We start from the raw sequence: 54,202 nt of genomic DNA, 5'->3' as shown, positions 1-54,202 counted from the left end.
CCGGGGTGGGTCCGGGGGTGGCGCTGGGCCGGGCGTCATTGGGGTGGGGTGTGGAGGTCGCGGCGCCGGGGCGGGCCTCGTTGGGGTGGGATCTGGAGGTGGCGGGGCGGGGCGGGGCGTCGCTGGGATGGGGTGTCGAGGTGCTGGTGCCGGGGTGGACGTCGTGGGGTTGAGGTGTGGAGGTACCGGGGCGGGGTGCGGAGGTGGCGGTGTCGGCGTTGGGTGTGGACGTGGCGGGGCCGGGGTGGGCGCCGTTGGGGTGGGGTTTGGGGATGGTGCTTGGTCGGGGCTCGCCGTGGCGGAGGGTGCCGGCCGCGGACGGCTGGGACGCGGAGGTGAGGGCTGGGGCGAGTGGTTTGGCGCGGGTGGAAGTCGGCGGGGCGGTGTTGGTGATGTCGATGGTCAGGGTGCCGGGGTGGCGGGACAGCTGGAGGTGGGCGGTGGCGCCGGGGGCGTGTTTGAGGACGTTCGTCAGGGACTCCTGGACGATCCGGTACGCCGTCAGTTCGATGACGTCCGGGAGATCGCCCAGGGAGTCGGGGAGGTGCCAGTCGACCTCGACTCCGGCGGCGGTGAAGGAGGCGATCAGGGCGCCTAGCTCGTGGAGGGATGGCGTGGGGGTGGTGGGGAGCGATGAGCCGGAGCGACGCAGTACGCCGAGGAGGACCGTGAGCTCTTGCAAGACCGTGCGTCCGCCGGAGCGGACCAGGGCCAGGGCGCGCTCGGCTTCCTCCGGCTGGGTCCGCAGCACGTGGGCGGCCACGCCGGACTGGACGTTCATCAGGGCGATGTGGTGCGCGATGACGTCGTGGAGCTCATGGGCGATGCGGAGCCGCTCCTCGATCACCCGGCGCTGGGCCTCCTCCTCGCGTGACTGCTCCGCGCGCAGCGCCCGCTCTTCCAGCTCTTGCTGCAGAGCACGCCGGTACCGCACGGCCTCGGCGACCGCGCCGGCGAAGAGCACCAGGAACATCAGGCCCAGGTTGTCGAGCACGTTGCCGTCGGAGACCGGGGCGTCCGCGACCAGCGTCAGCAACGCGACCACGGCGACGGCGATCGAGCGGGTACGGCGGTCCTTCTCCATCACGACCGTGTAGACCGCGCAGGCCATGAACAGGACGATCGGGCTCTTGCCCTGCTCGACGATCAGGTAGGTGATCGTGACGGCCGTGGTCACCGCGAGCACGACGAGCGGCGCGAGCCGGCGGAGGGCGAGCGCGATCGCCGCGACGACCGTCAGCACCACGACCGTCGGCGTCAGCTGGATCCGCTCGCCGACGTGCCGGCTGCCCGGCACGATCAGGTTGAGGGCCAGCAGCGTCAGTGCGAGGCCGTGATCCAGCGCCAACGGGTGCCACTTGAAGTCGCGGCAGAACCGCAGCAGCGCGCCCATTCCCTCACAGTACGTGGTCACCCACCGAAACCACGTCGGCCAGCGGCTGTATCTGAGCAGTACCGCAGGCGTAGTACGGCTCAGAGGGCGGAGGCTCGGACGGCCAGTTCGCGGAGGGCTGCGTAGCGTGGGCGCAGGTCGGCCACTCGGGCGACCTCAGCAGCGACTGGCGTCAGGTGCTCGCCACCGGGCGAGGGGGACAGGCCGAGCGCGACCGCGGCCGCGCCCCGGGCGCCGACTTCGGCTTCGGAGCAGACTGTTGCCGGGCGGGCGAAGGTCGCCGTCAGGCAGCGGCGCCACCAGGCCGACGCGTCGATCCCGCCACCGCCCAGGACGACCGAGAGCTCACGGCCGAAAAGTGAGTCCAGCATCCGCAGCCCGAGGTCGATCTCCAGCGACGCACCCTGCAACGACGCCGCCAGCAGGTCCTCACCGCTGTCGTCGAAGGACAGCCCGAAGTACACCCCCGATCCGCTCGGCACGGTCGCCGGCGGCCGAGTCCCCGCCTGGAATGGGATCGCGATCACCCGCGACGACCCGATCTCCACACCGCGAGGCTCCTCGCCCTCCAACTTCAGTACGCCGGTCAGCCAAGCGTGCAGGTTGCCCGCGGCCGAGAACGCCATCCCGGTTACCGCGCGCTCGTCGTCGACCCGATACCGCCACAGCTCCCACGGCAACTCCGGCGCGTCCGCGATCGGATGCACCACGCGTACGGCGGCCGACGTCCCCACCGTCACCGCGGCAGTCGTCTCGTCGTACCCACCCGTCCCGACGTTCGACGCGGCGCCGTCACCCGTCGGGGGATGCACCGGTACGCCGACCAGCCCCGGCCACCGGCGTCCGAACTCCGACGACAACGACCCGGTCCACCCGGACGCGACGATCGGCGGCAACTGGTCGGCCTTGGCGCCGGCGATCTCCAGCGCCTCCTCGTCGTACACGCCTCGAGCGAGGTCGAGCGTCCCGGTCCCGGACGCGATCGACACCGAGGTCACCCGCTCACCGGTGAGCCGCTCCAGGACCAGATCAGGCAGGCCCGCGAACCCAGCCGGCGAGCCTTCGGACAACAGCCAGGGGATCCGGCGCGTCCAGTACAGCCGGTGCAGCCAGGACCCTGTCCGCGCGTGGAAGGCGTGCTCGTCGAACGACGAGCCGAGGTCGAGCTCCACCGACCGCGTGTCCGCCCAGGTGATCACCGGCGTGAGCGGTACACCCTTGTTGTCCAGGGCAACGATGGAGTGCCACTGCGAGGAGAGCACGATCGCGCCGATGTCGTCCAGGTGCCCGTTCTGCTGCAGCTCGTCCAGGCAGCCGAGCAGGCCCTCGACGTACGCGTGCAGGTCCAGCGTGGCCGACCCGCCGGTCGCGTACGTCGGCGAGATCTTGTAGCGCGCCAGCGCACCCGGGACCGGAGCGGCGTCGGCGGCTGACAGCACCAGCGCGCGGGCAGACGACGTACCGAGGTCAAGCGCGAGCACCCGGCCGTCAGTCTTCGTCATGCAGGGCCTTCAGGAAGCTCGCGGCCCAGACGTTCACGTCGTGCGCGGCCAGGTGCTTGCGCATCGCCTTCATCCGGCGGCCGAGCTGGCGGTCGTCGGTGTTCATCGCGTCGACGATGGTGTCCTTCATCCCGTTGATGTCGTGCGGGTTCACCAGGAACGCCTGCCGGAACTCGTCCGCGGCGCCGGCGAACTCGCTCAGCACCAGGGCGCCGGTGTCGTCGTACCGGCAGGCCACGTACTCCTTGGCGACCAGGTTCATGCCGTCCCGCAGCGGTGTCACCACCGCGACGTCCGCGGCCCGGAACAGCGCGGCCATCTCGGTCCGCGAGTACGACGTGTGCAGGTAGTTGATCGCCGGCGTGCCGATCCGGCCGTGCTCGCCGTTGATCCGGCCGACCAGCAGCTCGATCTCGTCCCGCAGCACGCGGTACTGCTCGACCCGCTCCCGCGACGGCGTCGCCACCTGGACGAACACCGCGTCGTCGACCGAGACGCGCTTCTCGTCCAGCAGCTCGCCGAACGCGCGCATCCGCTGCCGGATGCCCTTGGTGTAGTCGAGCCGGTCCACCCCGAGCAGGATGTGGGCCGGGTTGCCGACCTCGCGGCGGATCTCGGCCGCGCGGGCCAGGGTCTCCGGCTTGCGGGCGAGGTCCTCGAGCTCGCCGACGTCGATGGAGATCGGGAACGCCTTGGCCCGCACGATCCGGTCGTCGGGCAGGTGGATCCGGTCGCCGCGGGTGCGCAGGCCCATCCGGTTGCGGGCCAGCCGGGCGAAGTTCGACGCGGCGCCGGGGCGCTGGAAACCGACCAGGTCCGCGCCCATCAGCCCGTCCAGGATCTGCCGCCGCCACGGCATCTGCGCGAACAGCTCGGTCGGCGGGAACGGGATGTGCAGGAAGAAGCCGATCCGTACGTCGGGACGCAGCCGGCGCAGCATCGCCGGGACGAGTTGCAGCTGGTAGTCGTGCACCCACACGTCGGCGTTGTCGTCGGCCGCCTCCGCGGCTGCCTCCGCGAACCGCCGGTTCACCGCGACGTAGGATTCCCACCACTCGCGGTGGAACTCTGGCGCGACGATCACGTCGTGGTACAGCGGCCACAGCGTCGCGTTCGAGAAGCCCTCGTAGTAGAGCCGCACGTCCTCGGCGGACAGCATCACCGGCACCAGGTGCATGCCGTCGTTGTCAAAGGGATCGACCTTCTCGTCGGCGCTGCCTGTCCAGCCGATCCAGGCCCCGTGGTGACCCTGCATCACCGGGGCCAGCGCGGTCACCAGACCGCCTGGGCTGCGGCGCCACGCCGTACTGCCGTCGGGCATCTCGATCCGGTCGACCGGCAGCCGGTTGGCCACCACTACGAAGGAACTGCGTCCGTTCGGCATCTGCTGTTATCCACCCAGGTCTTCGTTGTCACCGGGGTACCTGACCCCGATCTGTCTACGGGTCTCGTCGAGCAGCTCGAGGATCTCGATCGTCGCGGCGTGCGGCAGTGACGGCACCTCGACGAGACCATGACGCAGCGCGCGCATCACGTCGGCCGCCTCATAGTGGTACCCAAGGCCATGCGTCGGGACCTCGATCCGCTCCTCGCCGGCCGCCGTACGGCGCACGTAGTACTCGGGGTGGTGGAAGCGGTGCGGGAGCAACAAACTGCCGTCCTGGCCGCTGATCGCCGCTGTCCACGGGTTCTGCGAGCGCAGGCCGCAGGTCAGGGCGGCGACCGCGCCCGAGTCGTACCGCCAGGCCATCGCCACGTTGAGGTCGACGCCGTTCTCGTTGAGTGAACCGACCGCTTTGATCTCAGCAGGCCGGCCGAGCGCCATGTAGGTGAACGTCATCGGGTAGATGCCGCCGTCCATCAGCGAGCCGCCGCCGAGCGCGGGGTCGAGCAGGCGGGCGGGCAGCGACGGCTTGTGGAAGGCGAAGTCCGCGACCACTTGCTGTGGCTCGCCGATCACGCCGCTCGTGAGGTCCGCGAAGACGGCCTGGATCACGGGGTTGGTCCGCATCCACATCGCCTCGGCGAACAGCGTCTTGTGCTCGGTCGCGACGGTGATCAGGTCGCGCGCCTGCTTGGCGGTCAGCGTGACCGGCTTCTCGCACAGCACCGCGACCCCGGCCTGCAGCGCGGCCCGGGCCACGGCGTAGTGCTGGGGGTGCGGGTTCCCGATGTAGATCACGTCGACGGCGCCGGAGTCGAGCAGCCGGCGGTAGTCGCCGTACGCGTGCTCGATGCCGAACTCGGCGGCGAACCGGTCCGCGCTGTGCTGGGCCCGGGACGCGACCGCGGTCACCACGGCATCGTCGGCAAGTAGCTTCAGATCCCTCGTGAACGACGTGGAGATGTTGCCAGTAGCAACGATGCCCCACCTGACGCGGTCTACACCCACTGTGTGAACTCCGGGGTCGGGAACGGTCCGTCTGCAGTGATTCTCGCGGTTTCGAAGGCGTGAGCCAAGCGAATGAGCGTGGCATCACTCCGGCCGGTGCCGCTGAACGTGATTCCGACCGGCAGCCCGGCGACCAGTCCGGACGGCACCGAGAGCAGCGGATAGCCCGCCAGCGCGGCGTGCGACGACGAGCTGCCGAGCACGTGGTCGCCGTTGACCAGGTCGATGGTCCAGGCGGGGGAGTACGACGGGGTGACGAGGGCGTCGAGCTGGTTGTCGCGGAGCAGGTTGTCGATGCCGTCCCGGCCTGCCCGCAGCGCCGTCAGCCGCGCTGCGACGTAGACCGGGGAGCTCAGGCCCTCGGTCGCCGCCGCCCGCTCGAACAGCTCCTGGCCGAACCACTGCAGCTCGACGTCTGCATGCTCCTTGTTGAACGCGATCAGATCGTCCAGCGTGCGCGGGCCGCCGGGAGCACGGGTGGCCAGGTACGCCGCCAGGTCGACCTTCAGCTCATGGGAGAGCACCTGTAGCTGGTCCTCGTCGCCGCCTGGGCTCGGCAGCGACAGGTGGTCGACCAGAGTGGCGCCGCAGCGGCTGAGGATCCCGAGTGCGTGCTCGGTGACCTCGTCGAGCCCGGTCGAGTAGCCCCACAGCGGCCCTCGCGGTACGCCGATGCGCACGTCGCTGAGGTCAGTGCCGTTGCAGTGCTCGGTGTAGTCGGTGCTGCCGCCGGTCAGCACGGTCAGCAGCGCTGCAGCCTGCTCGACGGTCTTCGTCATCGGTCCGGCGGTGTCCTGCGAGTGCGAGATCGGCACGATGCCCCGCTGCGGGATGAGGCCGACAGTGGGCTTCAGGCCGACGATGCCGTTCAGCGCGGCCGGGCAGACGATCGAGCCGTTGGTCTCGGTGCCGATGGCATAGTCGGCCAGTCCTGCGGCGACCGCTGCGCCCGATCCGCTCGAGGAGCCGCCTGCGGAGCGGTTCAGCGCGTACGGGTTGCGTGTCAGGCCGCCGTACGCGCTCCAGCCGGAGGAGGACGCCGAGCCGCGGAAGTTGGCCCACTCGCTCAGGTTGGTTTTCCCCAGGACGACGCAGCCGGCCTCACGCAGCCGCCGTACCAGCGGGGCGTCCTGCAGCGGTGGCGGCTGGTCGGCCAGCGCCAGCGAGCCGGCTGTGGTCGGCAGGTCAGCGGTGTCGATGTTGTCCTTGACCAGGACCGGTACGCCGTGCAGCGGCCCACGGACCCGCCCGTCGTCACGCTCGGTGTCGAGTCGGGCGGCATGGGTGAGAGCGGCGGGATCAGGGGTGCAGATGGAGTTGACCAGCGGGTCGACCGCACGGCTCCTGGCCTGCAGCTCTTCCACCAGCGCCACCGCACTGAATTCCTTCCCCACCCCACCGCCCCGGTCGCCGAGAGTTGAGCTCACTCCGTCGATCCTGCCAGAGTTGACCGGGTCCGGCTGCCGCGTCAGCGACACGGTGTGTGTCGCCCCCTGCGGTGAATGACATCGCTGTTGTTCAGCACGTACAGTGGAGCGCGGACGGACGATCACCGACCGCACAGGAGTCACCAGCAGATGGACAGCGCCAACGCCAGCTCTCCCGGCCCCGCCGAGGCTGCGTCGACTGACCGGGGCGGTGGGGCGGGGGAGTTGGGCACAGCCGTTGCCGGACTCTCCGAGCGTGACGGCGCGATCCTCGCGTTCGAACGGCACTGGTGGAAGTACGCCGGCGCCAAGGAGCAGGCGATCCGGGACCAGTTCCAGATGTCCGCGACCCGGTACTACCAGGTGCTGAACGCGCTCATCGACCGGCCCGAGGCCCTCGCTCACGACCCGCTGCTGGTGAAACGCCTGCGCCGACTGCGCGCCGCCCGCCAGCGAGCCCGCTCCGCACGCCGCTTGGGTATCGAGGTCTGAGACATGCCTCGCCCGAAGGACGACCGGGGCCAGGTCCTCTCGTCCCTCGTCGCCGTGCTGGCCGTGGTTGCGATCGTGGCCGGGCTGCTGGTGCTGTTCGGCACCCGCGGTAACGACAGCACCGCCGACGACAGCACGAACACACCGTCGCCGAAGCCGTCCGGTGGCCCGTCGACGGTTGGCGCCAGCGTGCCGCGGCCGACGGCGACCCCGACACCTACGCCGGACCCCACGACTGCTCCGCCGTCGAGCGAGCCGACCACTCCGCCCAGCAGCGAACCCAGCACCGAACCGACTACCGCGCCGCCGGCCACGCAGCCGCCCGCGACGCGGGCAACCACCATCCCGCCGGACCAGCGCCCGGCCGTCGAGGTCTACAACAACACCTCGCGCAAGGGCCTGGCCGACTCGGTCGCGGGCCGCGCGCGGCAGGCGGGCTGGATCGTGGCCGGCGCCGACAACTGGCACGGCAAGGTCGCGGGCAGCACCGTGTACTACCCACCGGGCATGCTCGACGCCGCCAACCAGCTCGCCCGCGACCTCGGAGTCGGCCGCACCAAGGGCGCGCTGGACAACATGAAGAAAGACCGCCTCACCGTGATCCTCACCTCGGACTACACCGGATGAGCACGCCGACCATCCAGACCGAGGCGGGACGCGAGGGCTGGGAGGCGATCGTCGCCGATCCGGCCACCGCGGTGATCTCGACCGACTTCGACGGCGTGCTGTCGCCGCTGGTCGAGGACCCGGCCATGTCCCGGCCGGTGGAAGGTTCGCTCGACGCGCTGGCCCGGCTGGCCCGTTCGGTGAACCAGGTGGCGATCGTCACCGGTCGCCCGGCCCTGGTCGCCATCGAGCTGACCGGCGTCACCGGACACCCTGGTCTCGGGCGTCTCGTCGTACTCGGGCACTACGGGCTGGAGCGGTGGGACGCGGCGACTGGGCGGGTGACGAGTGACCCGGTGCCGTCCGGTGTTGCCGAAGCGCGTGACCGGCTGCCTGGGCTGCTGCAGGAGCTGGGGCTCGCCGATGCCTTCGTGGAGGACAAGGAGAGCTCGCTGGCGGTGCACACCCGCCGGATGGCCGATCCGACTGGTGCGTTCGACAGGTTGCGGGCGCCGCTGACCGAGCTGGCCGAGTCGACCGAGCTGCGGCTGGAGCCGGGCAACCTGGTGTTGGAGCTGCGGCCGCCGGGCATCGACAAAGGGGTCGCACTGCGGCGCCTGCTCGAGGACACCGGCGCTCAGTCGATCCTGTACGCCGGTGACGACCTCGGCGACCTGGCGGCGTACCGGGCGATCGAGGAGCAGCGCAAGGCCGGCCTGCGGGCCGTCCTGCTGGCCACGCGGTCGTCCAACGCGACCGAGCTGATCGACGCCGCGGACATCGTGGTGGACGACCCGACCGGTGTGGTGACCGTGCTCACGGCTCTTTCGGACGCGATCGCAGCACGCTGAAGGTCTGCGTCAGGGTCTGGCCGAAGGACTGGATCGGCCGCTCGACGTACCCGCCGTCCTTGAGGCCGGCCAGCCGCTCGAACGGGTTCCGCGACGCCGGGTCGCCGGTGAGGCACCACGAGACGACGACGCCGACGACGTACAGCGGCCACAGCAGCAGCCCGATCAGGCAGAAGTACTGCCAGGAGTGCCGCTCCTCGTGCCGCACCAGCGCCTCGTCGTCGAAGTACGCCCGCTCGTGCTTGCTCAGCACCACGTTCCCGATCGTGAACGCGCCCGCCATCGGGAACTTGATCTTGTACCCGTTCGCGAAGAACAGTCCCCGCGGCCCCCGGCTGAACCTGGCTCGCCCGATCACCCCGACCAGCAGGCCGGCGAGTGTGGACAGATTCAGGAAGTTCCCCACGACCTTCACCCACTGCCACCCAGTCATGCCTCAGTATGCGGTTCTGTCCGTGGCGTGAGTAAGACTTGGCCCGTGAGTTCGGTGGTGCGGGTTTGGCGTCCTGGGCGGGTGGTGGATCCGCACTCGGTGATCGGTGGCCTGCGGAAGGGTCCTGGCGATCCGGCGTACGTCTTCGATCCGGTACGGCGTGCCGTCTGGCGCGCCACGCGGACACCGGAGGGGCCGGTGTTGCTGCGGCTGACGCCGTACGCGTCGACCGGTGAAGTGGAGGCCGAGGCATGGGGTCCGGGCGCCGGGTGGGCCCTGGACGGGGTGCCGGAGCTGCTGGGGGACGCGGACAGCTGGGACGGGTTCGAGCCGTTGCCGGAGCACCGGGCGCTGGTGGACGCGGCGCGGCGGTTCCCGCACGTCCGGGTGCCGCGGACGCGAGCGGTGTTCGAGGCGATGGCCGCGGCCGGGATCGAACAGGTTGTCACCGGCAAGGAAGCGTTCCGGGCCTGGCGGCTGATCCTGCGCGAGTACGGCGAGGCCGCGCCCGGACCGCAGCCGCCGGACGGGCGCGTGATGCTGGTCCCGCCGGCGCCGGAGGAGTGGCGGATGATCCCGTCGTGGCAGTGGTTGCGGGCCGGCGTGGAGAACCGTCGTTCGAGGGTCGTGATCACGGCCGCGACTCGCGCGAAGGCGTTGGAGCGGACGCTGGAACTGACCGACTCCGCGGAGATCGAACGGCGGCTGCGGTCGTTGCCCGGCGTCGGGGTGTGGACGGCTGCTGAGGTGCGGCAGCGGGCGCACGGTGACGCGGATGCGTTCTCGTTCGCGGACTACCACGTGTCCCGCAACGTCTCGTACGCGTTGATCGGTGAGGAGCTCGACGACGACGGCTGTGCGGAGCTCATCGAGCCGTACCGCGGCCACCGCTTCCGGGTGCAGCGTCTGCTCGAGCTGACCGGCGTCGGCCACCCGCGCTACGGGCCTCGCAAGTCCCTGCCGACGCACACCCCGGGTGCGACCCATCGCTTGAGGTAGTCGCCCGCTGGGCACCGGTCCGGCACGATGACGATCGACGGGGACGGGCTGTACCTGGTCGCCGGGCTGGCCCTGCTGCTGGGCGCCGTACTGCCTCGCTTGCTCCGCCGGTACGCCGTGTCCGCGCCGATCGCGTTCCTCGGCGCCGGCCTGTTGCTCGGGCTGGCCGTCGACCGGTCCCGACTCAGTCCGATCGCCGAGCCCGAGCTGACCGAGCACCTGGCCGAGCTGACCGTCATCGTCGCGCTGATGGGTGTCGGCCTGGCGATCGACCGGCCGATCAGCCTGCTCCGATGGAGTGTCACGTGGCGGCTGTTGTTCGTTGCGATGCCGGCTGGTGTGGCTGCGCTGACCGGAGTGGGCTGGCTGCTCGGCCTGGCTCCCGCGACCGCGTTGCTGATCGCCGCCGTACTCGCGCCAACCGATCCGGTGCTCGCGTCGGACGTCCAGGTTGGCGGGCCGACCACCGGTGAGAGCGCCAAGCCGGACGAGGAGGACGAGGTGCGGTTCGCGCTGACGTCCGAGGCCGGGCTGAACGACGGACTGGCGTTCCCGCTGGTCTATCTGGCCGTCTTCGCCGCCACCAAATCGCACTCGGCGTGGGAATGGCTTGGTTGGTACGTCGTGGGCAAGACGGCGATCGGCGTCGCGGTCGGCCTCGGCGCCGGCTGGCTGCTGGGCAAGATGGCGTTCAGCGCGCCTGCCGAGAGCTTCCGGCTCGCGGACTCACGTGAGCCCGTCCTCGCGCTGGCCATGACACTCGGCGTTTACGGGCTGACCGAGGTGCTGCACGGGTACGGGTTCATCGCCGTCTTCATCGCGGCGCTCGCGCTTCGGGCGGCCGAGCGGAGTCACGAGTTCCACTCGGAGCTGCACAACTTCATCGGGGAGCTCGAACACATCCTGACCTGGGGGATCCTGCTCCTGCTCGGCGTCGCGATCACCGGCGGCCTGCTCGAACCGCTCACCCTGGCCGGCGCGGTGATCGGCGTACTGCTGGTGTTCGTCGTCCGTCCGGTCATCGCGTGGCTCTCGCTCGCGCGCTCGGAGCTGAATCGCTCCGAGCGCTGGATGACGGCCGCCTTCGGGGTCCGGGGCGTGACGTCGGTCTACTACCTGGCGGCCGTCGGTGTGCACTTCGCGACCGATCTGCCGTGGTTGTGGGCGACCGTCGGCTTCACCGTCGTGCTGAGCGTCCTTGTTCACGGCGTTGCCGCGACGCCTTTGATGCGTACGCTCGACGGCCGTCGGCGGTGAGCGCCCCGGCGGGCGGCGTGAGCCCGTGGCGGACGGCGGAGGCGGCGTTGATTCCGGCTGCGAACTCCTTCAGAACCTTGAACATGACTCCATCGTCCGAGGATCGAGCCGCCCGCAGAAGTGGCGCTCAGGACCACTATCGCTAAGATTGTGACACATGGGACGACGCACGGTTTCTGTCCTCGCGTACGACGGGATGACGGCCTTCGAGGCCGGGATCGTGATCGAGGTGTTCGGGCTGGCCTGGCCGGACATCGACCAGCCCTGGTACGGGCTGAAGGTCTGCACGGAGACGCCGGACCCGATCCGCGTGCTCGGCGGCGCCACGCTCAGCACTCCGCACGGCCTGGACGACTTCGCCGCCGCGGACACGGTCGTCATCCCGAGCGTCCACGACCCGCGCGGCGAGACGTCGGAGGCGCTGATCGAGGCGTTGCGGACTGCGCATCGGCGCGGCGCCCGGATGGTGTCGATCTGCTCGGGTGCGTTCGCGCTCGCGGCGGCCGGCCTGCTCGACGGCCGCCGGGCCACGACGCACTGGCGGTACGCCGACCTGCTCCGTGAGCGCTACCCGAAGGTCCATGTGGACCCGGAGCCGCTCTACACCGACGAAGGCGACGTACTCACGAGTGCGGGGTGTGCCGCCGGGCTGGACCTGGCCATGCACCTGGTCCGGAAGGACTACGGCGCGGCCGTGGCGAACGCGGTCGCCCGGCGGCTGGTGATCCAGCCGTACCGGGCCGGCGGGCAGGCGCAGTACATCGAGTCCCCGGTGCCGCCCGACCCCGACGACGCCTCGGTCGCGCGGAGCCTCGAGTGGGCGTTGGAGCATCTCGCCGAGCCGATCGGCGTACCGGATCTGGCCAGGCAGGCCGGGCTGTCGTCGCGGACCTACCTGCGGCATTTCGTGAAGGCGACCGGGACGACCCCGGGCAAGTGGCTGATCGCCCAGCGGATCCAGGCGGCTTTGACGATGCTGGAGACTGGTGACGCCCCGGTCGAGGAGATCGCGACCGCGGCCGGCTTCGCGACCCCGGTGACGCTGCGTCATCACTTCGCGAAGCAGCTCCACACGTCGCCCTCGGCGTACCGCCGTACTTTCCGGGCCCGGCACGGTTGAGATCGAGTGTCTCGGATGGTGGGAACCGAAGACACAATATGGACCCGATTGGGTAACCTCGGGGGAGCTCATCCAGAGGGACTGAGGGAAACGGCCCGTTGAAGTCCCGGCAACCCTCCCCGTTGAGGTCCCGTCCGGGACGCTCGCGGTGGAACGGTGCCAAATCCGTCCCGCGCCGAGATCCGGCGACCGGGGAAGATGAGGAGGGAACCTCCATGAGCCTGACCGCCGCCACCCACACCATCCGTGAAGGTGCCTTCGGCAACGGTACGCACCTGAGCTGTCGCGCCTGTGGGGCGAAGTCGCCGCTCGGTCCGTTATACGCCTGTACGGAGTGCTTCGGTCCGCTCGAGGTCGGGTACGAGTACCCCACCATCACCCGTGAGCAGATCGAGGCCGGCCCCAAGAACATCTGGCGCTACCAGCCGCTGCTACCCGTCCCGGTCGACGTGGCCAGCTTCCCGAACACCGAACCCGGCTACACCCGGCTGATCGACGCCGGCAACCTGGCCCGCGAGCTGGGCCTGCGCAGACTGTGGGTGAAGGACGACTCCGGCAACCCGACGCACTCCTTCAAGGACCGTGTCGTCGCCAGCGCCCTGAGCGCCACCCGTGAGCTCGGCATGAAGGTCTTCGCCTGCCCCTCCACCGGCAACCTGGCCAACGCCGTCGCCGCGGCCGCCGCCCGGGCCGGCATCCGCTCGGTCGTGTTCATCCCGCACGACCTCGAGCGCCCCAAGGTCATCACCAGCGCCGTGTACGACGGCACGCTGGTCGCGGTCGAGGGCAACTACGACGACGTGAACAAGCTGGCGTCCGAGATCGCCGGCGAGGAGGAGGGCTGGGCGTTCGTCAACGTCAACGTCCGCCCGTACTACTCCGAGGGCTCCAAGACGCTCGCCTTCGAGATCGCCGAGCAGCTCGGCTGGCGGCTGCCGCAGCAGATCGTCATCCCGGTCGCCTCCGGCTCGCAGCTGACCAAGGTCGACAAGGGCTTCACCGAGCTCGGCAAGCTCGGCCTGGTCGACGCGACCGACTACAAGGTGTACGGCGCCCAGGCCACCGGCTGCTCGCCGGTCGCGCAGGCGTTCCGGGACGGGTACGACGTGGTGAAGCCGGTCAAGCCGGACACCATCGCCAAGTCGCTCGCGATCGGCAACCCGGCCGACGGGCCGTACGTCCTGGACGTGGCCCGCCGTACCGGTGGCGCCATCGAGGACGTCACCGACGAAGAGGTCATCGAGGGCATCCGGCTGCTGGCCCGCACCGAGGGCATCTTCACCGAGACCGCGGGCGGGGTGACGGTCGCGACCCTGAAGAAGCTGGTCGAGACCGGCCAGCTCGACCCCGAGGCCGAGACGGTGATCATCAACTCCGGCGACGGGCTGAAGACGCTCGACGCCGTGGCCGACCGGGTCGGCCCCAAGGTGACCATCCCCGCGTCGTACGACGCCTTCGTGAAGGCAGGCCTGCAGTGAGCGTGAGTGTCCGGGTCCCCACCATCCTGCGCCAGTACACCCAGGGCGCGTCCTCGGTCAGCGCCGAGGGCGCGACGCTCAGCGAGGTGCTCGAGTCCCTCGACACCGCCTACCCGGGCATCAAGGGCCGCGTGCTGGACGACTCCGGCGAGCTGCGCCGCTTCGTCAACGTGTACGTCGACAACGACGACGTACGCTTCGCCGACGGCCTGCAGACCTCGGTCAAGGACGGCGGCGAGATCTCGATCATCCCCGCCGTCGCGGGCGGCTAAGGCACCATTGCGGGATGCGCGCTGTCCTAGTCGAGCAGTACGGCGTCCTGCCCACTGTCGCCGAGGTGGCGGCCCCTGAGCCGGAGCCCGGTGGTGTCGTCCTGAAGGTCGAGGCCACCGGGTTGTGCCGCAGCGACTGGCACGGCTGGATGGGGCACGACGCGGACATCGTCCTGCCCCACGTCCCTGGGCACGAACTGGCCGGAACGATCGCCGCCATCGGTCCCGGGGTCGACGGCTGGCAGGTCGGCGACCGCGTCACCACGCCGTTCATCTGCGCGTGCGGCACGTGCGAACAGTGCCTCTCCGGAAACCAGCAGGTCTGCCCCAACCAGCTCCAGCCCGGCTTCAACTACTGGGGCTCCTTCGCCACGCACGTCGCCGTACCGTTCGCCGCGGTCAACTTGGTGCGCCTGCCCGACGATCTCGACTTCGACACCGCGGCCGGCTTGGGTTGTCGTTTCGCGACCTCCTTCCGCGCTGTTCGTCAGGTCGGCCGGGTCGCCGCGGACGAGAACGTGGTGATCTTCGGCTGCGGCGGCGTCGGGTTGTCCGCGGTCATGATCGCGGCCGCCCTCGGCGCGCGCGTGATCGCCGTCGACAAGAACCCCGACGCTCTGACGCTGGCCCGCGCGTACGGCGCTGCCGACACCGTCCTGGCATCTGCCGACACTGTGTCCCACCTCCGCGACCTCACCGGCGGCGGCGCCCACGTCACGATGGACGCTCTCGGCTCGAACTCCATCGTCCAGCAAGCCCTCCTCACCTTGCGCCCCCGCGGCCGCCACCTCCAGGTCGGCCTCCTCCCCTCCGGCGTCCAACTCGACGTAGGCCGCCTGATCGGCCAGGAACTCGAATGGCTGGGCAGTCACGGCATGCCCGCCCACGCCTACCCCGAAATGCTGACCCTAGTTGCCAACGGCAACCTCAATCCGGCCGCGCTGATCACCCGAACCATCACCCTGGAAGAAACCCCCACCGCCCTGGCCGCCCTGACCAACAACACCCCCGCCGGCATAACCATCATCAGACCTTGACCCACGCGCGCTACGCGGTCGCTCCTCCGTCGCGCCCGCCTACCAGGTCTGCCTCTTCACACTTGGGTGGGCCGACGCCACACTGATTTCATGGCGGGTGGTTCCTGGTTGGAGTCGGCTCGCGGGGGCCGCAGCGCGTTGATCGTGGCGAGCAACGCATACCAAGATCCGGGGCTCAGTGAGTTGCGGGCTCCGGCGGCGGATGCCGACGCCCTGGCAGCCGTACTAAGCGACCCACAGATCGGCGGGTTCGAGGTCCGGACTCTGCTGAACGAGCCGGCGCACCTGGTCAACGAGGCTGTCGAGGAGTTCCTGACCGACCGCTCTCCGGACGACCTGTTGCTGTTGCACTTCTCCTGCCACGGCATCAAGGACCGCGACGGTGAGCTGTACTTCGCGATGGCGAACACCCGGCTCCGGCTGCTGGGCGCGACCGCGGTCGCCGCCGATTTCGTCAACCGGCGGATGACGCAGAGCCGGTCGCGTCGCATCGTGTTGTTCCTCGACTGCTGCTACGCCGGCGCCTTCGATCGGGGCATGCGGGCCCGCGCGACCAAGGTCATGGATCTGCAGGAGCGGTTCAGCGGGCGCGGCCGGGCAGTGCTCACGGCGTCGGGGGCTGTCGAGTACGCCTTCGAGGGCGGTGAACTGACCGAGTCCGGTGATCCGGCTCCCTCGGTGTTCACGACTGCGATGGTGCGTGGTCTGACAACGGGGCAGGCCGATCGGGACCAGGACGGGTACGTCGACCTGGACGAGCTGTACGACTACATCTACGACGCGGTGCGCGAGGTGACCCCGCATCAGACTCCTGGCAAGTGGACCTTCGGCGTCCAGGGCGACCTCGTCATCGCCCGGCGCAGAACACCGGTCTCCGAACCAGCTGCGCTGCCGCCTGAGCTGGTGCTTTCCATCGACAGTCCACTGGCCGGCGTGCGAGCCGGAGCGGTGGACGAGCTGGCCAGGCTGCTGTCGAGCCGCCACCAGGGCCTCGCGCTTGCCGCGCGGCGGGCGCTGGAAGGCTTGGCCGACGACGACAGCCGCACCGTCGCGGCCGCCGCCACCGCCGCCCTCGCCGGGTCCGCTCAGATCGCCACCGAGACCCCCGCCGCCCCGACATCACCGGCTAAACCAACCGGACCGTCCGATGTAACCGGGCCGGCCGTACCAGCTGGACCAATCGAGTCAGCCGGAGCTGGATCGACCGGCAACGAGCAGGCGGACGCCGCATCGGGCGCTGCCGCATCGATCGGTGCATCCGGACGGGCGTCGAAGGCAACAGCACCGGGTGACGCCACACCGCCGGGGCGGCTGCCGCAGTGGTGGCCGGCGAGGTGGCGAGGACGGCGGCTGATCGTCGCGCTGGCAGCCGTGGTCTTGGTCGTCGGAGGCTTGGTCGCCTGGCAGGTGATCGATCGGGTCTCGACTTCGATCCCGGACTCGTTCGACGGCCAGTGGCAGGGTTCAAACGCCGGCGGACAGGTACTCACAGCGACGCTCGACAAGGGCCACCAGGTGGGCAACCTGGCGTCCGGCGCCAACGGCTGTTACAACGGCGCGCTCGCCGTCAGCGAGGCCACTGACTCCCGCCTGACGATGCGCTTCACCCCTGTGGACCCGGCCAGGTGCAACCAGTGGACAGCGGTCTTCACCCACCTGTCCGGAGGCGGCCTGGGCATGACGGTTGACCCCGACAACAACCTCTACCACGAAACCGACTTCGTGATCCGAATGACCCGACAGGGTTGAGTCGCCGGTACGGGTGATGCTCGACCGACCAGCCAACCGCCTGAAGCTGCGGGCTGAAAGGCCGACGCTTCTCAGCCATGAACAAATCCTCTCGATCAAGAGCACTTGTCCGAGCACGTCGTTACGTCTCAGCGCGCGTTTCTGCGGCAAACGCAGCGCACGTCAGTTGATCGAGCCGTTCTGACGCGAGTTGGAGGGATCGTGGTCGACGTGGGGAAGTGTTGATCAGCGGTCGCGCCACGCGAGCGGGGATGTTTGGAGTGCCGCTTCGGCGAGGCGGCGGCCGAAGGCGGTTTGGATTCGGGCGCGGGAGGACTCGATCCAGCCGCCGACCCGCTTGTAGCCGGCTTCGCCGTACTCGACCGCTTGCAGGAGGCACTCGAGGCGGTCGGCGTCCTTGGCGCAGCGGGCCTCGATCGTTTCGGCGGCCTCGTACTCGCTGACTTGAGTCGCAACCCACAAGCCCAGTTGGCTGCGACGCAGCTGGACGAAGCCGCCCGGCGCTGTGAGGAAGCGGCGCACTATCTCTCGCTCGCGCGGCCCAAGGCTCGCGGCTGGGTCGAGCAGATGGTCAGCGGCGCGCGGACACCGGAAGGCGGATCGCCTGATCAGTCAGGAGTCGATCGGGTTCGGCGTATTGCGCCGGACACTGTGGAAGGGATTCTGCAGCGTCTGCCTGTGCGTGACGAGAGCAAGGCGACGCCAGACAAGACCCGTGGCCTGTGGATCGACAGCGATGGGAACGAGGAGGAACTCGTCAGTGGGTACGACCGCTACTCTGCGGACGCCGATGAGTACGTCACTCGCGAGAAGCTCGTGCCGCCACCCCATAGCCTGCGTATCGCCTCGCACGTTGAGATCAAGTTCGCCATGATGATGCGCGAACGTGGCTTGACCAACGAGACGATCGTGATCAACAACCGGCCTTGCCGACGACCGTGGGGCTGCAACGTCCTGCTCCCGTACTTCCTGCCGAAGGGGACAAGCTTGACGGTCTACGACCAAGACGGATTCGGCAAAACCTATCGCGGAAGAGGCAAACCATGACCTACAGCGCCGAGGCGTACTTCCGGGACGACGAACCCACGATCCTCACGTCCGCTGCGGAGATCGACGAACTCATCGACACTTTGCTGAGCGCGGGACCGCAGTACTCGGTTGCCGCGCTCGCCATCCGGGAACGTCCGAGGTCCGAGCTTGGTCTGCCTGACCACGAGTTCGAGCTTGCCGTCAACGCCGACGGCAAGAGCGGTGGCCTGCGGTATGCCGGTCGCCGAGGTGAGGAATCCGGCGTCTGGTACGCCGTCGGCGAGCAGAGCGGTCACGAACCTTTGATGTACGGCCACGCCGGCAACGAGACCCCGTTTCCATCCGACTCAGAACTTCCGCTCGACGTGGTGCGAGCCGCAGCCAAAGAATTCTTGGCCATCGGCGGGGACCGGCCATCGTCGGTTGCGTGGCGGGAGTGGCCGCAAGACATTCGGTAGATCTCCAGGCCGCACATGATGCCGCGGGCAGAGGACGCGTCGCCAGGTCGAGCCGATCCTGGCAGCTCGACGGGTGTCATGCCCGAGTTTGGCTCGTGCGGATCCAGGCGAGGGTCTTACGGGCACTTGTCGGTGGTGAACTCGCTCAGCGGGGTCACGTGGTACTTCAGGGGAATGGCGTCGTACGGCGGGGTGGCGTCGGCGGGTGGAGACTTGTGGCGGACTTGGCCGGGCTTGACGGTCTTGAGGTCGCTCAGGGTGAACTCGGTGCCGCGGCCGGACCACTCGTGTCGGCTGCCCCAGGCCTGGATCAAGTACTTGCCGTCAGGACGCAAGGCTGGTGGTTTTCCCTGGACCTGCCAGCCGTTCCCACCGGTCCGGATGGCGATCTGCACCACGGACTTGTCCGGGCGCGGGTTCACGTACATCACCACTGGCGTGGGTGGGGTTTCGTCCGTTCGCGGCAGCGTCCGGTCGTAGAACTCGAGCTGGGCGATGTCACCGTCGCAGTTCCGCAGCACGATCAGCGGTGTGCCCGCGTCATCGACCGACATGCCGACCACGCCACGCGATGCCCGCGGTCCGCAAGCGGTCAGGAGGCTCGCAGCGCAGACCACCACGGCGGTGAGAAGTATCGATCTGCGCGTGCTTTGCACCTGTAGCTCTGCTTCCTGTCAGGGGGACGGGACAACGCTGGCCGGAGTACGTCGGTGGCAGTGGGCGCGCAGCCCGTCCCAGATCGTCCGGGCGATCACGACATTCCCAATCGCGGCGAGTGTCCACAGCAAGACGAGGAATGGCACTAGTTCGTTGTCAGCGACCGGGTCGACAATGCGCAGCAGGATCAGTGGTGTCGATGCGAGATAGCTGACATAGGGGACCGCCAGTCCGAGTGGCGCGGTGCCGAGCCACAGGAAGCTGATGAGGTCGAAATCTACGAGGTAGACGTAGGTGGCGAACATCAGCACGGCAAGCACGTAGATGACGCCGCCGATGCGCCAACGCCTGCTCATCCCCGTCACGAACCGATTATCGAGAACTGGTTGTCGGGCGTTACCTCATTTACGCCTCCACCACACCACGCAGTCCGCGATAGCTTGCCGGAATCCACTGACGGGTGCGAACACTCGATCGCTGTGACGCCGGTTCTCTCGCGGACGGGCGGTCGGTTGGTAGTGATGGCGCGCGACGCAGGAGCGCGCAGAGGGCGGGCGATAGCTCGCGAAGGGCGGGCGTTAGCACGCAGACGGGCGGCGGTAGCCGGCCAGGGATGCACCGGCGATGAGCCGGGGGGGGGGGCGGGTGGGAGCGGGCGTAGCTGCTGCGACGGAGGAGCGGCTGCGTAGCACGCGTGGGCTGGACCCAGTGGTTACAAGCGGATCAGGTAGACGGTTGGGGGGCGGCCGGTTCGGCCGTGTTGTTGGCTGCCTATGGGGTCGGCGAGGCCGGCGCGTTCGAGGCGTTTGAGGACTCGGCGGGCGGTGCGGAGCTGGACGGCGAGGTGGTCGGCGACGTCTTGGGTGGTGAGGCCGTCGGGGAGGGTGGCGACCAGTTCGCGCATGCGGGCGAGGGTTTGGGTGTTGAGGCCTACCCGGCGGGCGAGGAGGGGGAGGCTTTCGGGGCCGCGGGCGGTGGCGGGTTGGTCGCCGGTGGGTTCGATGACGATCTCCACGTCGTCGGACATGGAGACGACGCCGGCGACGGTGCCGATGGAGGCGGCGCGGCTGACTGCGCGGCGGGCGAGTGCTTCGGCTTCGGCCGCCGTACGGCCGACTCCGAAGCCGACGTACGCCGTGCTGTGCCTGGACGCGAGGTGGTCGAGCAGGGGCATGCGGGTGAACTGTTCGGTGGCCTGCTCGAGGACGCCGCGGGTGGTGACGACGAGGTGGCGGCCGTCGGGGAGGGCGGCGAGGCTGGCGCCGAGGGTGATCAGGTCGGCCGCGAGGTTGTCGTCGGGTTCGGGCAGGTTGATGATGCCGAGGGCGACCTGGGCATCGCCGACGTGCTGGCCGGTGGTGGTCAGAACCAGGGCTTGCAAGGTCGAGCGGATCGAGTACCGCGACGGCGCGAGGCGGACGGACGGCATCTCGTTCTCGATCAGGTGGAATGCGGAGCCGAGACAGCTGATCGCGACCTTGGTGTCGTGCTTCTCGCGTGCGGTGCGGTGGAACGCGACGATGTCGTCCGAGGTGAGGCCGGGGCGGTACGGGAGCACCTGGATCTGGTCGGTCGGCAGCTTCGCCTCGATCAGCGTCTCCATCACCTCGCTGCGCCGCAGGGTGTCGATGGAGAACTGGGTGACGTTGTGGCCGAGCCGGAGCAGCTCGACCAAGGCGCGCAGCAGGGTGGCGCCGTCGTACGAGACGTACATCGCCGGGCGGTCGATGACGCCGGCCTCGGTGGCGATCGTGTACGGGACGACGCCGGTGAACAGGATCGCGTCGACCTTCTGGTGGGACTGCTCGACCACCTCGACCGCTTCGGTCTCGTGGTGGTACGGCAGCGGGACCAGGGTCGCGCCGCTCGGCGGACCGACCGCGATGACGCGCTGGACCAGGTCCTCCGGGCCGATGACTCCGACCGTGAGGGCCATCAGGCCACCGCTGGGTTGATCTGCACGACACTCCTTATGGTCGGGCCCTTAACTCGCAGGATAGTGGCTGAGCTCCTCGAGGCAGCGGATCACGACGTCCCGCTCGGCGGCGGGCAGGTCCGGACCGTACGGGTCGTGGGCGGCGTCCTCGGGGATCAGGCCCTCCCACGCCGCGGCCCAGTGCATCCGCTGCACGTAGCCCTCGATCGGCGCGTAGAAGGTCGCGGCAGCGAAGCGGTCCAGTCGGTCAGAGGCAGCCAGGAAGCCGGAGTGGTCGCCTGACGTCCAGTTGCGCAGTACGGCGGCCGACAACTCGACCTGTGCCGCCGCGATGCCCACCAGCGCGGTGTCGGCGCCCCACATGAACGACGGGCCGTACATCCGGTCCTCACCGGTGATCAGCAGCTTGCCGGTGTCCCGACCGGCCCAGATGGCGTCCTGACAGCCGATGGCTCGGTCCAGCGTGGCTGTCTTGACGCCGAGCATGGCGTCCAGGCTCAGCAGGTCGCGGATGAGCTCCGGCGGGTACGGATACCCGCCGGCCTCGCCATGCAGGTAGAAGCCGACCAGCGGCAGCCCGCTCTCGGCGGCCACGCGCTCATGCAGTGCAACAGCCTGTGCGTGGCCGTCCGCCAACTCGCCAAGGGCTGCCAGCGGGTAGACCATCACTGCGTCGGCTCCGCCCGCGGCAGCCTGCAGTGCCATCGCCACAGTCGCGTCAGCAGCCTCCTGGAGCGTCTGTGCGGCGACAGAACGCGGTACGCCGACCCCTGCAACGATCGGCACGTCTGTCGCCTCTCGCCACGTCTCCAGGACCTTGGAGCGGTCCGCAGCTGACAGGTAGAGCCCACGGCCGGTGTGAGCCCACACAGCGACCCCGCCGATGGGCTCTGTCGCCATCCGGCCGGCGTAGGCGGTCAGAGCGTCGTACGCGATGGCACCGTCGGTGTCCATCGGGGTGACGACGGCAGGGAGCAGCGTGCCGCGGAGTTGCTCGACGAGTGGATGCATCTGACCTCTCAGACGTCGTGGCCGAGGCCGGGGCGCGTTGGTACGTCGATCCAGCCGTCACAGTCGGCGAACACAGTCGGAGCCAGCGGGTCCTCGTGCACCATCAGCGGCCCGACCAGGTCCGCCGCGACGGTCGCACCGGGCACGGCGGCGGCCAGGTGGACGGCGGCCAGCGTGGCCACGCCCAGCTCAGGCATCGAGCCTACCTTCACCGCCAGGCCCGCGGCCTCGGCTACGTTGGCGATCTGCAGGGCTCTGTGCAGCCCACCGACCTTGAGGATCTTGATGTTCAGTACGTCGGCCGCACCGCGCCGGGCGATCTCCAGAGCGTCCTGCAGCGAGTGCATGCTCTCGTCGACCATCAGGCGTACGTCGAGCCGGTCACGCAACCGGACGAGTCCCGCCAGGTCCCACCGGGGCAGCGGCTGCTCCAGCAGGGTCAGGCCGGCCTCGGCCATCCTGGCCAGGTACGGCAGTGCGGTCGATGCGTCGTACCCCTCGTTGGCGTCCAGGCACAGCTCGGCGTCCGCGGGGATAGCCGCGCGGACCGCGCGTACCAGTTCGAGGTCCTTGGCCGGGTCGTGGCCGCCCTTGACCTTGAGGTGCCGGAAGCCCCTGTCGGCGTACTCGGCGGCCTCTGCCGCCATCTCATCGAGGGTGCCGAGCCCGACGACCCACGTGGTCTGCACGCGGTCCCTGATGCTGCCGCCGAGCAGGGCATGCACGGGCCAGCCGCTCAGCCGGCCGGCCAGGTCGTACAGGGCGATGTCGAGGCCGGACTTGGCCACGTGCTGGCCGCGGAGAACGGAGTCCATCACCAGGTGGGCTCCGGCACGGTCCAGCGGGTCACGGCCGATCAGGGCCGGGGCTAGGTGCTCCTCGATCGCGGCCTGGACGCCGGCCAGCGTCTCACCGGTGTACGCCGTCATCGGCGACGTCTCACCGATGCCGACGGCGCCGTCGGCGGTGTGCACCTCGACCACGAGGCTGATCAGCTCGGTGCTGATCCCGCTGCTGATCTGGAACGGACGCCGGTACGTCGCACTGACCACGCGGGTCTTGATCGCGCTGATCGGCCCGGACGCGGTGACCGGCGCCGGCGTGATCGGCACGGCCCCGGTTTCGGCCGGCAACCCGACCGGATGCGGTACGACACTCAAATCCGGCTCCTCAGGGTCGCATTCTGGCGAGAAAGGACTTACGGTCAAGACCGTAAATACCGCGAGCGCTCTCTGTCAACGGAAGGTGGCACCCTGATGCGCCTGGGTCTCTATCTGAACCTCTACGGCACCCCGGACGAGCGGCCGCGACTCGAGGACGCCGTCGAGCAGGCACGGCTGGCCGAGCAGGCCGGGTTCGAGTGGATCGTGCTCGGCGAACGGCACCTGCACCGGCCCGGGTACCACGAGATCCTCACCACACTCGCGTACCTGGCCGGCAAGACCGACCGCATCGGCCTGGCCACCTCGGGCATCGTGGCGCCGCTCTACGACCCCGTCGTACTGGCCGAGACGCTGGCGCATGTCGACGTACTGTCCGGTGGGCGGCTGACGGCCGGCTTCGTGCTCGGGTACCGGCCGGAGGAGTTCGCGCTGTACGGCGTGACGCAGGCCGAGCGGGTCGCGCGGTTCGAGGAGTGCTTGACGATCCTGACTCGGTTGTGGACCGAGGACGAGGTGACGTACGACGGGAAGTTCACGTCGATCAGTGAGGCGTTCCTGTCGCCGCGACCGGTGCAGAGCCCGCGGCCGCGACTGTGGAACGGTGGACGGGTTTCCGCCGTACTGGAGCGGACCGCGCGGATGTGTGACGGGTGGACCACGTCGTTCAACGAGCTCGACTCGGATCTGCCGGGGAAGATCGCCGAGTATCAGTCGTATCCGGCTGGTGAGGGGTCGTTGGGGCGTGAGGTGATCTTGTGCCGGGAAGGCTTCTGCGCGGGAACGTCGCAGGAGGCGCGGGGGGTGCTGGAGGAGCCGCTGCGGGATCTGTACGACGCTTACACCGGGTGGAAGCGGACTTCGGCGGACGCTAGTCGTTATGCGCAGGGGTGGGACGACATTGCTGCTCGGAGCGTGATCGGGTCGCCTGCTGAGTGTGCGGAGCGGTTGGCGCACTACGAGGAGATGGGTGCCGACGGCATCATCTTGCGCATCCAGCCGCCCGGGTTGTCCCAGGCGGACACGCTCCGGTCGATCGAAGCCTTCGGGGGATTGCTCTAACCCAACGGAGTCTCACCCACGCGTAGCACGCGTGGGTGAGACTCCTAAGCCTTCAACCCGGACATGGCGATGCTGTCGGTCAGATAGCGTTGGAGTAGGCCGAAGACCAGCAGGCTGGGGACTACCGTGATGGTGGCGCCGGCCATGATGTGGTTGATGGGGACTGCTTGGGTTTGCAGGGTTGCCAGGCCGACCGTCAGGGTCTGCATCTCTGCGGACTGGCCGATGACCAGCGGCCACAGGAAGTCGTTCCAGTGCCAGAGGAAGACGAAGATGCCCAGGGTGGCCAGCGCGGGGCGGATCAGCGGGAGCACGATCTGGGTGAAGATTCGCCACTCGGGAGCGCCGTCGATCTCGGCTGCCTCGAAGAGTTCGTCCGGCAACTGGCTGATGAACTGGCGGAGCAGGAACACGGCCTGGGAGTTCGCCAGCGTGGGCACTATGAGTCCCCAGTAGCTGTCCACCCAGTCGAGTCTCGAGACCAGGATGTACGACGGGATCAGGGTCGCCTGGAACGGGACCATCAGCGTGGCCAGGAAGGCCCAGAACATGATCTCGCGGCCAGGGAAGCGCTTCTTCGCGAACGCGTAGCCGGCCATCGCCGCGAACAGCAGCACGAAGACCACCGACACCAGCGAGTACAGCAGGGAGTTGACCGTCCAGCGCGGGATGTCGGAGCTGGACAGGACCCGGGTGAAGTTGTCGAAGGTGAAGCGGGTCGGGTCGAGCGCGTCGGGGAAGGTGCGGCCGCTCGGTGGGGCGAACGCGACCAGCACCATCGCGGCGAACGGCACGATGGTGACGATCGCGGTCAGGGTCAGCAAGGTCGGCAGGGTGAGCCGCGCCACCGGGCGCTTGTCCGCCTTGGGTGGCGGGGTGGTGTCCCCGGCGCGTGGTCGTTCCAGCAGGTTCACCATCAGTCGTCCCTCCCGACCAGCCGTCGCTGCACGAGCGAGACGATGAGCACGATCGCGAACAGCACCAGGCCGATCGCGCTGGCGTAGCCGAAGTCGAAGTACTTGAAACCGCTGTCGTACAGGAAGTACACGAGCGAGTAGCTGGCCCGGACCGGGCCGCCGCCGGTCATCACGTACATGGCGTCGAAGACCTGGAACGCGCCGATCGTCTCGATCACCAGTACGAAGAACAGCACCGGCCGCAGTTGCGGCAGCGTGATGTGACGGAAGCGCTGCCAGGTGCCGGCGCCGTCGATCATCGCGGCTTCCAGGTACGAGCGGGGCACTGCCTGCAAGCCTGCGAGCAGGATCAGCATCGAGTAGCCGAAGCCCTTCCAGGCCGAGGTGACCGCGATCGACGGCAGCACCAGGTTGGACTCGGCGAGGAAGTCGATCGGGCCGATCGACACCAGCCCGAGGAGCGCGTTGAGCAGGCCGTCCTGGGCGTCGTAGATCCACTTCCAGATCACCGCGGCGAGCACGATGCTGGTCACGTACGGCAGGAAGAAAACGCCGCGGAAGAAGCCGCGGCCCCAGACCACCTGGTGCAGGAGTACGGCGGTGCCGAGGGACAGCAGCACGGTCAGCGGGACGAAGATCACCGTGTAGGTGAGGGTGACGAGCAGGGCCTGGTGGAACAGGGTGTCCTGGAACAGCCGGGTGTAGTTGTCCAGGGCAATGAACGACCAGCGGCCGCTGAGCCGGTAGTCGGTGAGCGAGAGCAAGCCCGCGCCGACGACCGGCAAGAACCGGAACGCCAAGAACAACACCAGCATGGGTGCCACGAACAGCAAACCCACCCACGGTCGCCTGATGGACCCCCGCCGCCCCGCGGGCGACGTGGCACGACGAAAGACGGAGCGACCACTCCGCCCGGAGCTGCTGGAGCCGGGCTCTGTGGTGGGAACAGGGCCCGAGTCCGTGCCGTGCCCGGCGCTGGCGATCGAGTCAGTGGCCGGGGCCGGGCCGGAGCCCGGGCTCGTGGGGGAGCCCGGGTCCGAGGTCGGAGGTGTGCGGTCGGCCACGGGGTCCGTTTCGCCCGTGGTCTTGGGTTGGGTTTGGCGGGCTTCGGTCAACGCTGTCTCTTCAGGAGCTCGTTGGCCGCCTTGGCGGCGTCGTCGAGGGCCTGTTGCGGGGCCTTCTTGCCGGTGAGCACGGCCTGGATCTCCACGCTCAGCAGCGACATGATCTGGCGGGCGGCCGCGTTCGGCTCACCGGGGAAGGCGTACTGCAACTGGTCGGCGAACTTCTGCGCCACCGGGTCCGTGGTCTCCGACTTCGCGTCGGTGCGCGGGGTGAAGAAGCCCGACGCCTTGCTGAGCGCCTGAACCTGGGCGGGCTGGATCATGAACGACAGGAACTTCTTCGCCGCGTCCACGTTCTCCGAGGCCGCGTTCACCGCGAGCCCGCCCGGCAGGCCGAAGCCGACCTGCTTCTGACCGGTCAGCGGCGTGCCGATGACCACGTTGGCGGCCCCCCAGGTCGCCGCCACCGTCTTGGCGTCGGCCGGCGTGCTGGTGAAGGCCATCGCCACCTGACCCTTGCCGAGCGGCTGGTCGGCAACCACGTTGCCGTTGGTCAGCGCGCTCTTGGGGATCGCGCCCTCGTCGTACAGGCCCTTCAAGAAGGTCAGGGCCTCCAGGCCGGGTGCCTCGTTGAAGGCGACGGACTTGCCGTCGTCGTTGAACACCTTGCCCCCGGCCTGCCACAGCAGCGGGTAGAAGTTCAGGTTCAGCGACGCCTCCGGGGAGGCGGAGTAGTCCATCGTCGAGAAGCCGGCCGCCTTGATCTTCGGCGCCGCGGCCTTGATCTCGTCCCAGGTCTCCGGCGGCTTGCTGACCCCCGCCTTGTCCAGGATCGTCTTGTTGAACATCGTCGTGGTGACGGTGTGATAGATCGGCGCGGCGTACACCTTGCCGTCCACCGTCAGGCCGGGGATCGCGGCCGGCAGGAACTTGTCCTTCTCCGGCTCGACCACGTCGTCGACCGGCTCGAACGAGCCGTTCTTCACGTACTGCGGCAACTGGTCCGGGATCTGCAGTACGACGTCCGGACCCTTCTTGCCCGCGAACGCGGCGGCGATCTTCTCGTCCCGCTGCGCCCACGGCTGCGACTCGATCTTCAGGTCGATGTCGGAGTTCGCGGCCTCGAAGTCCTTCTCGACCTTCTGCCAGTACGCGTCGCTGGTCGCCTGGTCGGCGATCACCGGATACATCCAGAGCGTGACGCTCTTCTTCTCCCCCGAGCCCGAGTCGCCGTCGCCCCCGCAGGAACTGAGAGCGGCGGCCAGCACGAGCGCCGTGAGTGGTGCCGCGATGCGGCGGACGCTGGAATTCATCGCACCCCCTGGGTGTCCGGAAAGTCAGGGCCGGAAAGCAGTGGACCTAATAACGGTCAGGACCGAAAGTAGCCCTGTCGAATTTCGGCTGTCAACGGCTGATATCAACTCGGAACAGCTCGGCGCCGTAGCTGAGCACCAGTTGGTGGTCGTTGCGGACGGCGAGCCGGCGGTGGGCCTTGGAGACGAGCAGCGCCGGGTCCTGGCCCGGTGCGATCCGGAAGATCTTGTTCAGGTCGATGCTCACGTACACCGCCTCTCCGGTCGCGACGATGTCCCCGCTGGACGTCGTCGTGCCGAGTACGTAGGACTTGACCACCTTGCCCCAGCGCGGGTCCATCGCGAAGACGGTCTTGCCGGCCACGCCCCAGAGCAGGCCGTCCGGGCCGAACGTCACCGACGACACCGTGATCGCGCCGGGCACGGGCACGGTCTCCCAGAGCTTGCGGGCGCGCCGGACGTCCCAGGCGAAGACAGTGCCCTCGGTCCGGGTCGGTGGGGTGGTCGCGAGACCGCCGGCGATCGACGTGCCGCCGTACACGATGCCGCTGCGCGCGGTCAGGCCGAAGACGCTCTCGTCCTGGACGACGTTGCGGAACTTCTGCGACGTGCCGGTCTTGGGGTCGTAGATGACGAGCGCGCCGCCGAGGCGGTCGCCGTCGGGGATCGTGCCGACCGCGAGCTTGCCGTTCACCTCGACCAGCGCCCGGGCCCGGGTCTGGAAGATGTCCGGCTTGAGGTTGAGCACCTGCTTGGGGTTGTCCGGGGTGCCGGGCGGGCCGGGCGAGTACTCCGGGCTGCTCCACGGCTGGCTCAGGTCGTAGGTGTACACCCGGGCGTCGGGGTAGGCGCCGATCCAGAGCTTGCCGTCCTTGCCCTCCAGCAGCGCCTCGGTCTGCGAGAAGCGGTTGAACTTGGCCGCGCCGGTGTCGGGGTTGACCACCGAGACTCCGCCGTTCAGGAATCCGCCGGCATAGATGTTGTCCTTGCCTCCGGCCACGGACAGGATCTCGATCGGCTCCCGCCGTACCGAGGTCTGGAAGATCTCCGACTTGCCGGTCTGCGGGTTGTAGCGGAACTCCTCGCCGCGCCAGAGCGTGCCGACGATGCTCTTGCCCGGGTAGTCGGGCAGGTCGAGCTCGGCCCAGCCGATCGAGCGGGTGTTCTGGATCCGGCCGGTGAAGGTCAGGCCGGTGCCGCTGAGCGTCTTGGTGGCCGGGTCGTACTTCTTCAGCTCACTGGCCTGGATCAGGTAGATCTCGCCGTTGTCGCCGACCGGGGAGACGTCCAGGCCGTGCGCGTTCGGGATCTCGTCCACCCAGGTCCGGCCGGCGATGTCCCACACGTACATCGGGCCGGGGAAGGCGGTGCTGATCCGGACGTAGGCCCGGCCGGCGCGGGTGTTCAGGTCGTAGACGATCTTGTCCGACGGGTCGCCCAGCCCGGGCGGCGCCGGCAGTTCGGTGACCGCGCCGGACGCCACGTCGAGCTCGAGAACGTGGGCGTCGGGCATGGTGCCGCCGTAGATCTTGCCGTTCCAGTAGTCGATGCTCTTGACGTACGTCTGGCCGGCCTTGAGCTGGCCGTAGTCGCGGACCGCACCGGTCGCGTGGTCGAACCGGAACACCTTGCCGTTCGGGAAGGTGCCGCCGTACACGTTGCCCTGCTCGTCGGTGGTGATCCGCTGGATGAAGGTCTCGGTCGCGATCGGGCGGCCGAGGTCCTCGACGGTGTTCCCCGAGCCCGGCTTCCACCGGTACAGGTGACCGTTGTTGTAGGTGCCGGTGTAGATGGTGCCGTCCGGCGCGGCGGCCACGGCGTAGCTGCCACCGGCTCCGGGCAGTGGCGCGGACACCAGCGGGGTGCCGGTGGCCGGGTCGATGGCGTTCAGGTACGCCGGGTCGCTGCTCGAGACGTTCCAGATCGCGGCCTTGCCGTTCGGGCCGGGCGCGACGGTGCCGCCGATCAGCAGTACGTCGGACAGCGGTGTGCCGAGCGAGGTCACGGTCGCCGTGGGCGGTCCCGCGGGGGCCGCCGGCGGCGGTGGATCGGCATCGGCGGGAGTGGTCAGAGTGGTGACGAGCAGGGCGGCAAGTGCCACCGCGATGAGCGAACGCATTCGATCCCTCCGGTGGATGACCTATTTACGGTCCTGTCCGAAAGTAAGCCCTGGGCACATGCCGAAGTCAACCACTCGGCGGGATTTGCCGCTTCTGTCAGCTTTACGGCCTCGGCCGTTAAGCGGGTGGCAGCCGGGTGAGCAGCGTCTCGAGCATTTGCCGGGTGGCGGCGAAGTAGCTGTTCTCCCGGTGCAGGGCCCGGTGGAACGCGGCCAGGTCCTCCGGCGAGACGGTGTTGGAGAAGGTGCTGATCTCGGTCAGGTCGAGGCGGCGGTTGAACAGGTGGACGGTGTCCCGCCACCGGTGCAGCAGCCGCACCAGTTCCGCGTCGCGGTGCCGTCCGAGGGCGCCGGACACGAGCGCGAGGTCGACCGCGGACACCACCAGCCGCGGGTACACCTGGCGCCATCTCCGCGTCTCCGGCGAGAACCGGTCGTCGTTCAGCAGCCTGGTGTTCTCGCGGAGCTCGTCCCCGACGGCTCGCAGCACCTCGGTACGGCGCTCCGCCTCGGCGGTGAGGCGTTCGACGAAGATGCCGGTCAGCCCGGCGACCAGGGTGAGCGAGTTGACGGCCGGCTCCCAGCGCGAGTTCTCCGGCCAGAAGAACCAGATCACACCCAGCACGAACGCGACCCCGAGCAGGCCGTAGCTGACGGCGGAGACGACGGTACGGCGGTACGCCGCCCAGCGCGCGTCGACCAGCGGGAGCGCCTGCCGGAGCTGCTTCAGCCGGGCGAGCGTCCGCTGCCGGGCCCGCCGTACGCCCGGATCCGGCGCAGGCGCCGGTGGCGGGTCGGCCGGGTCGGTCGGCGTACCGGCTGAGGTCATGTCGACCAGATGTCGTCTGCCAGCGTGCGCTCGGTCACCTCCGCGCCGGCGGGTGCGAGCAGGAGCAGGTCCAGGCCGAACGGGCTCGGTTTGCGGGTGTAGCGGAAACCGGAGTGGGCGTGCTCGATCGGCGTCAGGTCGGCGGCCGCGGTCAGCTTCTTCAGTCGCTCGGTGGAGAACTTGCGGGTCGTGTAGAGCAGGATCGTGTCCTCCGGCTCCAGCACCACCTCGGTGTGGTCCGGCAGACCCATCACGATCGGCTCGCCGGTGTTGTTCTGCCAGACGATCTTCACCAGCAGGGCGTCGTCGCGCTCCACCTCGCCGCGGAAGTCGATCCGGTCGTTGTCGATCTTCAGGTCGGTGTTGTACCGCAGCGCGCTGGTGACGAACTCGGCGAACGCCCGGGTCTGGTGGTACTCGTCGGCGGCGGCCTTCGCCGCCTCCTCGTCCAGGCTGCTGGTGCTCGCCACCTCGAGCAGCAGCCGGTCCTGCGGCCGCAGCACCCGGGTGATGTTCGTCAGCAGTTCCTCGTCGCTGTCGAAGTTGGCCAGCGTGTTGCCGGTCAGCGTGAACAGGATCGGCTCGTCGCCGATCAGCCGGGCCAGCATCTGGCCGAGCTCGGTCATGTTGTCCGCGATCGAGAAGTCCAGCTGCACCGGCAGCACCTGCGAACTCGGGAACCGCAGGCCGCGCACCGGCTCCAGGGCGCCCATCCGGAGCATCTCCGAGCTCATGTCGACCGGCACGTAGTACATGTCCGGGTTGTGCCGGCGCATGTCGCCGAGGATGGTGCGGTCCTTGACGCCGGTGCCGACGCCGAGGCTGACCAGGTGGAAGCCGCCCTTGTCGACGTGCGGGCGGAGCTTGCGCCAGTGCCGCAGGAACGACTCCGCCCCGGCCTTCATGACCAGGTAGAACGGGTCGTTGGTCGCGTTCGCCCAGGCGATCGTCGGGCCGATGCCCCAGTAGGAGAAACCGGAGGTGATCTGCTTGCCGTCGCCGGTCTTCGAGTACGGTCCGCGCAGGTCGCCGGTCAGCGTCGCCAGCTTGTCGGTCTGGTCCTCGCCGACCAGCAGCAGCGACCAGGCGAAGTCGTCGTCGGCCAGCGCCTGCTCGAGCTTGCGGATCACGGGTACCGGCTCTGTCACGTCTCAACCCCTCACACGGTGAGACGACAGGTTACCGGTTGTCGCCACCCGGTGCAGTCCGGAAAACGCGGTACGGCGCGTGCCGCAAGCAACCGGTTGCCGGGTGGGTCGGCAGAGCGGCTCGGGTCAGACGGGAGTGACGGTGTCGGCCTCTCGGCCCTTGGGGCCGTCGACGATCTGGAACTCGACCTGCTGGCCGTCCTCGAGGGTCTTGTAGCCGTCGGAGACGATCTTGCTCCAGTGGACGAACACGTCGTCCTGGCCCTCGACGGCCAGGAAGCCGTAGCCCTTGTCGGCGTTGAACCACTTCACGGTGCCGCGCACCATCACGAACTCCTGTGACCACGGGACCCGCTTCACCCGGACCCCTCGGGTAGCGCACCAAATCCTAGCGGAGGTCGTCCGCGGTGCGGCGTGCTGTCCGGGGAACGGTGAACGCCGCCACGGCGCCCGCCAGCGCGACGGCGATGCCGATCAGGAAGCCGAGGCGGTAGCCCGTCATCGGGTCGTCGGCGGCGGTCACGGGTGCGCAGAGGGCCAGGCCGAGGGTGGTGCCGAGCTGCGCTGACGAGGTGAGTACGCCGGCTGCGACGCCGCGTTGGTCGTGGGCGACTTCCGCCGTACCGGCTGTGGTGGATGACACCGATGCGAGGCCGAGGCTGAGGCCCATCACCGTGAACGCGGAGAGGAGCAGGGCGAGGGGTACGCCGTCCGCGGAGATGAAGAGCAGGAGCGCGACGCCGGCGGCGATGCCGATGAAGCCGGTGAGCAACGTACGGCGGATGCCGGCTCGGTCGGCCGTGTACGGGCCGGCCAGTGAGCCGCCAATCACCGCGAGGTTGAAGGCGGGGAAGATGAGGCCCGCCTGTGCGGGTGGGAGCTGGTCTTGCACGTAGAACGCGGCGGTGAGCATCGGCGGCGAGGTCGACGCGGTCACTGCGGCTGCGGTGAGGTTGCCGCCGCGTACGCCGGGGGTCCGGGCCAGTGAGCCTGGCAAGAGGGGCTGTGGTGAGCGGTGCTCGACTTTGACGAACAGTGCGAGCAGGGGGACGGCAGCTGCCAGGGCTATCCAGCCGCGTGGGGCGGCTGGGGCGTTGGCCAGTTCTGACAGGCCGAGAGCGGTCAGGGCGATGCCTGCGGTGACCAAGGCAGCGCCTGGTAGATCCAGGGTGCGGACGGGGGTGGTTCGGCCGCGGCCGGGGAGCGAGCGCAGGCTCATGCACAGCGCGATCAGGCCGATCGGGACGTTGACCGCGAAGACCCAGCGCCAGCCGCCGAGTTGGGTGAGTACGCCGCCTAGGACCCAGCCGCTGGCGCCTCCGGCCGCGCCGGCTGCCGTCCACCAGCCGAGCGCTCGTCTGGCGGCGTCTGGTGGCAGGGCGTCGGAGAGCGCGGCCAGGGCGGCGGGGGCGAGGAGCGCGGCGCCGAGGCCTTGGATCAAGCGAGCGATGATCAGGCTGGCCGGCGACCAGGCCAGGGCGCAGGCGAGTGAGGCGGCGGTGAAGGCGACCAGCCCGACGCGGAACATCCGGCGTGGTCCGGCGAGGTCTGCTGCTCGGCCGCCGAGGATGAGGAGTCCGGCCAGCGTGACTGTGTAGGCGGTGTAGACCCACAGCAGGCCGACCGGGCCGAAGCCGAGCTCGGCGTCGATCGCGGGCAGTGCCATCGTGACGATGGTGGCGTCCAGCACCACGACGAACTGGGCGGCACAGACGACCGCCCAGCCGCCCGTCCGCGCCGGGGTGTTTCTGGTCAAACCGCTCATGCCGGAAACAGTGCCCGAGTCGGTTGCCTGGTAAACTGCGTTTTGATGGAAACAGTCCAGCTGCCGGACGGCATCCGCGACCTCCCGATCGTCGCGGGTGACCTCGCGCTCGACTTCGCCAACACGGTCGACGACCCGCTGGGCCCCGCCCGCCACGACCACATCGCCAGCTACCCCGCGCTGCTGTCCTGGTCGCTGCGCACGTCCCTGCTCACCGAGCCAGAAGCCGACTGGCTGCTCCGCAGCGGAGCCCCCCGCCGCACAGCCGCGGTGGTCCGCCGCGCCCACTCCTTGCGCGAAGCAATCAACCGAGCAGCCGGCGCAGTCGTGGACGCATCCCGGAAACCCGCGGGGACGCTCGAGGGGTGGGATGAGTTGCGGCCGTTTGTGGTGGCCGCTTTTGAGCAGGTGGAGTTGGTGGGGTTGCAGCCGGTGTGGCGGTTCGAGCGGCTGGAGTCGCCGTTGTGGCCGGTGGCTCATGCGGCTTACGGGTTGCTGACCGGGCCGCGGGCGGGGCGGATCAAGCGGTGCGCCGGCTGCCCGTGGTTGTTCCTCGACCAGTCGAAGAACGGCAGCCGGCGCTGGTGCTCGATGGAGATCTGCGGTACGTCGGAGAAGGTCCGGCTCTACGTCTCCCGCCGAGCCGCGCGTCGGGCCCGAAGCTGAGCCGTTCCGCCGAGGCACAACGCCGTACTGATCAGAACCGCGCTGACCCATAGTGGGCCGCGGTAGTCGGTCAGGGTGATCGCCGCGCCGCCGAGCGCGGGGCCGAGGGCGGCGCCGACGTTCAGGGCAGCGGTGGCCAGCCCGCCTGCCAGGACAGGGGATTCCGGCGCGGCGTAGAGGGCGTACGAGATCAGCGTCGAGCCGACCGCGAAGGAAAGCAGTCCTTGGACGAAGACCAGCACGATGGCCAAGGCCGGCAGCGACGCCGTGAGGGCGAACACAGCCCAGCCGAGCAATAAGGTGCTCGCGGCAACGAATACGGGTCGGGTGGCGCGGCGGTCGGCGTACCGGCCGGCGATGGTGACGCCGGCGAAGGAGCCGAGCCCGAAGAGCGCGAGCATGGCCGGCATCCAGCGGACGCCGAAGCCGGTGACCTCGGTCAGCACCGGCGCAAGGTAGGTGAACGAGCAAAACGTTGCGCCGTTCACCAACGCGCCGAGAAGTAGCAGTACGACGAGACGCCGGTGTGGACGTAGTCCGAGAGGCATGGCCGGGCTGGTGCGGACGGCTGGGACCGCGCGGATGATCGCGATCAGCGCTGGGAGCGAGATGATCGCGACCGCCCAGAACGCGGACCGCCAGCCGAGGTTCTGGCCGAGCAGGGCGCCTCCTGGTACGCCGGCGATGCAGGCGAGCGTCGTACCGCCGAGCAGGACGGAGGTCGCGCGGCCCTTGGCGTCGGGCGTCGCCAGGCTGGTTGCGGTGGCGAGGGCGATCGCGAGGAAGCCTGCGTTGGCCAGCGCCGCGAGTACGCGGGTGATCAGCAGGACGGCGAAGCTCGAGGTGAGTGCGCCGATCACGTGGACGAGCAGGAAAACGGTCAGTGTCACGAGCAGCGTACGGCGGCGCGGCCAGCGGGCGCCGAAGACGGCGATCGCCGGTGCGCCGACGATCATGCCGATGGCGAAGGCTGACGTCAGCCAGCCGGCGGCGGGGATGGAGACGCCCAGTTCGTGGGCGATGTCCGGGCCGAGGCCGGACAGCATGAACTCGGAGGTCGCCTGGGCGAACACGGCCAGGCCAAGGAGGTATAGCACGAAAGGCATGGAGGACTCCGCAACCACGTCGACGAGAGATGCGGCAGGCGGATCGCCTGCCGTGGGTCATCGCCGGCAGTTCGGGTGCGGAAAGCCACCGAACGGCCGGTGGCTACGGTCTGCTGGCCTCCGGGCTGGACATACCGCCGAGCCTAGAGAACCCGCCGAACGGGGTCCACCGAGTTAGCTGCGGTGGGAGGCGGCTAGGCCTATGGCGCCGGCGGCTACCAGGAGGAGGGCGCTGGTGACGCCGAGGTCGTCGGTCTGGAGGACGCCGTTGTCGGTCAGCATCCAGATGGTGGCGGCGCCGGACAGGACGGTGCCGGCGATGATGCCGGGAACGTCCGGTTTTGCCCCCTTCTTCTGCTGCTTCATCCGCGCTCCACCTTGATGCTGCCGAGTTTCATGTCCAGGTCCAGTGTGACAGTCTCCGGACCGGCCTTGCCGTCGGCTCCGAGGTCCTTCAGGGTCAGCTCGGCGTCCTTGCCGCCCTTGTGCTCGTTCAGCCAGACCAGTTCACCCATCTGCGCGGACAGGTTGCCCTCGATGTCGACGTTCTGCGGCACCTTGACCACGACCTCGCCGACCCCGCCGTGCACCTCCACCCGGGCGCCCTCGGCGAACGTCGCCTTGGTCAGGTCCAGCTTCACCGACCCGGCGTCGAACACGTACTTCGTGTTGGTCGCGGTGATCGACGACCCGGCCGGCGCGACGTAGTTGGTGTCCGCGACGTTGCGCGGCACCTCCGGGAACACCGTGCTGGCCGCAGCGCCGGCCGCGAGCAGGATGCCCAGCGGCAGCAGCGCCAGCGTCTTGCCGAGGAACCCGCCGATCAGCATCCCGGCGCCCAGCGTCACCAGGCCGATGATCAGCATCGTCGAGGTGGCCGCGCCGGCCGCATGGGCGATGGCGATCGCGATGCCGGTCAGCACGACGACGATCGACTTCACGCCCCGCATGCCCTTGGCGGGCGGTTCCGACGGCTTGGTGGTCGTCGGCGGCCGCGACGTGGGCGGCTCGTCGACGTACAGGCCGAGAGGGTCGTCCTCGGTCCACACGGGCTGGACCGGTTCGACGGTGCGGTCCTGGGGCCGCGGTGTGGCCGAGGACGACGGACCCGCCGGGGGAGCAGACGGGCCGGTCTGAGGAGGCATGTACGCCGAGGTGGCCGGCTGACCCATCGGAGCGGTCGGCTGCTGCGGGTTGGGACCTGCCGGTCCGGTCCACTGCGGTCCGGCCCAGTTGCCGTTGGGCGTCCAGTTCGCCTTGTTCTTCCGGAGCCGGCGACGCTGGGACGCGACGACCCAGATCACCGCGAGCACGATCAGCGGCCCGGGCACGAACCGGCCGAAGTCGAACGACGACATCATCGCGATCGCGAAGAACACGCAGATGCCGATCACGACCGGCCACAGCCACGGGTGGTCCGGGCGGACCCGGTCACCGAGCAGGCCCTGGGCCGCGGAGCGGTCGCTGCCCTCGTCGGGCATCAGCACCCACGCGGCGATGTAGAAGATCACCCCGGGACCGCTGAGGATGAGCACGGCCATCACCACGCGGATCAGCACCGGGTCGATGTTCAGCGCGCGGCCGATACCGCCGCAGACGCCGGCCACCATCCGGTCCGACCGGCTACGCTGCCAGCTCTGCACGTTCTGCAGGCTGCCGCGGTCGAACCCACCGGGTCCACTCGAGTTCTGCTCCATGCCATCGATACTGGCCCCGCACCCGCGCGGACAACATCGGGGATCCCCCTCTCGCGACCCCGGGGTCGGCTCCCGGGGGACCCTCCGCTCGGGGTTCTCCCCGGTGCGACCCTGAGCCCGCCGGGCGGGCACTGAGGAGGCGGCTAGGGACAAGCCTGCTGGTGTCGGCCCGGTCCACGTGTGACGATCGTGGGGATGACTCAGCCAGCCAGCGCCGCGCCCACGGGCGGGTCCTCCACGCCGGAGACCCCTCCCGGGCCACCGCATGGCCGTGGCGACCAAGGCGCCGGCCAGTGGCAGTACAAGGGCTGGGGACCCCAGGGCCCGAGGCAGTACCAAGGCCCCTACGCCGCGTACGCGGGCCAGCAGGCACCGCCATACGGCGCTCCGCAGCCGTCGTACGGCGCTCCGCAAGGACAGCCCGGTCAGGAGCAACCACCGGTGCGCCGCGCCTACCGCCGTACCGAGGGCCGCGTGGTCGCGGGGGTCGCGGGCGGTGTCGCGGACCACCTCGGCGTGTCCGACACCATCGTCCGGCTGATCCTGATCGCGGCCACGGTGTTCGGCGGCTTCGGCGTACTGATCTATGCGGCGCTCTGGTTCCTGATGCCGCTGGGCACGCCCGCGATGCCGGCCGCGCCTGGGCTCGCGGCCCACACCCGGGGTGGCCTCCGCACCGACCAGCCGCCGCCACAGCCGGTGACCGAGGCCAAGGAGCGGAAGAAGGAGAAGAGCCGCGGCCAGGTGACCGCCCTGGTGGTCGTCGGCATCGGTGTGCTGCTCCTGCTGCAGGTCGCCGGGCTCGGGATCGCCGGGAAGATGTTCTGGCCGCTGGTGTTCGCCGGCACCGGTCTGGCGCTGATCTGGCGGCAGGCGGACGAGAGCCAGAAGAACGAGTGGGCCAACTCGGTCCGGGTCCCGATCCTCGGCCTGGTGCTCGGCAAGGGCGGCTGGAAGTCGCTGGTCCGGATCGCCGTCGGCCTGATCCTGATCGGCACCGCGATCACGGTGTTCCTGGTCCAGAACGGCCGGCTCTCGATGGTCGGCGACGTGCTGATCGCGTTGCTGCTCGCGGTGGTCGGCATCGGCGTGATCGCCGGGCCGTGGGTGCACCGGCTGACCCGGGACCTGAACGCCGAGCGGGCCGAGCGGGTCCGGTCGCAGGAGCGCGCCGACATGGCCGCGCACCTGCACGACTCGGTGCTGCAGACGCTGGCCCTGATCCAGAAGCAGGCCAACGACCCCAAGGCGGTCGCACGGCTGGCCCGCTCGCAGGAGCGGGAACTGCGGACCTGGCTGTACGACGAGGACGACAAGACCGACCAGACCCTCTCCGGGGCCGCCAAGCGGGCCGCGGCCGAGGTCGAGGACTCGCACGGCGTGCCGGTCGAGGTGGTGACGGTGGGGGACTGCGAGCTGACCGAACCGCTGTCCTCGATGGTCCGGGCCGCGCGCGAGTCGATGGTGAACGCGGCCAAGCACTCCGGTGCGGCCAAGATCGACGTGTTCGTCGAGGTGGACGGCGACCGGGCGGAGATCTTCGTCCGGGACCGCGGCAAAGGGTTCGACGTCGACGGCGTGCCGGAGGATCGGCTCGGCCTGCGGCACAGTGTGTTGGGCAGAATGGAACGGCACGGCGGCCGCGCAACGGTGCGGTCCGATCCGGAGACAGGGACCGAAGTGCGACTGGAGATGGACAGATGAGCCAGAGGCGCGTTGTCGTCGTCGACGACCACGACATGTTCCGGGCCGGCGTGCGCAGTGAGATCGGCGCCGCGGTCGAGATCGTCGGCGAGGGGGCCGACGTCGACAGCGCGGTGAAGGCGATCGTCGGGACGGAGCCGGACGTCGTGCTGCTCGACGTCCACCTGCCCGGCGGCGGTGGCACCGAGGTGATGAAGCAGGTCCACCAGCGGCACCCGGACGTGAAGTTCCTGGCGCTGTCGGTGTCGGACGCCGCCGAGGACGTGATCGGCGTGATCCGGGCCGGCGCCCGCGGGTACGTGACCAAGAACATCAGCGGCGCCGAGCTGGTCGACGCGATCGGGCGGGTCGCGGACGGCGACGCGGTGTTCTCGCCGCGGCTGGCCGGGTTCGTGCTGGACGCGTTCTCCGGTGCGATCGACATCGCCTCGGTGGACGAGGACCTGGACCGGCTGTCGCAGCGGGAGCGCGAGGTGCTGCGCCTGATCGCCCGCGGTTACGCCTACAAGGAGGTCGCCCGCGAGCTCTTCATCTCGGTGAAGACCGTGGAGACCCACGTCTCGTCCGTACTGCGCAAGCTCCAGCTCTCCAACCGGCACGAGCTCACCCGCTGGGCGACCGACCGCCGCCTGGTCTGAGCACGCCGCGCGAGACCGCTGCGCTCGGGTGGTCTTCCGGTGACTGGAAGTTGGGCTGACCGCGGCGGCGCGGGTGCTGGACCTTCGGGGGACTGGGTGGGATCCGCCCGTCCAGCCCCACCGCGGAGTCCGCATCCAGGAGTCCGACGTGCCGGCCGGCCTCGGCCTCGGCGGGTGTTTGCCGACGGCAATCACCTTGGTGACCGAGTACTCCCCCGCGGCCGCAACGGCGGCCCGACCACGCTGATCATGGAGAGCGGAAGACCGACTCGTTCAAGCGATCGCTAGGGTGGCCCGCATGGATTTCCTGCACGACGTGCTGACCCTGTTGCACCTGGTCGGCTTCGCGGCCCTGTTCGGCGGGTTCTTCACCCAGTTGAAGTCGAAGGCGCCGGTGGTCAACGCGGCGATGCTGCACGGGGCGCTGACCCAGTTGGTCACCGGGGTGCTGCTGGTCGGGCTGGCGTCCGGGGTGAAGGACGACGACTTCACCGTCGACAACACCAAGATCGCGGTCAAGCTGGTCGTCGTGCTGGTGATCACCGGACTGGTGTTCGCCTACCGCAAGCGGCCGGCGATCAGCCGCGGCACCTTCTTCGCCCTCGGCGGCCTCACCCTGCTGAACGCGGGGATCGCGGTCTTCTGGCACTGAGCCGTGGCGCGGCCTACCGGCTCGACGACGTGTAGGGCAGCAGCGCCATCTCGCGGGCGTTCTTGATCGCGCGCGCGACCTGCTTCTGCTGCTGGACGCTCAGGCCGGTGACGCGCCGGGACCGGATCTTGCCGCGGTCGGAGATGAACTTGCGCAGCAGCGCGATGTCCTTGTAGTCGATGTAGGTGATGCCGTCGCGGTCGAGCGGGTTCTGCTTGGGCTTCCGCTTGCCGGTCGGCGCCGGGCGTCGGGGCATCTCGGGCTCCGTCCTTGTTGAATGTCGTTTTCAATTAGGATAGCGGTTGTGTCGCCTTGTGGACAGGGCGCGGATTCGCCACCCCGGCGGAGGCGCTGCAGGCTTGGCGGCTGTTATACCGTCGAGTGCTATGGAGCGGAATCTCACAGCCGAACAGCTCGCGCTCTTCGAGAAGGAGTTCGTGTCGAACCCGCAGTACCGGGTGATGCAGAACGCCGTCACGCAGACGCCGGTGAACACCATCGCCCTCGACCGCCAGGTCGTCACCTCGATCGACCACTCCGTGTCGCACCTTCTCGACGACTGGAAGGTGACGAACCAGAAGAAGAGCGGCCGCTGCTGGCTGTTCGCCGGGCTGAACCTGCTCCGCGTCGGCGCGGCCGGCAAGCTCGGCGTCAAGGACTTCGAGTTCTCCCAGAACTACCTGCTGTTCTGGGACAAGATCGAGCGGTCGAACTTCTTCCTGGAGGCGATCATCGAGACCGCCGGCCGGGACGTCGACGACCGGACCGTGGCGCACCTGCTGTCCGACCCGATCGGTGACGGCGGCCAGTGGAACATGTTCGTCGCGCTGGTCCGCAAGCACGGCCTGGTGCCGAAGTCGGCGATGCCGGAGACCGAGAGCTCGTCGTCGACCGCCCAGCTGAACGACATCCTGCGCAAGCTGCTCCGGCAGGGCGCTCGCGACCTGCGCGCGCTGGACGGCGTGGAGACGCAGCGCGACCGCAAGCAGGAGATCCTGGCCACCGTGCACCGGGTGCTGAGCATCCACCTGGGCACGCCACCGCAGAAGTTCCTGTGGCAGTGGAAGGACAGCGACAAGGGCTTCCACCGCGACGGCTGGACCACGCCGACCGAGTTCGCGGCGGCGTACGTGCAGCTGCCGGTCGACGAGTACGTCTGCCTGGTGCACGACCCGCGCGCGTCCAGCCCGGTCGGGAAGACCTTCACCGTCGACTATCTCGGCAACGTCATCGACGCGCCGCCGGTCGTCTACCTGAACGTCGAGATCGACCTGATGAAACAGCTCACCCAGGACGCGATCGTCGGCGGCGAGCCGGTCTGGTTCGGCTGTGACGTCGGTAAGCAGATGAACGCCGACCTCGGCTACTGGGACGCCAAGCTGTACGACTACGGCTCGGTCTACGACACCGGGTTCACCCTGGACAAGGCCGACCGGCTGCTGCACCACGAGACGCTGATGACGCACGCGATGCTGTTCACCGGGGTCGACGTGGTGGACGGCAAGCCGCGGCGCTGGCGGGTGGAGAACAGCTGGGGTGACGAGAAGGCGGACAACGGCTTCTGGACCATGAACGACTCGTGGTTCGGCGAGCACGTCTTCGAGATCGCCGTACGGCGGTCCGCCCTGCCGGCCGAGCTCCAGGCCCGGCTCGACGAGGCGCCGATCGTGCTGCCGGCGTGGGACCCGATGGGCGCCCTAGCGGATTAGCCCCAGGGCCTCGGCGGGTCGTTCGAGGGTCGGCAGGTGGCCGGCCCACGGCAGCTCGACGAGCTCGGCGTTCGGCAGCCGCTCGGCCAGGTAGGCCGCGCAGTCGCGGAACCAGGCGAAGTCATGTGCGCCCGTGACCAACCTCACGGGCGCGCTGATCTTCTCCGGCTCGACCGGCCACTCCTCGTTGTCGACGTCCCCGGCGGCGTTCTGGACCTCGTACGCCCGCTTCTGCATGGTCCGAAGCAGCTCCCGCGCCTCGTCGGAAGCGTCCGGACCGATGAAGCTGCGCACCATGAGGTCCGTCGCGCCGTCGACGTCGTTCGCCTCCAGCAGTTGCCCTTCCTCGCCCCAGACCGCGCGAATGTCGTCGGTCGGCACGACCCCGTCGGTCGGCGCGCAGAGCAGCACCAACCGGCTGAACCGCGCCGGCTGCCGGCTGGCCGCCTGCTGCACGACATAGCCGCCGTACGACGCTCCGACGGCCTCGACCGTTTCGACGCCGAGCTCGTCGAGGACCGCGAGCAGGTCGCCCGCATCGGAGTATTTCGCCCCGGGCTCGAGCGGGGTCTCGCCGTACCCGCGCAGGTCCAGGGTGATCACCCGGTGGTCCTGGCTCAGCTCATCGACCTGCCTGGCCCACATCCGTGCGTCAGCCACCCCGGCGTGTACCAGTAGCAGTGCCGGCCCGTCCCCAACCACCCAGTGCGCAATCGTCATGGCCGCACCCTCGCTGCTCGCACCGCGAAGCGCAAACTGATTAGCCGAGGCGGACGACCGTGAAGGCCTCGGCGTAGTGGTTCGCCGGGAGGCCGGCGTCGCGGGCGTTCTCCTGGGCCCAGCGCCGCATGTTGGTAGCGAGCGTCTCGGGATCGCGGTGCTGGCTGGCGTGGGAGAGCAGGGCGGCGATCTTCTGGTCGATGGTGTCGGTGATGTCGACCCAGTGGTTGCGTTCGGGGTGTTCCATCATCCACAGCTCGCCGACGTCCCACGCCTCCTCGGTCAGGTCGTCGTACGCGTAGGGGTTGCCGGCCGCGGGGTAGAAGGCGCGGACGGTCGCCTCGGCGGTGGCGAGGTGGTCGGGGTGGGACACCGGCAGGCGTGCCCACCAGCGTTCGGGCGACTGGGTGAGCAGCCGCTGCGGCCGGACCTGGCGGATCAGCCGGGTGAGGTCGCGGACCAGCTCCGGGCTCGCCTCGACCTGGCCGTCGACGTACCCGAGGAAGTGCAGGTCGCGGACGCCGACGTGCTCGGCGGCGGTCGTCTGCTCGGCCCGCCGTACCGCGGGAATCTCGGCCCGGTCCCGGTCCGGCTCGAAACCACCCGCCTGACCGTCGGTGACGACGCAGTAGTGCACCTCGATCCCGGCCTTGGTCCAGCCCGCGACTGTCCCGGCGCCGCCGAAGTCGATGTCGTCCGGGTGCGCGACCACGACCAGCACCCGCTCGATCTCACTGTCCGGCCGTGGATTCCCCTCAGTGACGCTCACCTCATCGACCCTAACCGTGACTTGGGTACTGGGGGCAAGCTGGATCCGATGGGGGAGGAGGTTTCATGGAGTTGGGTGGGGAGTGCGAACCGCGGGACGTCCGGATGGATGCCGGGCGGCTGGGGGCGGCGGTGGAGCTGGTGCGGTCCCGGAAGGCGGCCGCGCAGTTGTGTGTGGTGCGGGACGGCCGGGTGGTGGTCGACCAGGCGATCGGATGTGCGCCGGACGCGCTGTTCTGGCTCTTCTCCGCGAGCAAGCCGTACGTCGCGATCGTGATCCACCAGCTGGTCGAGTCCGGGCTGCTGCACCTGGACGACGGGGTGGCGGCGTACTGGCACGAGTTCGGCGCGGCCGGCAAACGGGACATCACCGTCCGGCAGGTGCTGCAGCACCGGTCCGGGTTGACCACGGTCGGGTCGTACGTCGGCGACGCCCGTGCGATGGCGGACTGGGACCGGTCGCTGGAGCGGATCGAGCAGGCCCGGCCGCGCTGGCCGCTCGGCACGGTCGCGTACAGCCCGCTCGCGTTCGGGTTCGTGCTCGCCGAGGTCGCACATCGATGCAGTGGGCAACCATACGCCGAGCTGGTACGGCGTTCCGTCCTCGAGCCGCTCGGTCTCGCGGACACCTACCTCGGGGTGCCCTTCGACCAGTCGCACCGCAGTGTGCCGATCCGCGTGTCCGGGGTGGCCGGCCCGTTCGTCCAGTCGGTGGTGAACAAGCGCAGTACGCGCGCGGCCGTCGTACCGGCGGCTGGAATCTCCACTACCGCAAGGGACCTGGCCGCGCTGTACCAGGCGCTGTTGCAGGGTGGATCGGGCATCCTGCGGCCGGAGACGATCGCGATTGCGGTCGAACCGAGCAGCGAGGGCGAGCTGGACCGGACCGTCGGCGCGCCGATCCGGTGGTCGCAGGGGTTCCAGCTCGGCGGGCCGCGGTTCGTCCCGAACGTGGTCACGCCGCTCGGGACGACCAGCAGCCCGCGGACGTTCGGGCACAACGGCAGCAACTGCTGTATCGGCTGGGCCGATCCGGATCGCCGGATCGCCTACGCCTACCTGACCAACCGGATCGGCCGCCGCGAGGCCGATGTCGCCCACCACGCCGCGGTGGCTGACAAGGTGCTGGAAGCGGCGTTCGACTAGGCCAAAACCGGCACTGGGATGCGGTGCTGGATGACGTGGTCCACGATGCCGTACTCGCGTGCGCCGTCGGCGGTCAGGACGTGGTCGCGATCGGTGTCGTGCCGCAGGCGCTCGATCGTCTGCCCGGTGTGCTCGGCGAGGATCGTCTCGACCTGACTGCGGACCCGGACCACCTCGTCGGCCTGCAGGATCAGGTCGGGGATGGTGCCCTGACCACGGGCGGCCGGCTGGTGCAGGACGACCCGCGCGTGCGGCAGTACGGCGCGACGCCCGGGCGCACCGGCGGAGAGCAGCACCGCGCCGGCCGAGATCGCCTGGCCGACGCAGAACGTCGCGATCGGCGCCTGGATGAACTGCATGGTGTCGTAGATCGCGAGCATCGCGGTCATGTCGCCACCCTCGCAGTTGATGTAGAGGTTGATCTCCTGGTCCGGCTTGTCCGCCTCCAGGTGCAGCATCTGCGCGATCAGCGCGTTCGCGACACCGGCGTCGATCGCCGTACCGAGGTAGATGATGCGCTCGCTGAGCAGGTGCGAGTAGACGTCCATGATCCGCTCGCCCCGCGGGTGCTGGGCGATGACGTTCGGAATGGTGTAGGTGCTCATGCCGCCGCCTTCCGTTGGGGCATCACTTGGTCGAAGGACTCGACGATGTGGTCGATGAAGCCGTACTCGCGGGCCTGTTCGGCGGTGTACCAGTGGTCGTGCAGCGAGTCCTCGTGCACCACGTCGAACGGCTGCCCGGTGTCGTCCGCGATCAGGGACAGCACGGTGTCGCGGATGTGCCGCAGGTCGTTGGCCTGGATCTCGATCTCGACCGCGGAGCCGCCGATCCCGGCCGAGCCCTGGTGCATGAGGACCCTGGCGTGCCGCAGCGCGTACCGCTTGCCCGGTGTGCCGGCGGACAGCAGGAACTGGCCGGCGGAGCAGGCGAGTCCGATCGCCAGCGTCGACACGTCACACGGCACCAGCCGCATCACGTCCCGGATCGCCAGCATCGACGGCACCGAGCCGCCGAGCGAGTGGATCCACAACGCGATGTCCCGGTCCGGGTCCTCGGCCGCGAGGGTGAGGATCTGGGTCGCCAGCAAGGTCCCGTTGTCGTCGTCGAGCGTCCCGTCCAGTACGACGATCCGCTGCCCGAGCAGCCGCTGCCGCGCCGACTCGTTGAACAGCGGTGGTTTGTTGTCTTCAGCCATGTCCACAACCCTGACCCGGCCGCACCGCCGTACCCCAGCTTTTCTGCTGTCGGCAACTCTGCCCACAGCGGACAAGCGCTAAGGACGGGTTGCGCGGCCGAGGATGTGGGGGGAGGCGGGGTTGGGACCGAAGCGGAAGCGGTCGAGGTCCTGGATCGTGAAGCCGGCCGACCTGATGGCGGCGGCGGTGTTGCGGTGGACGTGGCAGCCGCCGCTGAACCAGGCCCAGATGGTGGCGTCGGCCATCCGCTGGAAGCGGTCGAGGCCGGTGCCGGGCTCGGCGGCCACGTGTTCGTAGAAGCGCAGTTCGCCGCCTGGTCGTAGTACTCGAAAGGCTTCGGCCAGCGCGACGGACTGGTCGGGCACCGAGCAGAGCACCAAGGACGTGACGACGGCGTCGACGGATCCGTCGGCCAGCGGCAGGCGGTCCGCTGTGCCGTTCACCACCTCGACCGGAACCGGCGCGACCAAGGCCTGGTGGTCCGCCTTCGCCCGCAGGTAGGGCTCGGGCTCGACCGCCACGAGAGCGTGCACGTCGGTCGGGTAGTACGCGAAGTTCCCGCCGTCCCCCGCGCCGACCTCGACCACCCGGCCGGCCAGCCCGGCCAGCAGCGACTTGCGGTGCCCGGCCGCCCCTTGCTCGTCCAGTGCCGGCCGCGCCCGCGCGTACAGCCGCGCGAACACCGGATGTGACTGCCCCATCCGGCCACCCTACGTGCGTGTTTCGGGAACTGTCCGGGGGACCGCCTAAGGTGAGTGGTGATGACTACGCTGTTCTCGCCTGATGAGCTCCCGGTGCCGCTGGAGGAGCCCAAGAAGCATCGGACCGACCCGGACTCGCTGCTGGAGGGGCTCAACCCACAGCAACGGGCCGCTGTCGTGCACGCGGGCAAGCCGCTGCTGGTGGTCGCCGGCGCGGGCTCGGGGAAGACGCGGGTGCTGACCCGCCGGATCGCCTACCTGCTGGCGGCCCGCGACGCGCACCCCGGGTCGATCCTGGCGATCACGTTCACCAACAAGGCCGCCGCGGAGATGCGCGAGCGGGTGGTGGACCTGGTCGGGCCGCGGGCGAAGCTGATGTGGGTCTCGACGTTCCACTCGTCCTGCGTGCGGATCCTGCGCCGCGACATCAAGCGGTTCGGGATCAGCTCGACGTTCTCGATCTACGACGACACCGACTCCCGCCGGCTGATGACGCTGGTCTGCCGCGAGCTCGACCTGGACGTGAAGCGGTACAACCCGCGCGCCGTGCTGAACTGGATCAGCACCCAGAAGAACGAGCTGATCGACCACGAGACCGCCGCGGCGAAGACCTCGAACCACCTCGAGGAGACCTACGCCGAGTGCTACCGGATCTACCAGGAGCGGCTGGCCCAGGCGAACGCGCTGGACTTCGACGACCTGCTGATGACCACGGTCAACCTGCTGCAGGCCTTCCCCGAGGTCCGGGAGTACTACCGCCGCCGCTTCCGGCACGTGCTGGTCGACGAGTACCAGGACACCAACCACGCGCAGTACACGCTGATCCGCGAGCTCTGCGGCGAGGACGACCCCGGCTACAACGGGCCGACCGCGCCGCCGGCCGAGCTGATGGTGGTCGGTGACTCCGACCAGTCCATCTACGCGTTCCGCGGGGCGACGATCCGCAACATCCTCGCCTTCGAGGAGGACTTCGCCGGCGCCGAGACGATCCTGCTGGAGCAGAACTACCGCTCCACCCAGACCATCCTGTCCGCGGCCAACGCGGTGATCGCGCGCAACGAGGGCCGCAAGGCGAAGAACCTCTGGTCCGACCAGGGCCAGGGCGAGCAGATCGCGGTGTACGTCGCCGACAACGAGCACGACGAGGCCCAGTTCGTCGCCGACGAGATCGACCGGCTCACCGACGCCGACGGTGTGAAGCCGTCCGACGTGGCGGTGTTCTACCGGACCAACGCGCAGTCCCGGGTCTTCGAGGAAGTCTTCATCCGGACCGGCCATCCGTACAAGGTGGTCGGCGGCGTCCGGTTCTACGAGCGCAAGGAGGTCCGCGACGCGCTCGCGTACCTGCGGGTGCTGGTGAACCCCGAGGACACCGTCTCGCTGCGCCGGATCCTGAACGAGCCGAAGCGCGGGATCGGCGACCGGGCCGAGGCCGCGATCGAGGCGCTGGCGGCCCGGGACCGGACGTCGTTCGCCCAGGCGCTGCGCCGGGCCCAGGACGCGCCGGCGATGGCGAGCCGCTCGGTGAACGCCGTACAGGCCTTCGTCGACATCCTCGACGAGCTCACCGCGATGGTGGACTCGGGCGCCCCGCCGGACGACATCCTGGACGTCGCGCTGCACCGGTCCGGGTACTACGAGACGCTGCAGAAGTCCCCGGATCCGCAGGACGAGACCCGGCTGGAGAACCTGGACGAGTTCATCTCGGTGGCCCGCGAGTTCGTCGAGGAGCGCACCGCGGCCGGTGAGGCGGCCGACCTGCAGGCGTTCCTGGAACGGGTCGCGCTGGTCGCCGACGCCGACCAGATCCCGGACGCGGCCGACGACGGTGGTGTGGTCACGCTGATGACCCTGCACACCGCGAAGGGCCTGGAGTTCCCGGTCGTCTTCCTGACCGGCATGGAGGACGGCGTCTTCCCGCACTCGCGGTCCCTGACCGACCTGAAGGAGCTCGAGGAGGAGCGCCGGCTCGCGTACGTCGGCATCACCCGGGCCCGGCAGCGGCTCGCGATCTCGCGCGCCGCGGTCCGGTCCGCGTACGGCGCTCCGCAGCACAACCCGCCGTCCCGGTTCCTGGAGGAGATCCCGGCCGAGCTGCTCGACTGGCGGCGCGACGAGTCCGCGATCACCCGCTGGTCCGGCACCGGGACGTCGACCGGCAGCGGTATCTCGAGCCGCTACGAGCCACCACGCCGGACGGCCTCCGACAAGCCGGTGATCAGCCTCAACCCGGGCGACCGGGTCGTCCACGACAGCTTCGGGATGGGCACGGTCGTGGTCGTCCGCGGCGAGGGCCAGCAGGCTCAGGCGGATATCGACTTCGGGTCCGAAGGTGTCAAACGGTTGCTGCTGCGTTACGCACCGGTGGAGAAGATCTAAGTCAACTTCTTGGACGAACTCGTTGCATCTGGGCCGGAGATTGAGACAATCAAGGATCTTCGGCCCTCCCTCCGGAAGTGTTCGCCCCATGTCCAAGTCGGCAGCAGGTAACAACCGCCGGATCATCCTGGCGGGTGCCAACCCTGGGCTCCGGCTGTTCGACGAGGCCGGCAAGGTGACGGCGTACGCGTCGATCTGGATGGTCGACTGGTCGATCCGCGGCGCCGGGACGGCGGTCGTGCTCTGGTTCGACGGGATCGTCCGGGTGGTGTCGGAGGACGTCGACCTGGCCGCCTGGCTGGAGCGCTACTTCGTCCGCTCGTTCCTCGAGGTCCAGGGCCTGCCCTGGCACGAGCCCGCGGTCGAGCGCGACCTCGTGCAGGTGTCGATGAACCTGGCCGACGGGCTGAGCGCGAAGGCCGCCGACATCCAGATCGAGATGGGCGGGGTGCTCGACCGCCGGCTGTTCGCCACCGACAACTTCCAGCTGGCCGAGGGCAACCACAGCCTCAGCCTGGTGATCGCGCCGGTCCGGTCCGCGACCGTCTCGATCGGCGGCGCCTCGGTGCCCGGCTTCGTCCAGGTCGACGGCTCACCCGACAAACCGGGCTCCTCCGCCTTTCTCACGACCGCTGAGGTCTGGCGGCGCTAAGCCGGTCTGAGTGCCCACCAGTTGTCCATCCGCTCGACAGCCTGCCGGCCACCGTCGAGCACCCGCTGCAGCCGGAACAGGTACGCCGCGATCCCGGCCGCGCCCTGCATCCAGCCGACCCCCGGCGGCAGCAGCGGATCCTCGTTGCGATGCTCGACGAACCGCCAGTACGCCGTCCCGTCCTCGTGGAACGCCCGCTCCACCAAGGCATCCGCGAGTCGTACGGCGAATTCCAGGTCCTGCTCGTCGCCGTCACGGTGCCACGCGTCCAGGAAGCTGTCGCCGACTCCCGCCGTACCGCAGCAGCGTCCGTCGTTGTCCCAGAAGCCCGGATGCAGCCGCTCGGGGATGCCGGAGTGCCGCACGCTGTCCAGGCAGCGCCGATGCCACACGACCGGCGTCTCACCGGTCACCTTGTCGACGCCGGCGTACTCGAGGGCCCGGAACAGCAGCGACGTGCCGGCTCCGCCGTGGCACCAGTTGTAGGTGTACTCGTCGCCGTGCCGCTCGCTCCACGGGATGACGCGCGGCACCCGGAAGCCCTTGTCGTCATTGATCCCGAGCGTGACCAGGTGCTCGGCGCCGCCGCGAGCCGCGTCGACCAGGTCCGGCCGCCCCAGCTCGACGCCGGCCACGGCGAGCATCGCCGCGATCCCGGCCAGGCCGTGCGAGAAGTTCGGCATCTCGCCCGGCGGTTCGGCGCAGAAGCGGCGTGGGACGAACTGCCAGTTGTCCGGCTCCTCTTTCTCGCCGAGAAGCAGGTCAGCTGCCCGCTCGGCCAAGGCTTGCGCGTCCACCCCTCGGCGACCGGCCCACAGGGCACCCATGAGTACGGCGCCGGTGCCGAGCGTCGCGTCGTTCGCGACCGCGCCAGGGAGGTACTTGGGCGCGTCGAGGAAGCTTTCGTGCCAGCCGTCGTCCGTGGCCAGCTCGGTGATCCGGTCCAGTGCGGGCTGCGAGGCGGGTTCGCCGAGGGCGGTGAGGACGCCGATCGCGCTGACCAGGCCGTCGAAGTAGGTGATCGACTGATCCGCCGGGATCGCCGCGTGGCTCCGGTCCGCGATCCCGGCGGCCAGCCCGGTTTCCGCCTCGGTCCAGGGGCGGGCCAGCTTGATCTCCGCCAGGGCGTGGGCAAGGCCTCCGACACCGCTGTGCATGCCTTCGAGGTACTCCCGCGGCTTGTCACCACCGGCCGCCTCGGGGATCCAGGGGCCGGCCGCGTCCCACTGCACCTGCTGCAGGACCCAGGCCCAGGCGGCTTCGCCGAGTTCGCCGTACGTCATGATCGGGCGTTCCGGAGCCGGATGCCGCTCCACTCGAGCGTGCTGACGATGACCTCGGCCCAGAAGTCGTGCAGCCGGGGCAGCACGCGCAGCTGGATGCCGGCCTCGGCGTGCAGGGCGAACAGGTCGCCCACTCGTTCCGGCGGCGAAAGTGGCCGAACCTCGCTCGTGGCGACCACGGCGGCGTCGAGCTCGGCGAACGGCTCGGCAGGCAGGCGGTAGGCGTACAGCTCGACGGAGCGCATCGCGTCCAGCCAGCCGTACTCGACGGCGTGCACGCGGCTGCCGGAACCGGCGCCGATGATGCGGGCCTGGTCGTCAGGGGTGGTGGAGGGGCCCACCCACGCCATCGCGCGAGGGCGCTGCCTCGGGAACCAGTAGTCGGGAGCCCGGTCGTAGCCGACGGCCCAGACGTACGGGGTGGCCTCGCGCGTCGTCTTGGCGACGTGCGGCCGGAAGACCTCGATGGTCGGATCTTCGGAGAAGTGCAGGACCTCACCAGGCGCCGGACGCATGACCGGCAGCTTAGTCAGGTTGTCGGTGGAGTTTCGCGAAGATTTACGGGTTGAGGCCGCAGTGGTCGCGCAGCCACGGCATCGGGTCGGTGGCGTCGCCGCCGTCCGGGTGCACCTCGAAGTGCAGGTGCGGGCCGGTGGTGTTGCCGGTCATCCCGACCGCGCCGACCTGGTCACCGGCGTACACGGTCTCGCCGACCGACACGCTGAACTTCGACATGTGGTTGTACCAGGTGACGGTGCCGTCCTCGTGCCGGACCTGGACCTGGCGGCCGTAGGCGCCGGCCCAGTCGGCGAAGATCACCACACCCTTCATCACGGTCTTGATCGGGGTGCCGATCGGAGCCGCGAAGTCGGTGCCGGTGTGGTTGCGGGCCCAGCGGCTGCCGCCCTGGCCGAAGGTCGCGGTGATGTGGTAGCCGGAGATCATCATCTCGCAGCGGGTGGCCGACTCGCGGGCCTTCCGCTCCGCCTCGTCGGCGGCGGCCTTGGCCTTCGCGAGGGCCGAGGCGCGCTTGGCGGTGAGGGCCTGGGTGGCGGTGAGCTTCGCGGCCCGGGCCTTGGCCAGCTGGGCGGCGGCTGCCTGCTTCTTGTTCGTCTCGTTGCCGGCCAGCTGAACCCGGGAAGAGTCACGGGTGGCGAGCTGGCGGGCCTGGATGCGTGCGGTGGTGATCCCGGACAGTTGCCCGTTGTCCATGCTGAGAGCGGCGAGGTTCACCGCGGAGTTCGCCTGGGTCGGCGAGGCGAGCGAGCTGTGACTGAACCCGACAGCTCCTGCCGCCGCAGCGAGCGCTGCGGTCAAACCGACGATCTGGGAACTGCTCGGAGTGTTTCGCCTGGCAACGCGATGCTTGGCACTGTGTCGTCCTGCGCCGGGATTGCGCGCAGCGTTGCCTGGCGTGACGCGGTTTCCCGCGGCACGGTGCTGGGACACAACGTGGCCTTTCGGTCACAGGGGAGGGGCTTGTGGAAGGGCTCCATGACTGGAGGGGCTGGAGCTCTTCCCACCCGTCCGGAGGCTTTATTCCCGGTCGGGCTCCACGCACGATAACGGATCAGTCACGAGGCGACAAACCCTGCCACCCACTTTTCCGCGTCTCCTTCACGAAACCTTTGCATGAGCGGCTGCACGTGCATCCGCTCCAACCGCTCAGAAAGCTGACTTGTCAGGCAACTGTGTCCTGCTCGTCCAGATGGGCCAGCACACCGGTGATCTGGTGTACGACGTCACCGTGGAACGGCAGGGACAGGTGGCCCACGCCGTTCACGCGGACGTTACTGGCCACCAGGTCGGCGTGCCGAATCCGGGCCCGCCGCTGCGGGACGATCAGCTGGTCGACGTCGCTGTAGAACGCGACGAACCGGGTTGTGCAGTCGGGCGCCGGCTCGGCCAGCTCGGTCATCAGCTCGCTGTCCGGCCGCACCTGCTTCACGAGCGGCCACGGCAGCAGCCGCGCGGCGACGGTGCCCTGGTGCGGAGTGCCGAGCGTGACGCAGGTGTGAACTCGCTCATGGCCGCCGAGCCGCTGGATGTAGTACCGGGCGATCAGCCCGCCCAGGCTGTGCCCGACCACGTGCAGCTGGTCGGACCCGGACTCCTCGCAGATCCGCTCGATCTCCTCGCCCATTCGTTCCGCGGTACGGCGTACGTCCAGCGTCAGCGGTGAGTACGAGAACGTGTGGATGCTGCTGAACCCCCGGCGCATCAGCTGCCGGCGCATCAGGGCGAAGATGGTGTGGTTGTCGATGATCCCGTGGGTCAGCAGGATCGGCGTCCCGGCGGCGCGGACGTTGCTGACCAGCAGCCCGCGCTGCGCCGGAGTCAGGCCGGCCAGGTTGAGCCGGCGGGTGGCCGTGCCGGACCCGCCGACCAGGCCGAGCGGATACATCGCGAGGTGGGTGGTGAGCCACCCGATCTCCACGGCCGCGCCTTGCAGCACCCGCGGTGACAGGGCGGACCGCGCGCTGTACCTGATTCCGTCCAGCGCTCCGCGTACGTCGTCCTGCCAGGTACTCATGGGCGACTCCTCACGGCAACCAGACCCCCCGATTGGTCCGATCTCTTCCAAGGTAACCGGTTCCCATCCGGCGTGTCGGGGAACACATACCGCCGTGTCTTAACCGTGAGGAATCGAGCGGCTAGCCTGCGAGCATGCCTACGAGCCCTCTGCGCGTCGTCGTCGCCAAGCCCGGCCTGGACGGTCACGACCGCGGTGCGAAGGTGGTCGCCCGGGCGCTGCGGGACGCCGGTATGGAGGTCATCTACACCGGCCTGCACCAGACCCCCGAGCAGATCGTCGAGACCGCCATCGCCGAGGACGCGGACGCGATCGGCCTGTCGGTGCTGTCCGGCGCGCACATGACCCTGTTCAAGCGGGTCCGCGAGCTGCTCACCGAGCGGGAGGCCGACGACATCGTGGTGTTCGGCGGCGGCATCATCCCGGACGCCGACCTGCAGCCGCTGGCCGAGCTCGGCGTGCACAAGATCTTCACCCCCGGCGCCACCACCACCGAGATCGTCGACTGGGTCCGGACCAACGTCGGCGACGCCTCCGCCTCCCCGGCCTGAGATCCGGCCACCGCCCGGGCCTGCGGCCCGGAAAACGCCCGTTCCGCTCCGGAGCGTGATGGCGACTGCGTGGAGTCGTACTGAACGAATACCGTCCGTTCAGCAAGGTTACTAACCGGTAATACCGAATCGTTAAGAAAGACCCGGTTGTGCGGGCAGTCGAATCGCGGTCGCATACAGCCATGCGGCTGTCCGTTTCAGAGGCTGTCGAGCGGCAAGGTGTGTGGCTCAGGACACATCACCCCCGTCGTCGGTTACTGTCCGGACAGGCGGGATCGCAGTGCGGTGGGGGACTGTGACCCAGGCAGGCAGGACCAAGCGATATCCCATCGGGAGAGGGCAGGTAAACGATGAGGTTTGAACGATCACACACGCGCAAGGCGGTCGCCTTGGCGGTCGCCGGCAGCCTGGTGCTGCTCGCGTCCGCGTGTGGTGGTGACGACGGGAGCGGTGGCGACAGCGGCTCGACCGGGGGAGCGCTGGAGGGTCGCGGCCCGATCAACTTTGCCACCGGCAAGGACACCTCCGGGAACCTGACGAACCAGGTGAACGCGTGGAACTCCCAGCACCCGGACGAGAAGGTCACGGTCACCGAGCTGCCCGAGTCCGCGGACCAGCAGCG

At 69.4% G+C, this 54,202-nt stretch carries 55 protein-coding genes, 1 pseudogene and 1 riboswitch (1 of these 57 running past the window's edge); of the genes and pseudogenes, 23 read left to right on the top strand and 33 right to left on the bottom strand.

Annotated features, from left to right (window positions below; all coding sequences use genetic code 11):
* Positions 1 to 652: 652 nt before the first annotated feature.
* The 5 genes and pseudogenes from ACWCOV_RS04225 to ACWCOV_RS04205 form a co-directional block, all read right to left on the bottom strand.
* Positions 653 to 1,393, bottom strand: a pseudogene (locus ACWCOV_RS04225) (histidine kinase); the annotation flags it as partial.
* Between the two features lie 80 nt (positions 1,394 to 1,473).
* Positions 1,474 to 2,895, bottom strand: coding sequence for an FGGY family carbohydrate kinase (locus tag ACWCOV_RS04220; protein ID WP_449827768.1), 1,422 nt, complete (start codon positions 2,893 to 2,895; stop codon positions 1,474 to 1,476).
* Positions 2,882 to 4,279 carry an alpha,alpha-trehalose-phosphate synthase (UDP-forming) gene (locus ACWCOV_RS04215; protein WP_449827767.1) on the bottom strand — a complete coding sequence of 466 codons (1,398 nt, stop codon included), beginning with the start codon at positions 4,277 to 4,279 and terminating at the stop codon, positions 2,882 to 2,884. Before ACWCOV_RS04215 ends, ACWCOV_RS04220 begins: the two co-directional genes overlap by 14 nt.
* 6 nt (positions 4,280 to 4,285) lie before the next feature.
* A complete protein-coding gene (locus ACWCOV_RS04210; RefSeq protein WP_449827766.1) occupies positions 4,286 to 5,287 on the bottom strand; it encodes a Gfo/Idh/MocA family protein in 1,002 nt (333 codons plus the stop codon).
* Positions 5,278 to 6,714 carry an amidase gene (locus tag ACWCOV_RS04205; protein WP_449827765.1) on the bottom strand — a complete coding sequence of 479 codons (1,437 nt, stop codon included), beginning with the start codon at positions 6,712 to 6,714 and terminating at the stop codon, positions 5,278 to 5,280. Before ACWCOV_RS04205 ends, ACWCOV_RS04210 begins: the two co-directional genes overlap by 10 nt.
* A gap of 150 nt (positions 6,715 to 6,864) precedes the next feature.
* Between ACWCOV_RS04205 and ACWCOV_RS04200 the strand changes: the two genes are divergently transcribed.
* The 3 genes from ACWCOV_RS04200 to otsB are packed head-to-tail and all read left to right on the top strand — an operon-like array spanning position 6,865 to position 8,663.
* Positions 6,865 to 7,206 carry a DUF3263 domain-containing protein gene (locus ACWCOV_RS04200; RefSeq protein WP_449827764.1) on the top strand — a complete coding sequence of 114 codons (342 nt, stop codon included), beginning with the start codon at positions 6,865 to 6,867 and terminating at the stop codon, positions 7,204 to 7,206.
* Positions 7,207 to 7,209: 3 nt separating this feature from the next.
* Entirely contained in the window at positions 7,210 to 7,833 is a 624-nt protein-coding gene (locus ACWCOV_RS04195; RefSeq protein ID WP_449827763.1) for a LytR C-terminal domain-containing protein, read from the top strand.
* Positions 7,830 to 8,663 carry a trehalose-phosphatase gene (gene otsB / locus ACWCOV_RS04190; RefSeq protein WP_449827762.1) on the top strand — a complete coding sequence of 278 codons (834 nt, stop codon included), beginning with the start codon at positions 7,830 to 7,832 and terminating at the stop codon, positions 8,661 to 8,663. Before ACWCOV_RS04195 ends, otsB begins: the two co-directional genes overlap by 4 nt.
* Here otsB and ACWCOV_RS04185 read toward each other — a convergent pair.
* Positions 8,629 to 9,096 (bottom strand): hypothetical protein, encoded by a 468-nt coding sequence (locus ACWCOV_RS04185; protein ID WP_449827761.1) that lies wholly within the window; start codon positions 9,094 to 9,096, stop codon positions 8,629 to 8,631. The genes otsB and ACWCOV_RS04185 overlap by 35 nt on opposite strands.
* Before the next feature lie 45 nt (positions 9,097 to 9,141).
* Between ACWCOV_RS04185 and ACWCOV_RS04180 the strand changes: the two genes are divergently transcribed.
* The 7 genes from ACWCOV_RS04180 (at position 9,142) to ACWCOV_RS04150 (ending at position 17,008) form a co-directional block, all read left to right on the top strand.
* The gene (locus tag ACWCOV_RS04180) at positions 9,142 to 10,095 is read left to right on the top strand and encodes a DNA-3-methyladenine glycosylase family protein (protein ID WP_449827760.1); all 954 of its coding nucleotides are present in this window, start codon (positions 9,142 to 9,144) and stop codon (positions 10,093 to 10,095) included.
* A 27-nt stretch (positions 10,096 to 10,122) separates the two neighbouring features.
* Entirely contained in the window at positions 10,123 to 11,352 is a 1,230-nt protein-coding gene (locus ACWCOV_RS04175) for a cation:proton antiporter (RefSeq protein ID WP_449827759.1), read from the top strand.
* 157 nt (positions 11,353 to 11,509) lie between these two features.
* A complete protein-coding gene (locus ACWCOV_RS04170; RefSeq protein ID WP_449827758.1) occupies positions 11,510 to 12,472 on the top strand; it encodes a helix-turn-helix domain-containing protein in 963 nt (320 codons plus the stop codon).
* 65 nt (positions 12,473 to 12,537) lie between these two features.
* Positions 12,538 to 12,677, top strand: a riboswitch (SAM riboswitch).
* 10 nt (positions 12,678 to 12,687) lie between these two features.
* Entirely contained in the window at positions 12,688 to 13,950 is a 1,263-nt protein-coding gene (gene thrC, locus ACWCOV_RS04165; RefSeq protein WP_449827757.1) for a threonine synthase, read from the top strand.
* Positions 13,947 to 14,222 carry a ubiquitin-like small modifier protein 1 gene (locus ACWCOV_RS04160; protein WP_360533358.1) on the top strand — a complete coding sequence of 92 codons (276 nt, stop codon included), beginning with the start codon at positions 13,947 to 13,949 and terminating at the stop codon, positions 14,220 to 14,222. Before thrC ends, ACWCOV_RS04160 begins: the two co-directional genes overlap by 4 nt.
* A gap of 14 nt (positions 14,223 to 14,236) precedes the next feature.
* A complete protein-coding gene (locus tag ACWCOV_RS04155) occupies positions 14,237 to 15,259 on the top strand; it encodes a zinc-dependent alcohol dehydrogenase family protein (protein ID WP_449827756.1) in 1,023 nt (340 codons plus the stop codon).
* Positions 15,260 to 15,349: 90 nt separating this feature from the next.
* A complete protein-coding gene (locus tag ACWCOV_RS04150; protein WP_449827755.1) occupies positions 15,350 to 17,008 on the top strand; it encodes a caspase family protein in 1,659 nt (552 codons plus the stop codon).
* A 225-nt stretch (positions 17,009 to 17,233) separates the two neighbouring features.
* Here the strand turns inward: ACWCOV_RS04150 and ACWCOV_RS04145 are convergent, their stop codons facing one another.
* Positions 17,234 to 17,530 (bottom strand): HD domain-containing protein, encoded by a 297-nt coding sequence (locus ACWCOV_RS04145; protein WP_449827754.1) that lies wholly within the window; start codon positions 17,528 to 17,530, stop codon positions 17,234 to 17,236.
* Between the two features lie 45 nt (positions 17,531 to 17,575).
* Here ACWCOV_RS04145 and ACWCOV_RS04140 point away from each other — a divergent pair, with 45 nt between their 5' ends.
* Together ACWCOV_RS04140 and ACWCOV_RS04135 are read left to right on the top strand one after the other, a co-directional pair.
* Positions 17,576 to 18,055, top strand: coding sequence for a DddA-like double-stranded DNA deaminase toxin (locus ACWCOV_RS04140; RefSeq protein WP_449827753.1), 480 nt, complete (start codon positions 17,576 to 17,578; stop codon positions 18,053 to 18,055).
* Complete coding sequence (locus ACWCOV_RS04135) at positions 18,052 to 18,495, top strand: Imm1 family immunity protein (RefSeq protein ID WP_449827752.1); 444 nt, start codon at positions 18,052 to 18,054, stop codon at positions 18,493 to 18,495. Before ACWCOV_RS04140 ends, ACWCOV_RS04135 begins: the two co-directional genes overlap by 4 nt.
* Before the next feature lie 116 nt (positions 18,496 to 18,611).
* Here the strand turns inward: ACWCOV_RS04135 and ACWCOV_RS04130 are convergent, their stop codons facing one another.
* The 5 genes from ACWCOV_RS04130 to ACWCOV_RS04110 form a co-directional block, all read right to left on the bottom strand.
* Complete coding sequence (locus tag ACWCOV_RS04130; protein ID WP_449827751.1) at positions 18,612 to 19,049, bottom strand: hypothetical protein; 438 nt, start codon at positions 19,047 to 19,049, stop codon at positions 18,612 to 18,614.
* Between the two features lie 120 nt (positions 19,050 to 19,169).
* Positions 19,170 to 19,517, bottom strand: coding sequence for a hypothetical protein (locus ACWCOV_RS04125; RefSeq protein ID WP_449827750.1), 348 nt, complete (start codon positions 19,515 to 19,517; stop codon positions 19,170 to 19,172).
* A gap of 347 nt (positions 19,518 to 19,864) precedes the next feature.
* Positions 19,865 to 21,088, bottom strand: a complete 1,224-nt coding sequence (locus ACWCOV_RS04120) for a helix-turn-helix domain-containing protein (protein WP_449827749.1) — start codon at positions 21,086 to 21,088, stop codon at positions 19,865 to 19,867.
* A gap of 48 nt (positions 21,089 to 21,136) precedes the next feature.
* Positions 21,137 to 22,099 carry a dihydrodipicolinate synthase family protein gene (locus ACWCOV_RS04115; RefSeq protein ID WP_449827748.1) on the bottom strand — a complete coding sequence of 321 codons (963 nt, stop codon included), beginning with the start codon at positions 22,097 to 22,099 and terminating at the stop codon, positions 21,137 to 21,139.
* Between the two features lie 8 nt (positions 22,100 to 22,107).
* A complete protein-coding gene (locus ACWCOV_RS04110; RefSeq protein WP_449827747.1) occupies positions 22,108 to 23,259 on the bottom strand; it encodes a mandelate racemase/muconate lactonizing enzyme family protein in 1,152 nt (383 codons plus the stop codon).
* Positions 23,260 to 23,355: 96 nt separating this feature from the next.
* Here ACWCOV_RS04110 and ACWCOV_RS04105 point away from each other — a divergent pair, with 96 nt between their 5' ends.
* The gene (locus tag ACWCOV_RS04105; RefSeq protein WP_449827746.1) at positions 23,356 to 24,321 is read left to right on the top strand and encodes an LLM class flavin-dependent oxidoreductase; all 966 of its coding nucleotides are present in this window, start codon (positions 23,356 to 23,358) and stop codon (positions 24,319 to 24,321) included.
* 44 nt (positions 24,322 to 24,365) lie between these two features.
* On the opposite strand, the gene ACWCOV_RS04100 is transcribed toward ACWCOV_RS04105, so the two are convergent.
* The 8 genes from ACWCOV_RS04100 to ACWCOV_RS04065 form a co-directional block, all read right to left on the bottom strand.
* Positions 24,366 to 25,238 (bottom strand): carbohydrate ABC transporter permease, encoded by an 873-nt coding sequence (locus ACWCOV_RS04100; protein WP_449827745.1) that lies wholly within the window; start codon positions 25,236 to 25,238, stop codon positions 24,366 to 24,368.
* Positions 25,238 to 26,053 carry a carbohydrate ABC transporter permease gene (locus ACWCOV_RS04095; RefSeq protein WP_449827744.1) on the bottom strand — a complete coding sequence of 272 codons (816 nt, stop codon included), beginning with the start codon at positions 26,051 to 26,053 and terminating at the stop codon, positions 25,238 to 25,240. The genes ACWCOV_RS04100 and ACWCOV_RS04095 overlap by 1 nt, the downstream gene beginning before the upstream one ends.
* Before the next feature lie 296 nt (positions 26,054 to 26,349).
* Complete coding sequence (locus ACWCOV_RS04090; RefSeq protein WP_449827743.1) at positions 26,350 to 27,615, bottom strand: ABC transporter substrate-binding protein; 1,266 nt, start codon at positions 27,613 to 27,615, stop codon at positions 26,350 to 26,352.
* A 91-nt stretch (positions 27,616 to 27,706) separates the two neighbouring features.
* Positions 27,707 to 29,734 carry a hypothetical protein gene (locus ACWCOV_RS04085; protein WP_449827742.1) on the bottom strand — a complete coding sequence of 676 codons (2,028 nt, stop codon included), beginning with the start codon at positions 29,732 to 29,734 and terminating at the stop codon, positions 27,707 to 27,709.
* A gap of 118 nt (positions 29,735 to 29,852) precedes the next feature.
* A complete protein-coding gene (locus ACWCOV_RS04080) occupies positions 29,853 to 30,563 on the bottom strand; it encodes a hypothetical protein (RefSeq protein ID WP_449827741.1) in 711 nt (236 codons plus the stop codon).
* On the bottom strand, positions 30,560 to 31,711 hold the full coding sequence (locus ACWCOV_RS04075; protein WP_449827740.1) for an L-histidine N(alpha)-methyltransferase: 1,152 nt from the start codon (positions 31,709 to 31,711) through the stop codon (positions 30,560 to 30,562). The genes ACWCOV_RS04080 and ACWCOV_RS04075 overlap by 4 nt, the downstream gene beginning before the upstream one ends.
* A 126-nt stretch (positions 31,712 to 31,837) precedes the next feature.
* The gene (locus ACWCOV_RS04070; protein ID WP_449827787.1) at positions 31,838 to 32,038 is read right to left on the bottom strand and encodes a cold-shock protein; all 201 of its coding nucleotides are present in this window, start codon (positions 32,036 to 32,038) and stop codon (positions 31,838 to 31,840) included.
* A gap of 61 nt (positions 32,039 to 32,099) precedes the next feature.
* On the bottom strand, positions 32,100 to 33,476 hold the full coding sequence (locus ACWCOV_RS04065; protein WP_449827739.1) for an MFS transporter: 1,377 nt from the start codon (positions 33,474 to 33,476) through the stop codon (positions 32,100 to 32,102).
* 45 nt (positions 33,477 to 33,521) lie between these two features.
* Between ACWCOV_RS04065 and ACWCOV_RS04060 the strand changes: the two genes are divergently transcribed.
* Positions 33,522 to 34,142 (top strand): CGNR zinc finger domain-containing protein, encoded by a 621-nt coding sequence (locus ACWCOV_RS04060; protein WP_449827738.1) that lies wholly within the window; start codon positions 33,522 to 33,524, stop codon positions 34,140 to 34,142.
* Here the strand turns inward: ACWCOV_RS04060 and ACWCOV_RS04055 are convergent.
* The 3 genes from ACWCOV_RS04055 to ACWCOV_RS04045 form a co-directional block, all read right to left on the bottom strand.
* Positions 34,103 to 35,248 (bottom strand): Cmx/CmrA family chloramphenicol efflux MFS transporter, encoded by a 1,146-nt coding sequence (locus ACWCOV_RS04055; protein ID WP_449827737.1) that lies wholly within the window; start codon positions 35,246 to 35,248, stop codon positions 34,103 to 34,105. The two genes, ACWCOV_RS04060 and ACWCOV_RS04055, sit on opposite strands and share 40 nt — an antisense overlap.
* Positions 35,249 to 35,422: 174 nt before the next feature.
* Complete coding sequence (locus ACWCOV_RS04050) at positions 35,423 to 35,614, bottom strand: hypothetical protein (RefSeq protein ID WP_449827736.1); 192 nt, start codon at positions 35,612 to 35,614, stop codon at positions 35,423 to 35,425.
* Positions 35,611 to 36,945 carry a PspC domain-containing protein gene (locus ACWCOV_RS04045; protein WP_449827735.1) on the bottom strand — a complete coding sequence of 445 codons (1,335 nt, stop codon included), beginning with the start codon at positions 36,943 to 36,945 and terminating at the stop codon, positions 35,611 to 35,613. Before ACWCOV_RS04045 ends, ACWCOV_RS04050 begins: the two co-directional genes overlap by 4 nt.
* Before the next feature lie 195 nt (positions 36,946 to 37,140).
* Between ACWCOV_RS04045 and ACWCOV_RS04040 the strand changes: the two genes are divergently transcribed.
* The 3 genes from ACWCOV_RS04040 (at position 37,141) to ACWCOV_RS04030 (ending at position 39,939) form a co-directional block, all read left to right on the top strand.
* Positions 37,141 to 38,649 (top strand): PspC domain-containing protein, encoded by a 1,509-nt coding sequence (locus tag ACWCOV_RS04040; protein WP_449827734.1) that lies wholly within the window; start codon positions 37,141 to 37,143, stop codon positions 38,647 to 38,649.
* Positions 38,646 to 39,287, top strand: a complete 642-nt coding sequence (locus ACWCOV_RS04035; protein WP_449827733.1) for a response regulator — start codon at positions 38,646 to 38,648, stop codon at positions 39,285 to 39,287. Before ACWCOV_RS04040 ends, ACWCOV_RS04035 begins: the two co-directional genes overlap by 4 nt.
* A gap of 298 nt (positions 39,288 to 39,585) precedes the next feature.
* Positions 39,586 to 39,939: a hypothetical protein gene (locus ACWCOV_RS04030; protein WP_449827732.1), complete on the top strand. Its 354-nt coding sequence runs from the start codon at positions 39,586 to 39,588 to the stop codon at positions 39,937 to 39,939.
* Positions 39,940 to 39,952: 13 nt separating this feature from the next.
* Here the strand turns inward: ACWCOV_RS04030 and rpsR are convergent, their stop codons facing one another.
* A complete protein-coding gene (rpsR, locus tag ACWCOV_RS04025; protein ID WP_360533281.1) occupies positions 39,953 to 40,195 on the bottom strand; it encodes a 30S ribosomal protein S18 in 243 nt (80 codons plus the stop codon).
* Positions 40,196 to 40,325: 130 nt separating this feature from the next.
* Here rpsR and ACWCOV_RS04020 point away from each other — a divergent pair, with 130 nt between their 5' ends.
* Positions 40,326 to 41,648, top strand: a complete 1,323-nt coding sequence (locus ACWCOV_RS04020) for an aminopeptidase C (protein ID WP_449827731.1) — start codon at positions 40,326 to 40,328, stop codon at positions 41,646 to 41,648.
* Here the strand turns inward: ACWCOV_RS04020 and ACWCOV_RS04015 are convergent.
* Both ACWCOV_RS04015 and ACWCOV_RS04010 read right to left on the bottom strand, forming a co-directional pair.
* On the bottom strand, positions 41,637 to 42,368 hold the full coding sequence (locus tag ACWCOV_RS04015; RefSeq protein ID WP_449827730.1) for an alpha/beta fold hydrolase: 732 nt from the start codon (positions 42,366 to 42,368) through the stop codon (positions 41,637 to 41,639). The genes ACWCOV_RS04020 and ACWCOV_RS04015 overlap by 12 nt on opposite strands.
* 40 nt (positions 42,369 to 42,408) lie before the next feature.
* A complete protein-coding gene (locus tag ACWCOV_RS04010) occupies positions 42,409 to 43,137 on the bottom strand; it encodes a PIG-L deacetylase family protein (RefSeq protein WP_449827729.1) in 729 nt (242 codons plus the stop codon).
* Positions 43,138 to 43,202: 65 nt separating this feature from the next.
* Here ACWCOV_RS04010 and ACWCOV_RS04005 point away from each other — a divergent pair, with 65 nt between their 5' ends.
* The gene (locus ACWCOV_RS04005) at positions 43,203 to 44,282 is read left to right on the top strand and encodes a serine hydrolase domain-containing protein (RefSeq protein WP_449827728.1); all 1,080 of its coding nucleotides are present in this window, start codon (positions 43,203 to 43,205) and stop codon (positions 44,280 to 44,282) included.
* Here ACWCOV_RS04005 and ACWCOV_RS04000 read toward each other — a convergent pair.
* From ACWCOV_RS04000 to ACWCOV_RS03990, 3 genes are all read right to left on the bottom strand, one after another.
* Complete coding sequence (locus tag ACWCOV_RS04000) at positions 44,279 to 44,887, bottom strand: ClpP family protease (protein WP_449827727.1); 609 nt, start codon at positions 44,885 to 44,887, stop codon at positions 44,279 to 44,281. The genes ACWCOV_RS04005 and ACWCOV_RS04000 overlap by 4 nt on opposite strands.
* Positions 44,884 to 45,480 (bottom strand): ClpP family protease, encoded by a 597-nt coding sequence (locus ACWCOV_RS03995; protein ID WP_449827726.1) that lies wholly within the window; start codon positions 45,478 to 45,480, stop codon positions 44,884 to 44,886. The genes ACWCOV_RS04000 and ACWCOV_RS03995 overlap by 4 nt, the downstream gene beginning before the upstream one ends.
* 78 nt (positions 45,481 to 45,558) lie before the next feature.
* Positions 45,559 to 46,182, bottom strand: coding sequence for a class I SAM-dependent methyltransferase (locus ACWCOV_RS03990; protein WP_449827725.1), 624 nt, complete (start codon positions 46,180 to 46,182; stop codon positions 45,559 to 45,561).
* A gap of 60 nt (positions 46,183 to 46,242) precedes the next feature.
* On the opposite strand from ACWCOV_RS03990, the gene pcrA reads away from it, so the two are divergent.
* On the top strand, positions 46,243 to 48,561 hold the full coding sequence (pcrA, locus tag ACWCOV_RS03985) for a DNA helicase PcrA (protein WP_449827724.1): 2,319 nt from the start codon (positions 46,243 to 46,245) through the stop codon (positions 48,559 to 48,561).
* Between the two features lie 88 nt (positions 48,562 to 48,649).
* Positions 48,650 to 49,213, top strand: coding sequence for a hypothetical protein (locus tag ACWCOV_RS03980; protein WP_449827723.1), 564 nt, complete (start codon positions 48,650 to 48,652; stop codon positions 49,211 to 49,213).
* On the opposite strand, the gene ACWCOV_RS03975 is transcribed toward ACWCOV_RS03980, so the two are convergent.
* The 4 genes from ACWCOV_RS03975 to ACWCOV_RS03960 all read right to left on the bottom strand — a co-directional run bounded on the left by ACWCOV_RS03975 (position 49,210) and on the right by ACWCOV_RS03960 (position 53,029).
* Positions 49,210 to 50,529: a lanthionine synthetase LanC family protein gene (locus tag ACWCOV_RS03975; RefSeq protein WP_449827722.1), complete on the bottom strand. Its 1,320-nt coding sequence runs from the start codon at positions 50,527 to 50,529 to the stop codon at positions 49,210 to 49,212. The genes ACWCOV_RS03980 and ACWCOV_RS03975 overlap by 4 nt on opposite strands.
* Entirely contained in the window at positions 50,493 to 51,011 is a 519-nt protein-coding gene (locus ACWCOV_RS03970) for a DUF6886 family protein (protein ID WP_449827721.1), read from the bottom strand. The genes ACWCOV_RS03975 and ACWCOV_RS03970 overlap by 37 nt, the downstream gene beginning before the upstream one ends.
* Positions 51,012 to 51,054: 43 nt before the next feature.
* Positions 51,055 to 51,813, bottom strand: coding sequence for a M23 family metallopeptidase (locus ACWCOV_RS03965; protein ID WP_449827720.1), 759 nt, complete (start codon positions 51,811 to 51,813; stop codon positions 51,055 to 51,057).
* A 364-nt stretch (positions 51,814 to 52,177) separates the two neighbouring features.
* Positions 52,178 to 53,029 carry an esterase/lipase family protein gene (locus ACWCOV_RS03960; RefSeq protein WP_449827719.1) on the bottom strand — a complete coding sequence of 284 codons (852 nt, stop codon included), beginning with the start codon at positions 53,027 to 53,029 and terminating at the stop codon, positions 52,178 to 52,180.
* Between the two features lie 134 nt (positions 53,030 to 53,163).
* Here ACWCOV_RS03960 and ACWCOV_RS03955 point away from each other — a divergent pair, with 134 nt between their 5' ends.
* Complete coding sequence (locus ACWCOV_RS03955) at positions 53,164 to 53,580, top strand: cobalamin B12-binding domain-containing protein (RefSeq protein ID WP_360537624.1); 417 nt, start codon at positions 53,164 to 53,166, stop codon at positions 53,578 to 53,580.
* A gap of 350 nt (positions 53,581 to 53,930) precedes the next feature.
* Positions 53,931 to 54,202, top strand: partial view of an ABC transporter substrate-binding protein gene (locus ACWCOV_RS03950; protein WP_449827718.1) — the 5' portion only. 1,045 nt of this gene lie beyond the right edge of the window; 272 of the gene's 1,317 nt are visible here — the first part of the coding sequence; the start codon lies at positions 53,931 to 53,933; its stop codon lies beyond the right edge, outside the window.

Source organism: Kribbella sp. NPDC002412, assembly GCF_053592935.1.
The sequence above is the reverse complement of the archived record's forward strand: the minus strand, read 5'-3'. Positions and strand labels throughout refer to the sequence as shown.

What these genes read in the sequence shown, in the direction of transcription:
- ACWCOV_RS04170 (WP_449827758.1), top strand. Translation starts at nt 11,510, where the DNA reads ATGGGACGACGCACGGTTTCTGTCCTCGCGTACGACGGGATGACGGCC.
- ACWCOV_RS04035 (WP_449827733.1), top strand. Translation starts at nt 38,646, where the DNA reads ATGAGCCAGAGGCGCGTTGTCGTCGTCGACGACCACGACATGTTCCGG.
- ACWCOV_RS04155 (WP_449827756.1), top strand. Translation starts at nt 14,237, where the DNA reads ATGCGCGCTGTCCTAGTCGAGCAGTACGGCGTCCTGCCCACTGTCGCC.
- ACWCOV_RS04115 (WP_449827748.1), bottom strand. Translation starts at nt 22,099, where the DNA reads ATGCATCCACTCGTCGAGCAACTCCGCGGCACGCTGCTCCCTGCCGTC.
- ACWCOV_RS03955 (WP_360537624.1), top strand. Translation starts at nt 53,164, where the DNA reads ATGCCTACGAGCCCTCTGCGCGTCGTCGTCGCCAAGCCCGGCCTGGAC.
- ACWCOV_RS04200 (WP_449827764.1), top strand. Translation starts at nt 6,865, where the DNA reads ATGGACAGCGCCAACGCCAGCTCTCCCGGCCCCGCCGAGGCTGCGTCG.
- ACWCOV_RS04215 (WP_449827767.1), bottom strand. Translation starts at nt 4,279, where the DNA reads ATGCCGAACGGACGCAGTTCCTTCGTAGTGGTGGCCAACCGGCTGCCG.
- ACWCOV_RS04090 (WP_449827743.1), bottom strand. Translation starts at nt 27,615, where the DNA reads ATGAATTCCAGCGTCCGCCGCATCGCGGCACCACTCACGGCGCTCGTG.
- ACWCOV_RS04070 (WP_449827787.1), bottom strand. Translation starts at nt 32,038, where the DNA reads ATGGTGCGCGGCACCGTGAAGTGGTTCAACGCCGACAAGGGCTACGGC.
- ACWCOV_RS04060 (WP_449827738.1), top strand. Translation starts at nt 33,522, where the DNA reads ATGGAAACAGTCCAGCTGCCGGACGGCATCCGCGACCTCCCGATCGTC.
- ACWCOV_RS04055 (WP_449827737.1), bottom strand. Translation starts at nt 35,248, where the DNA reads ATGCCTTTCGTGCTATACCTCCTTGGCCTGGCCGTGTTCGCCCAGGCG.
- ACWCOV_RS04195 (WP_449827763.1), top strand. Translation starts at nt 7,210, where the DNA reads ATGCCTCGCCCGAAGGACGACCGGGGCCAGGTCCTCTCGTCCCTCGTC.
- ACWCOV_RS04085 (WP_449827742.1), bottom strand. Translation starts at nt 29,734, where the DNA reads ATGCGTTCGCTCATCGCGGTGGCACTTGCCGCCCTGCTCGTCACCACT.
- ACWCOV_RS03980 (WP_449827723.1), top strand. Translation starts at nt 48,650, where the DNA reads ATGTCCAAGTCGGCAGCAGGTAACAACCGCCGGATCATCCTGGCGGGT.
- rpsR (WP_360533281.1), bottom strand. Translation starts at nt 40,195, where the DNA reads ATGCCCCGACGCCCGGCGCCGACCGGCAAGCGGAAGCCCAAGCAGAAC.
- ACWCOV_RS04175 (WP_449827759.1), top strand. Translation starts at nt 10,123, where the DNA reads ATGACGATCGACGGGGACGGGCTGTACCTGGTCGCCGGGCTGGCCCTG.
- ACWCOV_RS04000 (WP_449827727.1), bottom strand. Translation starts at nt 44,887, where the DNA reads ATGAGCACCTACACCATTCCGAACGTCATCGCCCAGCACCCGCGGGGC.
- ACWCOV_RS04005 (WP_449827728.1), top strand. Translation starts at nt 43,203, where the DNA reads ATGGAGTTGGGTGGGGAGTGCGAACCGCGGGACGTCCGGATGGATGCC.
- ACWCOV_RS04065 (WP_449827739.1), bottom strand. Translation starts at nt 33,476, where the DNA reads ATGAGCGGTTTGACCAGAAACACCCCGGCGCGGACGGGCGGCTGGGCG.
- ACWCOV_RS04185 (WP_449827761.1), bottom strand. Translation starts at nt 9,096, where the DNA reads ATGACTGGGTGGCAGTGGGTGAAGGTCGTGGGGAACTTCCTGAATCTG.
- ACWCOV_RS04050 (WP_449827736.1), bottom strand. Translation starts at nt 35,614, where the DNA reads ATGAAGCAGCAGAAGAAGGGGGCAAAACCGGACGTTCCCGGCATCATC.
- ACWCOV_RS04105 (WP_449827746.1), top strand. Translation starts at nt 23,356, where the DNA reads ATGCGCCTGGGTCTCTATCTGAACCTCTACGGCACCCCGGACGAGCGG.
- ACWCOV_RS03960 (WP_449827719.1), bottom strand. Translation starts at nt 53,029, where the DNA reads ATGAGTACCTGGCAGGACGACGTACGCGGAGCGCTGGACGGAATCAGG.
- pcrA (WP_449827724.1), top strand. Translation starts at nt 46,243, where the DNA reads ATGACTACGCTGTTCTCGCCTGATGAGCTCCCGGTGCCGCTGGAGGAG.
- ACWCOV_RS04030 (WP_449827732.1), top strand. Translation starts at nt 39,586, where the DNA reads ATGGATTTCCTGCACGACGTGCTGACCCTGTTGCACCTGGTCGGCTTC.
- otsB (WP_449827762.1), top strand. Translation starts at nt 7,830, where the DNA reads ATGAGCACGCCGACCATCCAGACCGAGGCGGGACGCGAGGGCTGGGAG.
- ACWCOV_RS04095 (WP_449827744.1), bottom strand. Translation starts at nt 26,053, where the DNA reads ATGCTGGTGTTGTTCTTGGCGTTCCGGTTCTTGCCGGTCGTCGGCGCG.
- ACWCOV_RS04020 (WP_449827731.1), top strand. Translation starts at nt 40,326, where the DNA reads ATGGAGCGGAATCTCACAGCCGAACAGCTCGCGCTCTTCGAGAAGGAG.
- thrC (WP_449827757.1), top strand. Translation starts at nt 12,688, where the DNA reads ATGAGCCTGACCGCCGCCACCCACACCATCCGTGAAGGTGCCTTCGGC.
- ACWCOV_RS03990 (WP_449827725.1), bottom strand. Translation starts at nt 46,182, where the DNA reads ATGGGGCAGTCACATCCGGTGTTCGCGCGGCTGTACGCGCGGGCGCGG.
- ACWCOV_RS04015 (WP_449827730.1), bottom strand. Translation starts at nt 42,368, where the DNA reads ATGACGATTGCGCACTGGGTGGTTGGGGACGGGCCGGCACTGCTACTG.
- ACWCOV_RS04140 (WP_449827753.1), top strand. Translation starts at nt 17,576, where the DNA reads ATGGTCAGCGGCGCGCGGACACCGGAAGGCGGATCGCCTGATCAGTCA.
- ACWCOV_RS03995 (WP_449827726.1), bottom strand. Translation starts at nt 45,480, where the DNA reads ATGGCTGAAGACAACAAACCACCGCTGTTCAACGAGTCGGCGCGGCAG.
- ACWCOV_RS04130 (WP_449827751.1), bottom strand. Translation starts at nt 19,049, where the DNA reads ATGTCGGTCGATGACGCGGGCACACCGCTGATCGTGCTGCGGAACTGC.
- ACWCOV_RS04100 (WP_449827745.1), bottom strand. Translation starts at nt 25,238, where the DNA reads ATGGTGAACCTGCTGGAACGACCACGCGCCGGGGACACCACCCCGCCA.
- ACWCOV_RS04040 (WP_449827734.1), top strand. Translation starts at nt 37,141, where the DNA reads ATGACTCAGCCAGCCAGCGCCGCGCCCACGGGCGGGTCCTCCACGCCG.
- ACWCOV_RS04045 (WP_449827735.1), bottom strand. Translation starts at nt 36,945, where the DNA reads ATGGAGCAGAACTCGAGTGGACCCGGTGGGTTCGACCGCGGCAGCCTG.
- ACWCOV_RS04120 (WP_449827749.1), bottom strand. Translation starts at nt 21,088, where the DNA reads ATGGCCCTCACGGTCGGAGTCATCGGCCCGGAGGACCTGGTCCAGCGC.
- ACWCOV_RS04220 (WP_449827768.1), bottom strand. Translation starts at nt 2,895, where the DNA reads ATGACGAAGACTGACGGCCGGGTGCTCGCGCTTGACCTCGGTACGTCG.
- ACWCOV_RS04135 (WP_449827752.1), top strand. Translation starts at nt 18,052, where the DNA reads ATGACCTACAGCGCCGAGGCGTACTTCCGGGACGACGAACCCACGATC.
- ACWCOV_RS04080 (WP_449827741.1), bottom strand. Translation starts at nt 30,563, where the DNA reads ATGACCTCAGCCGGTACGCCGACCGACCCGGCCGACCCGCCACCGGCG.
- ACWCOV_RS04150 (WP_449827755.1), top strand. Translation starts at nt 15,350, where the DNA reads ATGGCGGGTGGTTCCTGGTTGGAGTCGGCTCGCGGGGGCCGCAGCGCG.
- ACWCOV_RS03970 (WP_449827721.1), bottom strand. Translation starts at nt 51,011, where the DNA reads ATGCGTCCGGCGCCTGGTGAGGTCCTGCACTTCTCCGAAGATCCGACC.